At 66.2% G+C, this 47,384-nt stretch carries 52 protein-coding genes; 27 read left to right on the top strand and 25 right to left on the bottom strand.

Translation table 11 applies throughout. The features are described from left to right. Positions 1–231: 231 nt before the first annotated feature. Positions 232–786 (bottom strand): hypothetical protein, encoded by a 555-nt coding sequence (locus KQ297_RS00845; RefSeq protein WP_259737754.1) that lies wholly within the window; start codon positions 784–786, stop codon positions 232–234. Between the two features lie 273 nt (positions 787–1,059). Between KQ297_RS00845 and KQ297_RS00840 the strand changes: the two genes are divergently transcribed. Beyond that, positions 1,060–1,578, top strand: coding sequence for a cytochrome b (locus KQ297_RS00840; protein ID WP_259737753.1), 519 nt, complete (start codon positions 1,060–1,062; stop codon positions 1,576–1,578). A gap of 142 nt (positions 1,579–1,720) precedes the next feature. On the opposite strand, the gene KQ297_RS00835 is transcribed toward KQ297_RS00840, so the two are convergent. Further along, the gene (locus tag KQ297_RS00835; protein ID WP_259737752.1) at positions 1,721–2,065 is read right to left on the bottom strand and encodes a helix-turn-helix domain-containing protein; all 345 of its coding nucleotides are present in this window, start codon (positions 2,063–2,065) and stop codon (positions 1,721–1,723) included. Positions 2,066–2,191: 126 nt separating this feature from the next. On the opposite strand from KQ297_RS00835, the gene KQ297_RS00830 reads away from it, so the two are divergent. After that, positions 2,192–2,413, top strand: coding sequence for a CDGSH iron-sulfur domain-containing protein (locus tag KQ297_RS00830; protein ID WP_259737751.1), 222 nt, complete (start codon positions 2,192–2,194; stop codon positions 2,411–2,413). Positions 2,414–2,452: 39 nt separating this feature from the next. Here KQ297_RS00830 and KQ297_RS00825 read toward each other — a convergent pair whose 3' ends face one another. Next, positions 2,453–3,418: a DUF5996 family protein gene (locus tag KQ297_RS00825; protein WP_259737750.1), complete on the bottom strand. Its 966-nt coding sequence runs from the start codon at positions 3,416–3,418 to the stop codon at positions 2,453–2,455. Between the two features lie 372 nt (positions 3,419–3,790). Between KQ297_RS00825 and KQ297_RS00820 the strand changes: the two genes are divergently transcribed. Next, positions 3,791–4,162: a VOC family protein gene (locus KQ297_RS00820; protein WP_259737749.1), complete on the top strand. Its 372-nt coding sequence runs from the start codon at positions 3,791–3,793 to the stop codon at positions 4,160–4,162. Between the two features lie 121 nt (positions 4,163–4,283). On the opposite strand, the gene KQ297_RS12775 is transcribed toward KQ297_RS00820, so the two are convergent. Further along, positions 4,284–4,622, bottom strand: a complete 339-nt coding sequence (locus KQ297_RS12775; RefSeq protein WP_399250932.1) for a DUF1643 domain-containing protein — start codon at positions 4,620–4,622, stop codon at positions 4,284–4,286. On the opposite strand from KQ297_RS12775, the gene KQ297_RS00810 reads away from it, so the two are divergent. The 4 genes from KQ297_RS00810 to KQ297_RS00795 all read left to right on the top strand — a co-directional run bounded on the left by KQ297_RS00810 (position 4,593) and on the right by KQ297_RS00795 (position 7,556). Continuing rightward, a complete protein-coding gene (locus KQ297_RS00810) occupies positions 4,593–5,198 on the top strand; it encodes a cytochrome b/b6 domain-containing protein (RefSeq protein ID WP_259737747.1) in 606 nt (201 codons plus the stop codon). The genes KQ297_RS12775 and KQ297_RS00810 overlap by 30 nt on opposite strands. A gap of 8 nt (positions 5,199–5,206) precedes the next feature. After that, entirely contained in the window at positions 5,207–5,926 is a 720-nt protein-coding gene (locus KQ297_RS00805; RefSeq protein ID WP_259737746.1) for a molybdopterin-dependent oxidoreductase, read from the top strand. A 134-nt stretch (positions 5,927–6,060) separates the two neighbouring features. Beyond that, the gene (locus KQ297_RS00800; RefSeq protein WP_259737745.1) at positions 6,061–6,684 is read left to right on the top strand and encodes a TVP38/TMEM64 family protein; all 624 of its coding nucleotides are present in this window, start codon (positions 6,061–6,063) and stop codon (positions 6,682–6,684) included. Between the two features lie 152 nt (positions 6,685–6,836). Beyond that, a complete protein-coding gene (locus tag KQ297_RS00795) occupies positions 6,837–7,556 on the top strand; it encodes a hypothetical protein (protein WP_259737744.1) in 720 nt (239 codons plus the stop codon). Between the two features lie 7 nt (positions 7,557–7,563). Here KQ297_RS00795 and ligA read toward each other — a convergent pair whose 3' ends face one another. Further along, positions 7,564–9,651, bottom strand: coding sequence for an NAD-dependent DNA ligase LigA (gene ligA / locus KQ297_RS00790; RefSeq protein WP_259737743.1), 2,088 nt, complete (start codon positions 9,649–9,651; stop codon positions 7,564–7,566). 6 nt (positions 9,652–9,657) lie between these two features. Further along, positions 9,658–10,080, bottom strand: coding sequence for a hypothetical protein (locus tag KQ297_RS00785; protein WP_259737758.1), 423 nt, complete (start codon positions 10,078–10,080; stop codon positions 9,658–9,660). A gap of 105 nt (positions 10,081–10,185) precedes the next feature. Here KQ297_RS00785 and KQ297_RS00780 point away from each other — a divergent pair, with 105 nt between their 5' ends. The 4 genes from KQ297_RS00780 to KQ297_RS00765 all read left to right on the top strand — a co-directional run bounded on the left by KQ297_RS00780 (position 10,186) and on the right by KQ297_RS00765 (position 11,989). Continuing rightward, on the top strand, positions 10,186–10,728 hold the full coding sequence (locus KQ297_RS00780) for a SprT family zinc-dependent metalloprotease (protein WP_259737757.1): 543 nt from the start codon (positions 10,186–10,188) through the stop codon (positions 10,726–10,728). Positions 10,729–10,752: 24 nt separating this feature from the next. Beyond that, positions 10,753–10,887 (top strand): hypothetical protein, encoded by a 135-nt coding sequence (locus KQ297_RS00775; protein WP_255441432.1) that lies wholly within the window; start codon positions 10,753–10,755, stop codon positions 10,885–10,887. Between the two features lie 116 nt (positions 10,888–11,003). Continuing rightward, positions 11,004–11,426: a hypothetical protein gene (locus KQ297_RS00770; RefSeq protein WP_259737742.1), complete on the top strand. Its 423-nt coding sequence runs from the start codon at positions 11,004–11,006 to the stop codon at positions 11,424–11,426. A 41-nt stretch (positions 11,427–11,467) separates the two neighbouring features. Then, on the top strand, positions 11,468–11,989 hold the full coding sequence (locus tag KQ297_RS00765; RefSeq protein ID WP_259737741.1) for a DUF1269 domain-containing protein: 522 nt from the start codon (positions 11,468–11,470) through the stop codon (positions 11,987–11,989). Positions 11,990–12,009: 20 nt separating this feature from the next. Here KQ297_RS00765 and KQ297_RS00760 read toward each other — a convergent pair whose 3' ends face one another. The 5 genes from KQ297_RS00760 to KQ297_RS00740 all read right to left on the bottom strand — a co-directional run bounded on the left by KQ297_RS00760 (position 12,010) and on the right by KQ297_RS00740 (position 17,179). Then, positions 12,010–12,582, bottom strand: a complete 573-nt coding sequence (locus KQ297_RS00760; RefSeq protein ID WP_259737740.1) for a hypothetical protein — start codon at positions 12,580–12,582, stop codon at positions 12,010–12,012. A gap of 91 nt (positions 12,583–12,673) precedes the next feature. Beyond that, positions 12,674–13,309 (bottom strand): chorismate lyase, encoded by a 636-nt coding sequence (locus KQ297_RS00755; protein ID WP_259737739.1) that lies wholly within the window; start codon positions 13,307–13,309, stop codon positions 12,674–12,676. 81 nt (positions 13,310–13,390) lie between these two features. After that, positions 13,391–14,359 (bottom strand): hypothetical protein, encoded by a 969-nt coding sequence (locus KQ297_RS00750; RefSeq protein ID WP_259737738.1) that lies wholly within the window; start codon positions 14,357–14,359, stop codon positions 13,391–13,393. 11 nt (positions 14,360–14,370) lie between these two features. After that, positions 14,371–16,359, bottom strand: a complete 1,989-nt coding sequence (gene mnmG / locus KQ297_RS00745) for a tRNA uridine-5-carboxymethylaminomethyl(34) synthesis enzyme MnmG (protein ID WP_259737737.1) — start codon at positions 16,357–16,359, stop codon at positions 14,371–14,373. Between the two features lie 4 nt (positions 16,360–16,363). Further along, the gene (locus KQ297_RS00740; RefSeq protein ID WP_259737736.1) at positions 16,364–17,179 is read right to left on the bottom strand and encodes a sterol desaturase family protein; all 816 of its coding nucleotides are present in this window, start codon (positions 17,177–17,179) and stop codon (positions 16,364–16,366) included. Positions 17,180–17,249: 70 nt separating this feature from the next. Here KQ297_RS00740 and KQ297_RS00735 point away from each other — a divergent pair, with 70 nt between their 5' ends. Together KQ297_RS00735 and KQ297_RS00730 are read left to right on the top strand one after the other, a co-directional pair. Next, on the top strand, positions 17,250–18,113 hold the full coding sequence (locus KQ297_RS00735; protein WP_259737735.1) for a transglutaminase family protein: 864 nt from the start codon (positions 17,250–17,252) through the stop codon (positions 18,111–18,113). A gap of 20 nt (positions 18,114–18,133) precedes the next feature. Next, positions 18,134–18,463 (top strand): hypothetical protein, encoded by a 330-nt coding sequence (locus KQ297_RS00730; RefSeq protein ID WP_259737734.1) that lies wholly within the window; start codon positions 18,134–18,136, stop codon positions 18,461–18,463. A 344-nt stretch (positions 18,464–18,807) separates the two neighbouring features. Here KQ297_RS00730 and KQ297_RS00725 read toward each other — a convergent pair whose 3' ends face one another. The 4 genes from KQ297_RS00725 to KQ297_RS00710 form a co-directional block, all read right to left on the bottom strand. Continuing rightward, on the bottom strand, positions 18,808–19,368 hold the full coding sequence (locus KQ297_RS00725) for a hypothetical protein (protein ID WP_259737733.1): 561 nt from the start codon (positions 19,366–19,368) through the stop codon (positions 18,808–18,810). 55 nt (positions 19,369–19,423) lie between these two features. Continuing rightward, positions 19,424–20,890, bottom strand: coding sequence for a replicative DNA helicase (dnaB, locus tag KQ297_RS00720; RefSeq protein WP_185464877.1), 1,467 nt, complete (start codon positions 20,888–20,890; stop codon positions 19,424–19,426). Positions 20,891–21,002: 112 nt separating this feature from the next. Continuing rightward, positions 21,003–21,461, bottom strand: a complete 459-nt coding sequence (gene rplI / locus KQ297_RS00715; protein WP_259737732.1) for a 50S ribosomal protein L9 — start codon at positions 21,459–21,461, stop codon at positions 21,003–21,005. Between the two features lie 78 nt (positions 21,462–21,539). After that, a complete protein-coding gene (locus KQ297_RS00710; RefSeq protein WP_259737731.1) occupies positions 21,540–22,478 on the bottom strand; it encodes a fatty acid desaturase in 939 nt (312 codons plus the stop codon). A gap of 55 nt (positions 22,479–22,533) precedes the next feature. On the opposite strand from KQ297_RS00710, the gene KQ297_RS00705 reads away from it, so the two are divergent. After that, on the top strand, positions 22,534–23,295 hold the full coding sequence (locus KQ297_RS00705; protein ID WP_259737730.1) for a hypothetical protein: 762 nt from the start codon (positions 22,534–22,536) through the stop codon (positions 23,293–23,295). Here KQ297_RS00705 and KQ297_RS00700 read toward each other — a convergent pair. Continuing rightward, positions 23,265–24,218, bottom strand: a complete 954-nt coding sequence (locus KQ297_RS00700) for a fatty acid desaturase (RefSeq protein WP_259737756.1) — start codon at positions 24,216–24,218, stop codon at positions 23,265–23,267. The two genes, KQ297_RS00705 and KQ297_RS00700, sit on opposite strands and share 31 nt — an antisense overlap. A 228-nt stretch (positions 24,219–24,446) precedes the next feature. On the opposite strand from KQ297_RS00700, the gene KQ297_RS00695 reads away from it, so the two are divergent. The 4 genes from KQ297_RS00695 (at position 24,447) to KQ297_RS00680 (ending at position 29,720) form a co-directional block, all read left to right on the top strand. After that, positions 24,447–25,733, top strand: coding sequence for a methionine gamma-lyase family protein (locus KQ297_RS00695; RefSeq protein WP_259737729.1), 1,287 nt, complete (start codon positions 24,447–24,449; stop codon positions 25,731–25,733). 53 nt (positions 25,734–25,786) lie between these two features. Then, on the top strand, positions 25,787–26,176 hold the full coding sequence (gcvH, locus tag KQ297_RS00690; protein WP_259737728.1) for a glycine cleavage system protein GcvH: 390 nt from the start codon (positions 25,787–25,789) through the stop codon (positions 26,174–26,176). Between the two features lie 58 nt (positions 26,177–26,234). Further along, positions 26,235–29,264, top strand: a complete 3,030-nt coding sequence (gene gcvP, locus KQ297_RS00685; protein WP_259737727.1) for an aminomethyl-transferring glycine dehydrogenase — start codon at positions 26,235–26,237, stop codon at positions 29,262–29,264. Between the two features lie 141 nt (positions 29,265–29,405). Further along, the gene (locus KQ297_RS00680) at positions 29,406–29,720 is read left to right on the top strand and encodes a hypothetical protein (protein WP_259737726.1); all 315 of its coding nucleotides are present in this window, start codon (positions 29,406–29,408) and stop codon (positions 29,718–29,720) included. 60 nt (positions 29,721–29,780) lie between these two features. Here KQ297_RS00680 and KQ297_RS00675 read toward each other — a convergent pair whose 3' ends face one another. From KQ297_RS00675 to KQ297_RS00665, 3 genes are all read right to left on the bottom strand, one after another. Beyond that, complete coding sequence (locus tag KQ297_RS00675; protein WP_259737725.1) at positions 29,781–30,008, bottom strand: hypothetical protein; 228 nt, start codon at positions 30,006–30,008, stop codon at positions 29,781–29,783. A gap of 119 nt (positions 30,009–30,127) precedes the next feature. Next, positions 30,128–30,679: a DUF924 family protein gene (locus KQ297_RS00670; RefSeq protein ID WP_259737724.1), complete on the bottom strand. Its 552-nt coding sequence runs from the start codon at positions 30,677–30,679 to the stop codon at positions 30,128–30,130. Next, positions 30,676–31,386: a pirin family protein gene (locus tag KQ297_RS00665; RefSeq protein ID WP_259737723.1), complete on the bottom strand. Its 711-nt coding sequence runs from the start codon at positions 31,384–31,386 to the stop codon at positions 30,676–30,678. Before KQ297_RS00665 ends, KQ297_RS00670 begins: the two co-directional genes overlap by 4 nt. A gap of 475 nt (positions 31,387–31,861) precedes the next feature. Between KQ297_RS00665 and KQ297_RS00660 the strand changes: the two genes are divergently transcribed. After that, complete coding sequence (locus KQ297_RS00660) at positions 31,862–32,743, top strand: formate/nitrite transporter family protein (protein ID WP_185464927.1); 882 nt, start codon at positions 31,862–31,864, stop codon at positions 32,741–32,743. A gap of 107 nt (positions 32,744–32,850) precedes the next feature. On the opposite strand, the gene cynS is transcribed toward KQ297_RS00660, so the two are convergent. The 3 genes from cynS to KQ297_RS00645 form a co-directional block, all read right to left on the bottom strand. Next, positions 32,851–33,291: a cyanase gene (gene cynS / locus KQ297_RS00655; protein WP_185464887.1), complete on the bottom strand. Its 441-nt coding sequence runs from the start codon at positions 33,289–33,291 to the stop codon at positions 32,851–32,853. A gap of 179 nt (positions 33,292–33,470) precedes the next feature. Next, the gene (locus KQ297_RS00650; protein WP_259737722.1) at positions 33,471–35,318 is read right to left on the bottom strand and encodes a diflavin flavoprotein; all 1,848 of its coding nucleotides are present in this window, start codon (positions 35,316–35,318) and stop codon (positions 33,471–33,473) included. Next, the gene (locus KQ297_RS00645; RefSeq protein ID WP_259737721.1) at positions 35,318–37,057 is read right to left on the bottom strand and encodes a diflavin flavoprotein; all 1,740 of its coding nucleotides are present in this window, start codon (positions 37,055–37,057) and stop codon (positions 35,318–35,320) included. The genes KQ297_RS00650 and KQ297_RS00645 overlap by 1 nt, the downstream gene beginning before the upstream one ends. A gap of 388 nt (positions 37,058–37,445) precedes the next feature. On the opposite strand from KQ297_RS00645, the gene KQ297_RS00640 reads away from it, so the two are divergent. From KQ297_RS00640 to KQ297_RS00625, 4 genes are all read left to right on the top strand, one after another. After that, positions 37,446–38,786: a cation:proton antiporter gene (locus tag KQ297_RS00640; protein ID WP_259737720.1), complete on the top strand. Its 1,341-nt coding sequence runs from the start codon at positions 37,446–37,448 to the stop codon at positions 38,784–38,786. Positions 38,787–38,791: 5 nt separating this feature from the next. Next, complete coding sequence (locus KQ297_RS00635; protein WP_259737719.1) at positions 38,792–39,658, top strand: DUF6671 family protein; 867 nt, start codon at positions 38,792–38,794, stop codon at positions 39,656–39,658. A 507-nt stretch (positions 39,659–40,165) separates the two neighbouring features. Beyond that, the gene (locus KQ297_RS00630; RefSeq protein WP_259737718.1) at positions 40,166–41,164 is read left to right on the top strand and encodes a sodium-dependent bicarbonate transport family permease; all 999 of its coding nucleotides are present in this window, start codon (positions 40,166–40,168) and stop codon (positions 41,162–41,164) included. Positions 41,165–41,212: 48 nt separating this feature from the next. Beyond that, positions 41,213–41,527 (top strand): P-II family nitrogen regulator, encoded by a 315-nt coding sequence (locus KQ297_RS00625; RefSeq protein WP_185464893.1) that lies wholly within the window; start codon positions 41,213–41,215, stop codon positions 41,525–41,527. 167 nt (positions 41,528–41,694) lie between these two features. Here the strand turns inward: KQ297_RS00625 and KQ297_RS00620 are convergent, their stop codons facing one another. From KQ297_RS00620 to KQ297_RS00610, 3 genes are all read right to left on the bottom strand, one after another. Beyond that, positions 41,695–42,102, bottom strand: a complete 408-nt coding sequence (locus KQ297_RS00620; protein ID WP_259737755.1) for an Hsp20/alpha crystallin family protein — start codon at positions 42,100–42,102, stop codon at positions 41,695–41,697. Positions 42,103–42,234: 132 nt separating this feature from the next. Further along, complete coding sequence (locus KQ297_RS00615; protein WP_259737717.1) at positions 42,235–42,822, bottom strand: MEKHLA domain-containing protein; 588 nt, start codon at positions 42,820–42,822, stop codon at positions 42,235–42,237. Further along, complete coding sequence (locus KQ297_RS00610) at positions 42,809–43,708, bottom strand: SWIM zinc finger family protein (RefSeq protein WP_259737716.1); 900 nt, start codon at positions 43,706–43,708, stop codon at positions 42,809–42,811. Before KQ297_RS00610 ends, KQ297_RS00615 begins: the two co-directional genes overlap by 14 nt. Positions 43,709–43,788: 80 nt before the next feature. Between KQ297_RS00610 and KQ297_RS00605 the strand changes: the two genes are divergently transcribed. The 4 genes from KQ297_RS00605 to KQ297_RS12770 all read left to right on the top strand — a co-directional run bounded on the left by KQ297_RS00605 (position 43,789) and on the right by KQ297_RS12770 (position 47,303). Further along, complete coding sequence (locus KQ297_RS00605; RefSeq protein ID WP_259737715.1) at positions 43,789–44,691, top strand: MBL fold metallo-hydrolase; 903 nt, start codon at positions 43,789–43,791, stop codon at positions 44,689–44,691. A gap of 21 nt (positions 44,692–44,712) precedes the next feature. Continuing rightward, on the top strand, positions 44,713–45,684 hold the full coding sequence (locus KQ297_RS00600; RefSeq protein WP_259737714.1) for an integron integrase: 972 nt from the start codon (positions 44,713–44,715) through the stop codon (positions 45,682–45,684). A 1,036-nt stretch (positions 45,685–46,720) separates the two neighbouring features. After that, positions 46,721–47,029, top strand: a complete 309-nt coding sequence (locus KQ297_RS00595) for a nucleotidyltransferase family protein (RefSeq protein ID WP_259737713.1) — start codon at positions 46,721–46,723, stop codon at positions 47,027–47,029. Beyond that, positions 47,019–47,303 (top strand): DUF86 domain-containing protein, encoded by a 285-nt coding sequence (locus KQ297_RS12770; protein WP_399250918.1) that lies wholly within the window; start codon positions 47,019–47,021, stop codon positions 47,301–47,303. Before KQ297_RS00595 ends, KQ297_RS12770 begins: the two co-directional genes overlap by 11 nt. The last annotated feature ends 81 nt before the right edge of the window (positions 47,304–47,384 follow it).

The following is a 47,384-nucleotide window of genomic DNA, read 5'->3' as shown; positions in this document are numbered from 1 at the left end:
TTCTTTTGCCGAAGCCTGTGGATGCGCTTCTCCTCATCCCAGAATCCACGCTGTCCCATTCAGCTGTGTTGAACTGAACCAATTCTATTGCATATTTCATAGGCTGTCAGGGAGCGCCGTAGATTTTTCGAGGTGCCCTTTAGGTTTTCGGCCCTGGCAGCATGGACAGACAAGGATTGATCGAAGGCGAAGGCCAGGATGTAAACTCTGTAGCCGGAAGGTCGGGCTGGCTTAAAGTAGAGAACCCTGATGCTCCCGGGGCTCGAGAAGTGCTGGTTCGAAGCATTCCTCCGCTTCGCCCGCTTTCACCTCCAGGGCCTGCTCGATCACCCGGTCGGTGAGGGCATCGAAGTAGGCGGAGAGAGTCTGCTGCAATTCCTGAAACTCCGGCCAGAGTGTGTCGTTCACGAAGCTGCGGCTCAGCCGCGCCATCACCGTGGTGCGTCGTTGACCGCGGTAGCGGTAGGGCTGGATGCCGTAGCGCCGCAGCAGTGCCACGAACAGATGCCGTGACCACTGGTCAGAGAGGGAGAAGCGGAACTCCGCCGGCGGCTCCTCGGCCGCCAGCTCCCGCAGCCGGGCCTGGATGCGCTCGCGGGCCCGCTCGGCCGCCACCCGCTCGCCGTCGGTGCCCGGCCGGGAGAACAGGGCTTCGATGCGCCGCAGCTTTGCCACCAGCTGCTCCTCAGGGCTCGCCGGTGGAATGCCCACAGTGCGGGTGCCGGGCCCGGCGCTTCGGCTGCCGCCCCCGGAGTTGGATCGCGTGCGGCGGGCGATGGGGATCAATCTCCCGAGCTCAGCCTGGCAACGGTAGGAGCCGTTGAGGTCGATGGGTTGGGCTGAGCTCCAAGGGTCTCTCGCAAGCGGGCTCAAGGCCAGACGTGCCCCGGACCAGCACGGCCTCCCTGGCTAGCCATCACACTCTGCAGCAGCAGGTCATCGGCACTTGCGGGTTGAAGTGGTCAGAGTGTGGGCGCGATCAATGGAATCCACAGGCCAATGACTGGGGTCCTTGCAACTGCATCCAAGCCAAGGCTCACATCGGCTTTTCAGCGACTGATGTCGATTCACTGGTGGATGGCCCTGTGCTATCTGGCGCTGTTCCTGGGTGGGACGTTGATGGCTCGGCTCGATCGCGACGTCTTCTTGCGCGGCAGCTTGTACGACGTGCATAAGTCGATCGGAGTGCTGACTCTGGCCCTGCTGGGCTGGAGGATATTCGTCTTATTGCAAGTCTGGTGGAAGAAATACAGCAAGCGCTGGCCAAAGACAAGCCCAAAATGGTGGCAGAGTGTGGCCCTGCATGCTGGCTTGTACATCTTCATGGTGGCAGTGCCCGTAGCAGGGTTTCTGCTTTCCAACTCATTCAAGGCGAACAACGTGACGTTCTTCGGCTTGCCCGTGCCTGATGTTTTCCCTGAAAACAAGGGAATGGTTGAAATTGGTCGAAGTCTGCATTTCTGGCTGGCTTACGTCTTTCTTTGCTTCATTATTCTGCATGCAATGCTGCAGTGGAAGGTCGTCAAGGCCAACTGGCGGCGCTTCACGGGATTCATGCGCATCAAACCCATCCCATGAAAGCGGGTCTGCTCCGCTCCGTTGCCGGCATGAATCGCAACAGCTGATGACTTGGCTTCACGGCATGGGCTTTGTGGCCACGACCTGGATCGCCGCCTTCCATTGACCCAGCAACGTTGGGGAGACCGGCAGGGTTTCGTCCTCAGACGTCTGGCCCCCGGTCTGGAAGTCCCCAGGCATGCAGGCCTTCAAGCAGGGGAATCAGGGCCAGCCCGCGCGTGCTGAGCTGATAGTCCACCTTCAAGGGCATGCTCTGCACCACGGTGCGGATCACCACCCCGTTGGCTTCCAGCTCGCGCAGGGTGCTGCTCAGAACCTTGGGGCTGACGCCCCGGAGGGAGCGGCTGAGCTCTGAGAAGCGCTGGGTGCCCTCAGCGAGTTCCCGCAGCACGGGAATCTTCCAGCGGCCTTGCATCACCTCCAGGGCCAGCTTTGCCGGACAGGTGTTGTGGTCATGGGAGTCCAGAAAGCCTCGTGAGGCTGCCATGGTTACCTGCTGGATAGTTGGTTTCTTGGCGGTGCGTTCTTGCCGTTGAGCTGGTTCTCCATCACACTCCTCTTCAGCGGGAACAGGCCATCGGCCTCACCTCACCACCACTCTGCCATCGCCGTTGTGTCGCAACCCACTCCTCTCTCCCTCGAGTTGCCAGCAGGCACCCATGCCCTCTGCACCTGCGGCCAAAGCAAGAACGGACGATTCTGTGATGGCTCGCACCAAGGCAGCGACTTCAAGCCTGAAATCCTGACCCTGGACGAAGCCAAGACGGTCTACCTCTGCACGTGCGGCACCACAAAATCCTCGCCCTACTGCGATGGCAGTCATCTCAAGCTCTGATCTCTCAGGTTCCATCGAGAGAGTGTCATTACGAATCCATCAGGCTGTCGATGGCGCTTCCTCTACAACGACCCTGATCGGTTGCCGCTCCAGTTGTCCCCGCTCCCAGGACAGGCCCTGTGCTGCAGCCTCATAGGTGCTTTGAAGAAAGCTGAGCAGCACGTCATCGGGTGATGGGGCAGTTTGAACGGATTGATAGGGGAGCAGGAACTCGCCCAGCGTGGCGTTCCAGCTGGCCGTCGCCGGTGTGATGGAGCTGGTGGCGAATCCTTGCGGTGACGGGTAGGCGTAGCAATAAAAGGCTGGAGCGTTCACTCCGCCTCCTCCCGGCCAGAATCCCGCACTGATCACTTCATGGGAGTAAGCCTCACGGGTCACCCAGTCTGGAAGGTTGGGAATTCCACCAGGATGAACTGGAGCCACCCGCCCGGAGAAGCGGGTCACAGCCAGATCGAAGCTTCCCCAGAAGAAATGAACCGGGCTGCATTTTCCCAGGAAACGGGACCGGAATTGCTTGAAGACACGATCGGCTTGCAGCAAAGCTCTCCAGAATCGGCAGGCTGCATCGGGGTCGTAGTGGTGATGCAGCGTGTCTTGCTCAAAGGGAATCGCGTCCGCGACCTCGCAGGGGGTGGTCCTGATCCGGACATTGAGCCCCAGGGTTTGCAACTCACCCATCACCGCCCCATAGAAATCAGCCACACTGCGGGGCTTCAGGGCGACCCGACCCGTCTCACCCAGACTGGTCTGGATCACCAGTTGGTGATCAATGAAATCGAAGATCAGCTCGAAATGGCGGCCACCATGGGGAATGGGTGACGTGCTGAGGCCACGCGCGCTCAGGTAGAGGGGTACATGCCAGGAGTGGTTGGTCCATGGGGTTTGCACCAGGCGGATCTTGCCGATGATCTGCATCCAGAGCTGCAGGGTGGTGGCCGTCTCCTGCCAGTCGAGATAGGGAATGTCGGGCCAGTCTTGGCTTGTCGAGAGCTGTCTGGTGGGCACTGGATGTCACCGGAATGCTCTTCTCATTCTGACGTAGCCAGCCGGGATCTGTTTTGCTATTTGCTCTTGGAAGGCCTGGCTCATTCCCATGGCCTGGTCCAAACACCCGTGGATGCAGGCGGAGTGTGTGCTGTTGTGTTCGGCACGGGTGTTCGGGTGTTCCTTTGCTGTTGGGCATGATGCGAGCATGCATTGCGGTTATTTTCAGGCTGTGAGATGCCCCATCCCTCTGCCACCTGCTCACGGGCCTTGGCCTTCATCTTGGCTCCGGAGTTCCGGTTGCGCCTTCAGAGGCTTCGCAGCAGGGCGCTGGTGCGGGTTGGTCGCCGTGTCTAGGTTTTCAAGACCCCTTCCTGCATCAGGCTGAACCCCATGGCCACCAATCCCGTCACCTGGTTCGAGCTGAACGTTCTCGACATGGAGCGCGCCAAGGCCTTCTACAGCACCGTGTTCCAGGTGGAGTTCCAGGACATGTCAAACCCGCAGATGGCCTACTGGTGCTTCCCGATGGATGACGGGAAGGTGGGCGCTGGCGGAGCGTTGATGCAAATGGCTGGTTGTGAGCCCGGCAAGGGCGGAACAATGGTGTATTTCAGTTGTGAGGATTGCGCGGTGGAGGAAAGCCGTGTGGCGCCGGCCGGCGGCACGGTCTGTCGTCCGAAGATGCCGATCGGTGAATTCGGCTTCATCTCTGTGGTGATCGACACGGAAGGCAATCCGATCGGCCTGCATTCGCTCAAGTGAGCGAGCCGGCAACGCGGCACCTGCCAGGGTCCCGGCCGCAGGCCCCAGGGGAGGTGGAGCGGATGTATGGGGTGGCCATCGCGGCTCAGGCGCAGGCAGTGCAGGTTGCTCAGTAAGGGGATCACCGCCGCGTTGCGGTGCGCAGGTGCTGGTCGTTCTCGGGGCCGATGGGATCAGGGGCCGTTTTCAGGACCGCTGGATCGGTGGCGCGTAGCGCGAACAGATTGGTCAGGCAGAGCCCGCCATAACCCCAGTCCCTGGCGTAAGTGAGGCAGCGCCGAACGGTGCGATCGTCGTTGGACTCGTCGGCTGTGCTCAGGTTCAGCCCGATGATCATCACCACGCCCCTGCTGCCATCCCAGCGCCCCCATCCATCCGCCAGCTTCGCCGGTATTCGATCACAACCCCGCCCTTCCGCATGCCCTAGGCCATGGCCCCGCCACCCTCCCCGATCCGGCACGCTCCCTGGTGGACCCGGGCCTTCCACGCCTTCAACCTGCTGGTGCTGCTGGTGATGGCCGGCAGTGGTCTGCAGATCTACAACGCCAATCCGGTCTTCGGTGGCCGGGAGGGCGCCACCGTGCCGGACATCTTCACCCTGGGGGGCTGGCTGGCCGGCGGACGCGACTGGCACTTCGGCTTCATGGGGCTCTATGCCCTCAATCTCGGCCTCTGGATGGCGCTGCTGCTGGCTCAGCGTCGGCAGCGGTTGGCCGAAGCCGGTGATCTGAGCACCCTCAGATGCAGTGCCCATGCGGCCAAGCGCCGACTGGCCAGCCACCGGCTGGTGTACACCCTGATGCTGATCCTGCTGGGCTTCAGCCTGATCACCGGTCTGGCCATGTACAAGCCGGCTCAGTTCTGGTGGCTCTCAGGCCTGTTCGCTTTTGGTGAGGCCTTCGGTGCCACCGCCTGGCAGACCCTTCGGATGTGCCATTTCGCCACGATCCCAGCGATTGCCCTGCTGCTGATCGCCCACGTGTTGCTGTCGTGGCGGATCGGCGGGTTGCGATTGCTGCGCTCGATGTTCGCCTGAGTCCTGGCATGAGCCCCACCCTGAATCCTGCTTCCCTGCTCACCCGCCGCCGCCTGCTGGGCCTGGGTGTTTCCGGCGGCTCGAGCCTGCTGCTGGGGGGCTGCGCCCTCAATGGGTTCAGTGAGCAGGTGGGCGCGGCCACCCAGCCTCTCAACGAACGCCTGGAGGCCTGGATGCAGGGCCGTGGCCCGGTGCCGGAGTTCCGGCGGGATCAGGTGGATCCCGAGGCCCTGCTGGTGAACAGCTTCAACGGCACGCCCCGGCTGGATCCCGTGGCCTACCGGCTGCGGGTGGAGGGGTTGGTGAGCCGACCCCTGGCACTCGATCTGAAGGACCTGGCGGCACTGCCCCAGCAGAGGGTGGTCATGCGCCACGTCTGCGTGGAGGGCTGGGCGGCGATCGTGGCTTGGTCGGGGGTGCGCCTGGCCGATGTCCTTTCCCTGGCGGGGATCTCGCCCCTGGGGGGCTACGTGGAGATCAGCTCGGCCGACCAGTATTTCTCCAGCTGGGACCGAGCCTCGGCCCTCCACCCCCAGACCCTGCTGGCCACGGCCATGAACGGAGCTCCCCTGCCCGTGGCCAATGGTGCCCCCGTGCGCCTCGCCACGCCGATCAAGCTCGGCTACAAGCTCAGCAAATGGGTCACCCGCCTGCGGGTGGTTTCGAGCCTGGGTGTGCGCCGCGGCACCTGGGAAGACAAGGGCTACGAATGGTTCGCCGGTCTCTGAATTCGGCACGCAGACTGGGGGTGATGGGACCCTTCGTATGAATGTCCGCCGATCTCCTGGGGGGAGTCACGGCTGTGCTGTACGGGCCCGCAGAGGTCGCCGTCCACTCGTTGTACCGATCAGAAGTTGGCTTCATGCCGTCGAATGACCCCTCCCCCTGGTTCGAGCAGCTGCTGCCTGCCCTGCGCTCCCCCGCCGGAGCTGTGGCCTTCGTGCCGCTCTATGCCGTCTGGGTGACGCTGCTGCTTCCGGGGGTCTGGGCCTCGATGCTGGCCGGCGTGCTTTACGGCACCCTCTGGGGCAGTGTGATCGTGTTCGCAGGGGGGGCGCTCGGGGCCCTCGCCGTCTTCCTGCTGGGACGCCACTGGCTGCGCGGCTGGAGCCGCCGGCGGCTGCGGGCCTTCCCCAAGCTGCTGGCGATCGAGCGGGCGGTGAGCCAGGAAGGCCTCAAGCTGGTGTTGCTCACCCGCCTCTCGCCGGCCTTCCCCTTCAGTCTGCTCAACCTCGCCTATGGCCTGAGTGAGGTGAGCCTGCGCGACTACACAATCGGGCTGATCGCGATCCTTCCCGGCACGGTCCTGTTCTGTGCCCTCGGGGAGCTGGCGGGGGATGTGGCGCGCTTCGGGGAGGTGCTCCATGGCGAGGCCGATGCCGGCACCTGGGCGCTGCGGATCCTGGGGCTGATCGCCACCGTGGGCTCGATCGCGGTGGCGGGCAGGGCGGCGCGGCGGGCGCTGGATCAGAGCGAAGGGAGATGACCCTCCCGTTGTTCACCAGCACCCATTCCTTCGGCCTCAGAGCGTGGAGTAGTCGGCGGGGTTGGCGAACACACTCTGGAGCTATGGCATGAGGTCCTTGATGGCCGCATCAGAATGGGCGGCAGCCACTGCTGGTCCCGCCAGCTCGCCTTGTGCCTCCACGCCCCACCAGTGGCAGCGCCATGCTCGGCCTCGCCCTGTCCCCTCTGCTGCTGCATCCGCTGGCGTCGGCGTCACCGGCCATCGGCCCAACCCCGGCATTGGCCACGAGCTTTCAGGCTCTCTGCGACGGCACCCCCTGCACGATCGAGCTCGACGGACGCGGGATCGGTGGGCCAGCCGGATTCATCCCGGCCGCTCGCATCAGCCGCTGGGTCACCACAGGGGCCGGCGGAGATCCCCCGGGCCTGGGGGAGGTGGTGGGTGCCAGCACCATGAACACGATGAAATCGGCGGCGGCTGTTGTGGTGCCGGTGTACGTCACCGCCCCGCTGGGCCTGCTCGGTGGGCTGATGCGTGGGGCCTTCTCCAACAGGGGAAAGGGATGGGAGGACGGACCACGCAACTTCCTGGTGGTGGGTCAGGATTCCGGCGGACGGACCATCGAGCATCGCTTCGCCTTCGTGAACCCGAAGCCGGCCCGCCAGGTGCGGATCGCCCTGGCAATGGCCAGCGGGCTGGCGATGGGGGAAACCCGTCCGTCGCCAGCGCGCGAGGAGCTCACGCCTTCACCCTCGCTGGCAGGGACCAGCTCCCCCGCGAGCGCAGACGCCTGGCAGGCCTATCTGCAGGACCGCGGTCTGGTGGAGTGGGCCCAGAGCAACCCGCTCCTGGCCGAGTCCCTGCGGCAACAGCTGTTCCCGGCCCCCTGATCGGTTCTCAGGCGGCCTCCGCCAGCAGCGCCCGCAGGCCCTCCTCATCGAGCACGGCCACCCCGAGGGCCTCGGCCTTGGCCAGCTTGCTTCCGGCTTCGGCGCCGGCCACCACGTAGCTGGTCTTCTTGCTCACTGAGCCGCTCACCTTGCCGCCGGCGGCCTCGATCAGGGCCTGGGCCTGGCTGCGGCTGAGGCTGGGCAGGGTGCCGGTGAGCACGAACGTCTGGCCGCTCAGGTGCCCGGCCCCGCCAGGGCCGCCGCCCTCTCCCTCAACCCCGTGCTCCCCCTCGGCGGCCGCCAGGGGAATCCCCAGCGCCTGCAGCTCGGCCAGCAGCGCGCCGTTGGCCGCTGTGGCGAACCACTGGCGCAGGGATTCGGCGATCTCCCCGCCGATGCCGAACACCGCCGTGATCACCTCCGGCTGCTCCGCCGCGGCGATGCCCAGGGTTTCAGCGGAAGGGAAGGCCCGCGCCAGTGCCTTGGCGTTCACAGCTCCCACGTGGTGGATGCCCAGGCCATAGAGCTGCCGGTGCCAGGGTTGCTGCTTCGAGGTCTCCAGGGCGGCCACCAGGTTGGTCGCCGAGGTCTCCCCCATCCGATCCAGGCTGGTTAACAGGGCCGCATCGAGGCGGTACAGATCGGCGATCGAGCGCACCAGGCCCCGGTCCACCAGCTGCTCCACCAGCTTGGCCCCCAGTCCATCCACATCCAGAGCCCCCTTGCTCACCCAGTGACGCAGGGCGCCGCGCAGGATCGCCGGGCAGCTGCTGTTGACGCACCGGGTGGCGGCCTCCCCCTCCTCGCGCACCAGCGCCGAGCCGCATTCCGGGCAGCTGCTGGGCAGTTGCAGCGGCGCGGCTCCCGGCGGCCGCAGTTCGGACAGCACCCGCACCACTTCGGGGATGATCTCGCCGGCCTTGCGCACCACGATCGTGTCACCGACGTGCAGGTCCAGCTCGGCCAGGCGGTCGGCGTTGTGGAGGGTGGCCCGGCTGACGCTGGTGCCGGCCAGGGGCACCGGCTCGAACTCGGCCACTGGGGTGATCACTCCCGTGCGGCCCACCTGGGCCACCAGACGCAGCAGTCGGCTGGGGGCCTCCTCGGCGGCGTACTTGAGGGCGATCGCCCAGCGCGGTGCCTTCTGGGTGAAGCCTGCATCGGCCTGCAGACGCAGGTCGTCGAGCTTCACCACCACGCCATCGGTGGCATAGGGGAGGTCACGCCGCTTGTGCTCCCAGGCGGCGAAGAAGGCCTCCACGGCGGTCAAATCGGGGCAGAGGGCCGCATTCGGGTTGACCCGGAAGCCGGCGGCCGCCAGCCAGCGCAGGCTCTCCCACTGACTGCGCGGTCGCCCCGGATCACCGACGCCCGGAGCCGTCTGCCAGTCGTCCGGCAGGTGCAGGGTGTAGGCGAAGAAATCGAGCCGACGCGCCGCCACCACCTGGGGATCGAGCTGACGCAGGGTGCCGGCGCAGGCGTTGCGCGGGTTGGCGAACAGGGGCTCGCCCCGCCCGGCGCGCTCCGCGTTGATCGCCGCGAAGGTGCCATCGGGGATCAGGGCCTCACCGCGCACCTCCACCCACTCCGGTGGATCCTCCAGCAGCAGGCGCAGCGGCACGCTCTGGATCGTGCGCACGTTGGCGGTGATTTCCTCGCCGGATTCCCCGTCACCCCGGGTGGCGGCCCGCACCAGCAGGCCGTGCTCATAGCTGAGGGCGAGGGCGTTCCCGTCGATCTTGAGCTCACCCACCATCGGCAGGGCCTGCAGAGCTTCCCCGGGCGGGGCGCTGCGGTCGAGCACCTTGAGCAGGCGGCCGTACCAGGCTTCCAGCTCCTCGATCGAGAAGGCGTTCTCGAGGCTGAGCAGACCGATGCGGTGCCGCACCGATGGGAAGTGCTCCGCCGGAGCGCCGCCCACCCGCTGGGTGGGGCTGTCGGGGCTGATCAGCTCCGGCTGGAGCCGCTCCAGCTGCTCCAGCTCCCGGTAGAGACGGTCGTAGACCGCGTCCTCCATCTCGGGCTCATCGAGCACGTAGTAGGCGTGGGCGGCGTGGTTAAGCAGCCGCCGCAACTCCTCGGCGCGGGCCCGCACCGCTGCTCAGGCCGCGGCGAGTTTCTGGATCCGCTCCACCCGCCAGTGGTTTTCCACCTTCACGAAGGTGAAATCCAGAGGCAGTTCATCCTTCGCTTCCGACTTCAGTTTCACCGTGAGGATGATCTGGCCTTCCTGGAGCCGCGGCCGGCCGGATTTGAGGTTGCGGTACTTGTTGAGTTTCAGTCCGGCCAGAAAGCGGATGAACTGCTGCCGGTTCACGTGCGAGCGGTAGTTCTTGGTGGTGAGCAGGTAGGCGCCATCGATCTGGCCCGAGGCCACCTGGGTGAAGAACTGCTTGAGCAGCGGGTTGATGCCGCGGGCGCTGATCACCAGGCGCACAGCCGTGTAGGTCCAGTACAGGAGCAGGACCCCAGCTCCGGCCAGCAGGGCCTTGGTGCCGATCGTTTGGGCCAGACCCCAGTCCATCGTCTGCATGTGCGCGTTCAGGTTGCAGAGTCTGACCGACAGCCCTGCCGCTTCGGTGGCGAACGCCCCACACTGGGCGCACGGTTGGCCCCACACATCTGCGGCATGCCCCTGGCGCCCCTGTTGCCTCTGTTCCATCGCCTCGACCGGGAGCATTTCGGTGGGGCCCTGGCTCCGGGTGGACGCCCCCTGCCGGAGGTGCGCTGGAGCGACGGGCGCATGAGCCGCACGGCCGGTCTCTACCGCCGCGGGCGCCGACGTGATGGCTCGGCCCTCTGCGAGATCGTGCTCTCACGGCCGGTGCTGGCGCCCCTCCCCGCCAGTGCCACCCTGGGAACGCTCTGCCACGAGATGATCCACGCCTGGATCGATCGGGTGCTGCAGGTGCATGAGGTGCACGGTCCCCAGTTCCGCGCGGCCATGGCCCGGATCAACGCCGTCCAGGGTGAGTTCGAGGTGAGCCTGCGCCACCACTACCCCCTGCCGCTGGCCTCGTCCACCTGGATCGCCCGCTGCCCCTGCTGCGGCGTCAGCGCCGCCTACCGCCGCCGGGTGCGGGGCCTGGCCTGCCGGCTCTGCTGTGAGCGGCTGCATGGCGGCCGCTGGGACTCCAGCTGCGCCCTGGTGTTCGAGCCCCGTGCGGCCTAGGGTTCCGCCAACCGGGCTGGGCCCATGGATCTGTTCCTCTGGGTGCTTCAGGGCGGTGGAGTTTCGATTGCCCTGCTGGGCCTGGGGCGGGAACGCCGCATGCGGGCGCATCGCCTTGGACATCACGGCCTCACCCCCCGGCCGGCGTCTGGCCGCTGAGCGGCCGTTAAGGTCGGACCACAGCGGTTGCGATGGCACAGGCGAGCGCCATGAACGGTTCGGGTGATCCTTCCCGCCGGGGACGCCGCCGAGCGGGCGGCTCCCTGGACCAGTGGATGACGGCGGGACGACAACTGGTGGATGGCGTGGCCGGGGCTCGCCCGGGCTCGCGCTCCCAGACCCGGGGTGGAGAGCGGCGCGCCGGCAGCCGCCCGGGCCTGGAGGGTCTGGGCCGCTGGGTGGAGAACCGCATCGACTGGTTCCTCGAAGGGGACGACGACTGGACGGAGCCCTGGCAGGAGCGGCCTGAAGGGCCGGAGCAATGGTCGTCGCAGCCTCAGATGCCGGCGCCGGAGCCGGCCACCCGCCGGCCTCTGGAGGCCATCTCCCGCCGGGCCTCCCCCCTACTGCCCCCTGCTCCAGTACGGGAGCGCCAGACACCACCGCAGCAGCCGCCATCGCTCCAGCCGGAGTCCTCAGCTCCGCTCACGGGCGGGCGGCCACTTCCCCGCTCCAGCCGGCGTCCCCGCCGGACCTGAAGCACCTAGCCTGAGACCCTGTCCGACACACCCCAGCGTCCATGAGCAACCTGATCGTGGTGGGTTTCCCCAAGGTCGATGAGGCCGAGGCCGTGCGCAAGGAGCTGGTCAACATCCAGCAGGAGCATCTGATCTCCCTGGAAGACGCCGTGGTGGTCGAGCGCGATGCCGATGGCCAGGTGCACCTGCGCCAGGCCATCAACCTCACCACCGCCGGGGCCCTGGGGGGAGGCTTCTGGGGATCGCTGGTGGGGCTGTTGTTCCTCAACCCCCTGCTCGGAGCCGCCGTTGGCGCTGGCGTGGGAGCGGCCTCGGGGGCGCTCAGCGATCTGGGCATCAACGACGGTTTCCTGCGGGAGGTGGGCGAAACCCTGCCCAAGGCCAGTGCCGCCCTCTGTCTGCTGGTGCGCGATGCCACGCCCGACCGGGTGGTGGAGCGCCTGCGCAGCTTCGCCCCCCACGCCAAGCTCCTGCGCACCAGCCTCAGTCACACCGACGAGGCCCAGCTGAACGAGCTGCTGGAGCGCAGCCGCAAGCAGGCTGAGGCCCTGCGCCTGAGCTGAGCGCCCAGAGGAGCGATGGTTCAGCGGCTGCGGCGGACCCGGCTGCGGCCCGGGGTCGTCTGACGGTGGTGCTGAGGGGTCCGCTGCTGGGATCTGGTGGGGTGGTGAACCACCTGGAAGTCCCAGCCCTTCTCCTGCAGCTGGCGGTTCACGGGTCCCACCAGCTCCTGGGGCAGATCTTCGGCCATCTGCTCGGCCGAGGTGCTGATCGAGGGAGAGCCCTGTTTCAGGGCCCAGAGCAGTTCCGCCCACTGCTCGATCAGGCTGGACTGCTTTGGCCGCCGCGGGGAGGTGCCTTCAAGGGCGGCCTGACAGCCCGCCTGTTGCCAGAGCGTGGCGCGGCCCCGGTGCAGCCCCTGGCCGCTGGGCCGGGCCAGGCCCAGGTGCAGGGCCTTGTCGCTGGGGCTGCCATCGAGCTCACGCAGTCCGGCCCGGATCAGCTGGCGGCCACAGCTCACGGCGGAGAGACCGAGGGAGCGCCCCAGGTCGGTGAGGGAGAGCCACTGATCGCCGGCCCAGGCGGCTGTGGAGGCTGCGGCCGGGGCTTGGGTGGAATGGTGATGGCCTGGGTTGCCAGGGGAGGTGGTCGTCATCGTCGGACAGGTGGAGCCAGTGCCGCCATCCTGTTCAGGATCGGCAAAAGCGCAAGTTGTCAAGTGGAAACCGCCACAGACCGTCAGGACTTCATGAAACTTTATGGAGATCTGCGTCGTGCTGGCTCGGGCCCAGCCAGCGCTCCAGCGCCGGGGAGAACACTTCCCGGATCACGGTGAGTTCACGTCCCTGGCGGAAAAAGCGGTAGTGGCGGCTCCAGAAGGGCCCCTTGGCTGCGAAGCCCTCCTCCAGCCATTCGGCGTTCACCCGGGCCAGTCCATCCACCTCCCGGAACAGCTCCACCCGCCCACTGGTGAGACTCAGCCAGATCGGCCGCTGCCGGTCGCGCAGGTGTTCCTCAGCCTCGGCCTGGTTCCACCAGCTCTCGGCCCAGGCCAGGGCCTGGCCATTGCAGCGCAACCACACCTGGCGCCGCAGCAGGGGAAGGGCCAGCTCCGCCACTTCGGCGGGGCGACCCCGGGTAGCTTCAGGGTCGCCCCCGGAACCCGTTGGCTCAGGCTCCGGCCCCATGGCGATCAGCTCGATCGTCATCGGTTCGCCCGTGAGCAACTGCAGATGGCGGGTCGGGCTCCCATCGCCCAGCAGCAGGAGCTTCCAGGGGCCGCTCAGCTGGCCTCCGGCCCTTGCCTGGAGCACCTCGGTGATCGGGGCTTCCCAGAGCGGCGTCGGTGAGACCCATGGCCTGGTGAGCAGGGAGTCAGCCATCCGCCTGAACTGGGTTGGCCCACGCTAAAGAGCGCCAATGGGCAGCGGGACGGTTGGAGGGCGGGAAGACCGCTCTTGCCGTCAGAAGCCGCCGCTGATGCTCACCCGCTTCTGCTGGCCGTTGCGCTCGATCACCACGGAGTTGCCGCTGGCTGAGCTCAGGCGCCAGCCGGTGGAGCCGATCGCTTCCCCCACCGATGCACTGGTGGAACTGCCACCCATCTGGAAGATGGCGGAGCCGCTCTGGCCAGGCACCTGCACGACTCCCACCAGCTCGGGGTCCCCTCCCTCGGCACCTGCGGGCTGACCGCCGCCGCTGGAGGGGCCTGAGCCGACGGAGAATCCAGGCTCAGGGATCACGGGGGCTGGCGGGGCGCCACGGGCGATGGTGCCACTGACCGGCACCCGTAGCGGCTCGGCGGAGGAGGCACGGGACGCACCCTCCAGAGGCGCCAGTTCCTGGACCCAGGCTTCCTCGGGAGGCGGCGGTGGCAGCCCGTCGGCGCTGCCATCCAGCGCTTCGCCAATGGGCTGAGCCGTGGCTGCGGCCGTCGCTCCCGGTTCGGCTTGGCTCACGGGGCCCAGTGAGCGCAGCCGTTCCAGCAGCTGCAGCGTGCGCTCCTGTTTCAGGGCGAGGCTGGCCTGGGTCCAGCCGCGCCACACCACCAGGGTGCTCCCCACTCCCACCACCGAAAGGGCTGCCAGCAGCGCCAGCAGTGGACGTGGCAGTGGCGAGCGGCCTGCCGCCGGCGCCGCTGGCGCTGACGTTCGGCGGTGGTGAAGGGCACGGTTGGCCGTACGACCTGCCCTCAGGCGTGGCGGTTCGTCGTGCACCACCACATCGATCGGTGCCGGATCGGAGCTGGGGCTGATTCCCAGAGTCGGCTCCGGCTGATAGGGATCGCGGATGTATCCCTCCAGGGTCGGCCGTTCCCCCGGATGGATCCCCAGGCCCGGCAGGCCAGTTGAAAAAACCCGGTCCATCACCTGCTCGGCTTTCAGCTCCCAGAAGGCCCGGGAGGAGGAGATGGCGTGCGGGTCACTGCCCATGGCAGATGGGCTCAGGCCTGAAGTGCGGAGATCGTACCCATTGTTTTCCGTTTCGACAAACGCTCCTCTTCCCCGGCCCGCCGCCGCCGCAGCTCCAACCAGAGCAGCAGGGCCGTCACATCGGCTGGGCTCACGCCTGGGACACGGGAGGCCTGTCCGAGGTTGATCGGCCGCACGGCGGTGAGCTTCTCGCGGGCTTCCCTGGAGAGGGTGGCGATGGCGGTGTAGTCGATGCTGCTGGGGATCGGTCGCTCATGGTGTCTGCGCACCTGCTCGATCTGCTGCTGTTGCCGCGCCAGGTAGCCGCTGTATTTGAGATCGATCTCGGCACCCTCGCGCACAGCGGCAGGCAGGCCGGGATCGGCCAGGCCATGCTCCACCAGATCGCTGCTGTGGAAGCCTGAGCGGCGCAGCAGGTCGGCCAGGGTGATCGATCCCTTGATCGGCGCCCCCGAGCGGGCGGCCACCGCCGGCGCCACCGGGTCACTGACCTTCAGGCGCACCGTTTCGAGGCGCTGCTTCTCGGCGGCGATGGCGGCCTGCTTGGCCCTGAACAACCCCCAGCGACGGTCATCGATCAATCCCAGATCCCGGCCCATGGGGGTGAGACGTCGATCGGCGTTGTCGCCCCGCAGCACCAGGCGGTATTCGCTGCGGCTGGTGAGCACCCGGTAGGGCTCGCGCAGGTCCTTGGTGATCAGATCGTCGATCAGGGTGCCGATGTAGCTGCCTTCGCGGGGGAAGTGCACCGGGTCCTGGCCGCGCAGCATCCGGGCGGCGTTGAGCCCGGCCACCAGGCCCTGGGCGGCGGCTTCCTCATAGCCGGTGGTGCCGTTGAGCTGGCCGGCGCTGAACAGCCCCTGCAGCCGCTTGGTCATCAGCGAGGGCAGGCACTGGGTGGCCGGCAGGTAGTCGTACTCCACGGCGTAGGCGGGCCGCAGCATCACGCACTGCTCCAGGCCGGGCAGGGTGCGCAGGAGCTCCAGCTGCAGCCGCTCCGGCAGGCCGGTGGAGAAGCCCTGGATGTAGAGCTCAGGGGTGTCACGGCCCTCCGGTTCCAGGAAGATCTGGTGGCTCTCCTTGTCGGCGAAGCGCACGATCTTGTCTTCGATCGAGGGGCAGTAGCGCGGGCCCTTGCTGTCGATGAAGCCGCCGTAGATGGGGGTGAGGTGGAGGTTGTCGCGGATCAGCTGGTGGGTGGCCGCTGTGGTGCGGGTGAGGTGGCAGGCCATCGGCTCGCCGCACACCCACGCGGCCGGATCGAAGGAGAAGAAGCGGCCGTTGGCGTCGCTGGGTTGCTCCTCGAGCTGATCGAGGGCCACGCTGCGGCGATCCACCCGGGCGGGGGTGCCGGTCTTGAGGCGGTCGGTGTGGAAGCCGAGATCCCGCAGGGCCTCGGTGAGCCCCTCGGCGGCCTGCTCGCCGGCGCGGCCGGCGCTCATCGACTGGTTGCCCACCCAGATCTGGCCCCCCAGAAAGGTGCCGGTGGTGAGGATCACGGCCGGCGCGGCATAGACGCTCCCGAAGTAGGTGCGCACGCCGGTGATCCGGCCCACCGTTTCGTTGCCGCCCTCCGTGGGGTTGCCCCCCTCCAGCTCCACCTCCAGCCCCGTGACCATCGCTTCGCGCAGGTGCAGGTTGGGGGTGTGCTGCAGCAGCTGCAGCATCTGGCGGGCGTACTGACGCTTGTCGGTCTGGGCGCGCAGGGCCCAGACGGCAGGGCCGCGGCTGGCATTGAGCACCCGTTTCTGCAGGGTGGTGGCGTCGGCGAGGCGGCCGATCACGCCGCCGAGGGCATCCACCTCATGCACCAGCTGGCTTTTGGCCGGTCCACCCACTGCGGGGTTGCAGGGCTGCCAGGCGATGCGATCGAGGTTGAGCGTGAACAGGGCTGTGGAGATTCCCAGGCGAGCCGCGGTGAGCGCTGCTTCGCAGCCGGCATGGCCGCCGCCGACCACGATCAGCTCAAAGGTTTCCGTGGGGGCTGCGCTGAAGGCCATCGATTCAATGTATGGCGCCCAGATCGCTGCGGGGAGCCACGGCCGCGGCGTAGTCAGGGTCTTCCGTGCCGGCGATCCGGTCCCAGAACGTGAAGTAGAGGCCGAAGTGCACGCCTTGGTGGCGGTGGTGGAGCGAATGGTGGGCCGGGCCGATCACCCAGCGGCCCAGCCAGTGGTGGGGAAAGCGGCGGGGCAGGTGATCGAGGCCGAGGTGGTTCACGATCGCCCAGACCGTCATGGTGCTCAGCACGGCCATCAGGGTGACCGGGTGCAGCGGCACCACCACCACCACCGCCACCATCACCAGGGCCTGGAGGATCGCTTCGGGGGGATCGAAGGCGAAGGAGGTCCAGGGGGTGGGTTGGCGGGTGCGGTGGTGGCCGTGATGGCACCAGGCATAGAGGCTGTGGTGGTGGAACAGGCGGTGGGTGGGGTAATAGATGGCGTCCTGCAGGATCAGGACGCTGACGTAGCTGAGCCCCAGGTACCACCAGCCGTAGGTGTCCGGCCTGGCGTAGAAGCTGGTGAGTCCATGGCTGTGGAGCGCCAGTACGCCTGCGGTGGCGAGGGCGAAGACGGCAGCGGAGAACACCGAGAGGCGGATGTCGTCGCGGATGCCATGGGCGCCGAGGCGCGACTGCCGTGGATCGGGCTCAGCTTCTGGAGAGGCGGAGCGTGCATAGAGCCACCACCAGGATCCACCAGCCAGCAGAAAATAGCGTCCCAGGATGATACCGAAGAACACAAGTCCATAGAACGCGAAGGAATGATTCCCGAACGAACGGATCACCGTTTCGGTGTCAATCTGTGCGAAGGGCATGCCTTGGTATTCCTTTTTCCAGCGTCTACGCCCACTCTAGGGACGCCGCACCGCCGAAGCCATCACGGCCATGCAGCGCTTTCGCATCCTGCACCGCACCCTCTACACCTATGGAGCGGCGGTGAGGCTCGAGCCCCATGCGCTGCGGCTGCGGCCCAGGGAGGGCCATGAGCTGCGCATCGAATCCTCCAGCCTGCGGATTTCTCCGCCGGCCACGCTGCGCTGGCATCGGGATGTGGAAGACAACTCGGTGGCGATGGCCAGCTTCTCCAGCCCCGCCGCCGAGCTCCTGATCGAAAGCGAGCTGGTGGTCCAGCAGTACCACCAGGAGCCCCTGGATTTCCTGGTGGACGAAGAGGCGGTGTTGTTCCCCTTCCGCTACAGCGCTGAAGACAGGCTGTTGCTGGCTCCCTACCGCCAGGAGGGGGCCGTCAGAGGTGGGACGCTGCTGATGGATTGGGTGGCCGGGGTTCATCGCGGCGCTGAGCGGATGGAGACCTATGCCCTGCTGGAGCGGATCAGTGCACGCATCCACAACACCCTGCGCTATCAGCGGCGCGAGGAACCGGGCGTGCAGACGGCTGAGCACACCCTGGCTGCCGGCTCCGGCTCCTGCCGCGACTTCGCCACCCTGTTCATGGCGGCCACCCGGCAACTGGGTTTTGCAGCCCGCTTCGTGAGCGGCTACCTGCACGATTCTGCCGCGGTCGATGGCTCCACCCACGCCTGGGCGGAGGTGTACCTGCCAGGAGCGGGCTGGACCGGCTTCGACCCCACGATCGGCGCCCTTGCCGGTCCTGACCACATGGTGGTGGCTGTGGCCCGCCACCCTGAAGCGGTGCCGCCGGTGGAGGGGTCGTTCGTGGGGCCATCGGGATCGACCCTCAGCGTGGGGGTGTGGGTGACGGAGCTGGAGGAGCCTCTGATCCGGTGAAGGTTGTGGGATGGGTGTCCATGCGGCTGCTGCGGGCAGGAGTCTCCTATGGGTCTCTGGTGCTGCTGGCCGGCTTCCTGCTCGGCACGGTGCGGGTTCTCGCTCTGGAACCCCGCTTTGTGGTGCGCCGGTTTGCCCTGCCTCCGGCCCCTGGGCCACGCCTGCTCTGCGGTGGCCTGGCGGTGGGGTTGATGGGAGTGTTGGAGCTGGCTGTGGTGGCTCCCCTGCGCGGCCTCAGCCCGGTGCAGGTCATCACCGCCCGTGATCCGGTCTCGGGCAGCGCCTACGTCGTGGCCCTGGGGCTGATGGGGGTGATGCCCTGGCTGCTCACCAGGTGTGAAGGCGCGTGAGCGCCCCCGAAGCAGGCTGCGGGCTCTCGAGCAGCTCCACATGCTCCTGTTCATGGGGATCGTTGCGGGCCACGATGGCCACGGCAGGCTCGCTGCTGCTGAGGTTGGTGGGCTGCTGGGGGACCCCGGGAGGGATGAACAGAAAATCGCCGACTCTGATCCCAGATGGCGGTGGGCAGCGGCGTTCCCGCCCGGAGGGATCACCACACGGTTGAGCGAGAGGCCCTTGGCGCCACTGTTGGCGCCGGAGATGCCCACGAACTGATCGAGCCGCTGCTTGCTCACGATGCTGCGGGGCTGACCGGTGGCACGCACGGCCATCGAGAACAGCTGCGCCCCTGCCCTCAGAACCCGATCCGGATGCGGTGGTGATTCAGCTGATTGGTCACGGTGGCGTCCACTTTCCCCTTGACCGTGGCGCCGACATCGCCGCGCACCCTGGCATCCACATCACCGCCCACCTGGGCGCTCACCGCGCCACTGACCGTTGCCTCAACGGGACCCTTGACGGCAACGCCGATCCCGCGGCTCAGTTCAGGTACGTTCACAGCCAGGGGCGTGGCCAGCCCGACCGGTTCGGCCATCGTCACGTTCGCGGTGATCGGAATCGTTTTGATCGGAGCGGTGCGGATCGGTTCTGCAATCTTCTCGACCACCAGCGGCGTCTGAATCGAGCCCACATCCACCTGGGCCGACACCGGCATGGGGCGCTCCATCACCAGCTCGATCTTGATCGGCTCCTGCAGGACCCTGCCCAGGGAGATCGCCCCGATCCCCACGGCGGCCACCAGGGCGACGGGCCAGCGCAGGGCCAGCACCCAGCCCATCGCTGCCTGGGAACGGTCGTGGGGGCCTTCGGCCTCTTCGCGGGGCAGCCTGGTCTGGTCGGTTGGGGGCTCGCTCATCGGCTGGAGGGAGTTCTGGCGCCCATGTTGAAGGCCTTCCGCCCTCGCGCGAGGTTCAAGGTGCCGCCAGATTCCGGAAGCGGGTGAACTGGGGCTCGAACAGCAGCTTCACCGTGCCCACCGGCCCGTTGCGGTGCTTGGTCACGATCACTTCGGTGATGCCCCGGTCGGCCGTCTCCGGGTTGTAGTACTCGTCGCGGTAGATCATCAGCACCAGGTCGGCGTCCTGCTCGATCGAGCCCGATTCGCGCAGGTCACTGAGCATCGGGCGTTTGTTGGTGCGGCTCTCCACGCCCCGGCTGAGCTGGGAGAGGGCCATCACCGGCACGTTCAGCTCCCGGGCCATGCCCTTGAGCCCCCGCGTGATGCGGGAGAGCTCCTGCACCCGGTTGTCGGGGGTGGAGCCCTCCATCAGCTGCAGGTAATCGATCACGATCAGTCCCAGTTCCTTGCCCTGCTCCGCCATCAGCCTCCGGCAGAGGGAGCGCATCTCCAGCACGCCGGCATTGGGCTTGTCGTCGATGAACAGCGGCAGCTGGCCGAGGGTGTTGATGCCCTGCCCCAGCAGCGGCCATTCCTCCTGCTGCAGCCGGCCGGTGCGCAGCCGGCCGCTCTCGATGCCCACCTCCATCGACAGCAGCCGGTAGGTGAGCTGCTCCTTGCTCATCTCCAGAGAGAACACGCAGACCGGCAGCTGGTGGATCTGGGCCACGTTCTTGGCGATGTTGAGCACGATCGAGGTCTTGCCCATCGCCGGGCGGCCGGCCACGATGATCAGATCGCTGCGCTGCAGGCCCTGGGTGATGGCGTCGAGGTCGTAGAAGTTCACCGGGATGCCCGCCACCGAGGTGCCCAGGGAGCGGCTCTCGATCTCGTTGAAGGTGCTGGTGAGGATTTCGGCGGTGGGGGTGAGCCCCACGGAAGGTTTCTCCTGGCTGATGGCGAAGATCTGCTGCTCGGCCTCGTCGAGCACCAGCTCCATCGGCTTGGCCTGATCGAAGCCGAGCTTGATCACCTCGTTGCCTGAGCGGATCAGCTGGCGCCTGAGGTATTTGTCCATCACCAGGCGCGCCACCTGGTCGATCGAGGCGGTGCTGAGCGTGCGCTCCACCAGCTCCACCAAGCGGTTGCTGCCGCCCACCTTCTCCAGCTGCCCGGTGTCGGCCAGCCAGGCGGCCATGGCCGTGAGGTCGGTGGGCTTGCCCTGGCCGTGCAGCATCAGGGCGGTGCGGTAGATCTCCCGGTGGGCGCCCAGGTAGAAGGCCTCGGGTCGCAGCACGTCGGCGATGCGGCCCAGGGCGTCGGGGTCGAGCAGGATGCCGCCCAGCACCGCCTCCTCCGCCTCCAGGTTCTGGGGCGGCACCTGATCCGGCAGGGCCTCGAAACGGGCCTCGTCCTGGTCCCGGCCGCGGCGGCGAAAGGCCGGAGTCAGAGCGGCGGGGGGCGCTGGTGGCGCGCTCCCCTCACCGGCGCTCGCTCGATCGGGGCCTCCTTCAGGGGCTGGCAGGGGAACACTCACCATCGGCTGAGGCTAGGCCCGGGTCTGGCCGCCGACGGTGTGCGAGGCCGCCAAACAAAACGCCGGCCCCCTGGGGACCGGCGCTGAATTTCAAAGCGGCTGGTCAGGGCCTGGTTCAGTGGCTGACAACTTCCAGGTTGATCTCAGCGGTGACCTCGGGATGCAGCTTCACCTGCACCTTGTAGGCCCCGGTACGGTGGATCTCGGGCACCGAAATGTCGCGGCGGTCGAGTTCCTTCTTGGTGGCTGCTTCGATCGCCTCGGCCACATCGCCGTTGGTCACGGTGCCGAAGAGCACGTCGTCGCCACCGGTCTGTTTCTTGACGGTGAAGCGCCCGATGGTGGCTAAGGCCGTGCGGAAGGCTTCGGCTTCCTGCCTCAGGGCCGCCTGGCGCTCGGCTTCCTTGGCCCGGCGGTGCTCCACCTGGCGCAGCACGGCGGGAGTGACGGGAACGGCCTTGCTCTGGGGCAGCAGGAAGTTACGGGCGTAACCAGGAGCAACCTCCACCAGGTCCCCCTGATGGCCGAGGCTGTAAACGTCCTCGCTGAGGACGACGGAGACGCGCTTGGCCATGGAGACGGAACGGCGGGAACAAGGGATCGGGCAGGGGGCGCCGGCTCGGCGACCCGCATCCTGAGGCGATCAGCGATCTTAGGTCACGGCTTGCGGCGCCCGCTCGGCGGCGGCAGGCAGGCGCACCTGGGTCGCCAGGCCCAGGGCCCGCAGCAGGCGGATGTGCTGCCAGGTGAGGTCGAATTCGCGGCGCCCGAATCCATGGCGGGCCGAATGGGGGAAGGCGTGGTGGTTGTTGTGCCAGCCCTCACCGAACGTGAGCGCCGCCACCCAGGGGTTGTTGCGCGACTGATCACCGCTGGCATGCGTGACGTAGCCCCAGCAATGGGTGGCGGAATTCACCAGCCAGGTGCAGTGGTAGAGCACCACCAGGCGCAGGGGGATTCCCCAGAGCACCAGGGCCCAGCCGCCGGCGCCGGTGGCGGTGCCGATCCAGAACAGCAGCAGGGCCACTGGGATCTGCAGCAGCAGGAAATTGGTGTTCAGCCAGCGGTAGTAGGGGTCACGAGCCAGATCACCGGTGAGGCGGGGCACCGCGGCCATCGCCGGGATTTCCTCGAACATCCAGCCCATGTGGCTCCACCAGAAGCCCTTGTGGCTGTTGTGGTGGTCAGCGTCGGTGTCGGAGAACTTGTGGTGGTGGCGGTGCAGACCGGCCCAGTCGATCGGACCGTGCTGACAGCTGAGCGCGCCGCAGGTGGCGAAGATCCGCTCCAGCCACTGGGGAACACGCAGGGCCCTGTGAGCCAGCAGGCGGTGGTAGCCGAGGGTGACCCCCAGGCAGCCGGTGATCCAATAGAGCACCAGCATGCTGGCCACGGCCGGCACGCTCCAGAACTGGGGCAGCAGGGCCACCAGTGCCAGCCCGTGGACCACGGCCATGAAGCCGATGGTGGCCCAGCGGGCCCCCTCAGGAGCCGAGGGGGTGGGTTCCCCGCGGCGGGGACGGTGCAGCCTCTCGGCCCGTGAGAGGGAGGGCGCCGGGGCAGAGGTGGGTCGCCGAACGGTGGCGGTCATGTGGGCTGGTTCCTGATCAATCTTTTAAGATGGTAGCAGTTCGGATTCGTATCAATTGGGATATCAGGCTGAAATCGAATCAGGGCGAGAAGCGTTTGCATATCTGATCAGGGCCTGGCATGAGCGCAACGGCTGGTCCCACCGCGTCCTGCCTGGTCTGGCTGAGGCCCTTGATCTCGGCCGTGTCCACAACTCCCAGGTGTCGATGCTGCGCAACCGCAAGCTCGCCTCCCCTGGCCCGGAGGTGTTCCTCGCCCTCGGTCGCATCAACCGGTGGCTGGCGACCAGCGAAGGCGACCAGGGCCTCTCGCTCTCCGGTCATCCCGACCTGATCGAGGCCCTCGGCCAGGGGTGCCAGCCGCTGTTGAGCGACAGCGGAGTTCCACTGGGGCCGGGTGATCTGCTGGAGATCTTCGTGGGCCTCGTTCCCCCGCCGCGGGCCTTCGATCTGCGCATTGCCGAATCTGAGGCTGGCGGCCTCAGCTTTGCCCTGGCGGAGCTGCTCTGCGCCGGCCGGCCCTGGCGGCTCTGCCGCGACCAGGTGCTCTCGGCCTACCCGGTGGCAAAAGGCCAGCGCCGGGAGCGCTTCGCGGCCGTGATGAGCGGCCAGCGCGACTACAGCGCCGCCGAGCTCGACGCCGAGCTGATGGATCTGCACCGCACCCTGGTGGGTCTGGGGGGGAGCGCCGAGCAGGAGATCAGCGCCGACCGCTTCCTGGAGGTGCTGCGCAACAAAGCCAGCCTGCAGCACCGGGCTGGCCGGGAGGATCTGGGCGAGGCGATCCGTCAGGAGCTGGTGGCCGAGGGCAACGGCTGACCCACGTGGGCCACCCGGATGCGTTTGGCCAGACCCAGGCTGCGCAGCACCTTGATGTGCTGCCAGGTGAGGTCGAACTCGAACCAGCGCAGACCGTGGCGAGCACTGGCCGGGTGGGCGTGGTGGTTGTTGTGCCAGCCCTCCCCGAAGGAGAGGATCGCCACCCACCAGCAGTTGCGGGAGAGGTCGGGGCTGTCGAAATTGCGGTAGCCGAAGGCGTGGGTGGCGCTGTTCACCAGCCAGGTGACGTGGTACACGATGGCCAGCCTCAGGGGGATGCCCCAGAGCACCAGGCCGAGACCGCCGCCAGGCACGCCGGCCCGCTCGCCGTACCACCAGAGAGCGGCTCCCAGGGGCACCTGCAGCAGAAGGAACCAACGGTCGAGCCAGCGGTAGACGGGATCACGCTGAAGGTCGCCGGTGAAGCGATCCAGCTGGCGCACCGCCGGAATGTCGTGCAGCATCCAGTCGCTGTGGCTCCACCACAGACCGCGGCCGGCGTCATGGTGATCGTTGGGCTGGTCGGAATACTTGTGATGGTGGCGGTGAAGCCCCACCCACTCGATCGGCCCGCTTTGACAGGCCAGGCTGCCCATCAGTACCAAGGTGCGTTCCAGCCACTTGGGAGCCACGAAGCTGCGGTGGGCCAGAAGGCGGTGCAGTCCCAGGGTCACCCCCAGCACCGTGGTCCAGTAGAGGACCGCCAGCACCACCACCGCCTGCCAGCTCCAGAAGCGAGGCAGCAGGGCGAAGAGGGCACCCACGTGGATGGCCAGCATGAAGGCTGTGGTGCCGAACTTGTACTTGCGCTGGCTGGGGGGAAGGGGCTGGCGGCGTCCGCTCACCGAAGCGCGGATGGCGGCTTCCTGGTGCTCGGCGGCATGGCCCCGCAGAGCCTGGCCCGCAGCCCCCACCTGGGGCAAAGCGGAAGCTTGATCTGAGGCGGCAACCAAATGAACTCTCGCGATGGTGGCGCAGGCTCGAGTTCGCCATCTCCCCTGCGGCGGGTGATCCCGTTGCAGGGAACCCATCAGGCTGAGTTGCGACCTTGACCTGGGATGCCGGCGTTATGTAGCCGATGCATCGGGCTGAAATCTAGCGGCGTAGCGATAGCCCGCAGGCAGCATGGCGGTAGGAGCCGGTTTCGGGCCATGGTGACAACGGCAACGAGCGCTGGTCCCCACGCCTGCTGGGCACGGGAGCGGGTGGCCGCCGCCGCCGAGCGGATCGCTCCGGTGGCCGATGCCCGCACCGCGGCGGTTCAGCCGGCCCTGGCGCGGGTTCTGGAGGCCTTTGCGGCCGAGCGGCTCGGCACCCACCACTTCGCCTCCGTCAGTGGCTACGGCCATGGCGACCTGGGCCGGGAGGTGCTCGATCGCGTCTTCGCGCGGGTGCTCGGAGCCGAGGCGGCTGCGGTGCGCCTGCAGTTCGTGAGTGGCACTCATGCCATCGCTGCGGCCCTGTTCGGCGTGCTGCGCCCCGGTGATCGCCTGCTCGCCCTCACCGGCCGCCCCTACGACACCCTTGAGGAGGTGATCGGCCTGCGGGGCCGGGGTCAGGGTTCCCTGGCCGAGTTCGGCATCCACTACGACGAGCTGCCGCTCACGGCCGCCGGTGCTGTGGATGAGGACGGCCTGGCGGCGGCCCTGGCTCTGCCCACGCGCATGGTGCTGATCCAGCGCAGCTGCGGCTACAGCTGGCGGCCCTCCCTCAGCCTGGAGACGATCGCCGGTCTCTGCGAGCGGGTGGAGGCCCTCCGGCCCGGCTGCGTTCGCTTCGTCGACAACTGCTATGGCGAATTCGTCGAGCCCCTGGAGCCTCCGGCGGTGGGCGCCGACCTGATCGCCGGCTCGCTGATCAAGAACCCCGGCGGCACCATTGCCCCCACTGGCGGCTACGTGGCCGGCAGGGCCGAGCTGGTGGAGCAGGCCTGCTGCCGACTCACGGCCCCGGGCATCGGTGGGGAGGGCGGCACCGGTTTCGATCTCCATCGCCTGCTCTTTCAGGGGCTGTTCCTTGCGCCCCAGATGGTGTCCGAAGCGCTGATCGGTGCCGAACTCACCGCCGCGGTGTTCAGCGACCTCGGTTATGCCGTTCAACCCAGGGTGGGGGATCACCGCAGCGATCTGATCCAGGCGGTGCGCTTCGGTGCTCCCGAGCCGCTGATCCAGGTGTGCCGGGCCTTTCAGTCGTGCTCGCCGGTGGGCAGCTACCTGGATCCGGTGCCCGCGCCGATGCCCGGCTATGCCAGCGAGCTGGTGATGGCCGGCGGCAGCTTCATCGACGGCAGCACCAGCGAGTTCTCCGCCGATGGCCCCCTGCGCGAGCCCTATGTGCTCTTCAGTCAGGGCGGCACCCACCGCAGCCACGTGGCCCTGGCGCTGGAGCGGGCCCTGGCGGCGCTGGGCCCCGACTCCCTTCCCGGCGGCACTCCCTGAGCGGGGTGGCCCCTCGGGAGCCACACTGGGACCCACCCGAGTTTCGGTCCGCGATGGCCCTCCAGGTCCCCGACGACTGCCGCTACGCCGACAGCCATGAGTACGTGCGGCCCGAAGGGGAACTCGTGCGGGTGGGGGTGAGTGCCTTCGCCGTCGACCAGCTCGGCGACATCGTTTTTGTGGAGCTTCCTGAACCCGGCAGCGTGCTGGAGCGCGGCAGCAGCTTCGGCACGGTGGAATCGGTCAAGGCCGTCGAGGAGCTCTACGCCCCGATCAGCGGCACGGTGGAGCGGCGCAACGAGGCGGTGCTCTCCAGCCCCGAGGAACTGCAGAACGATCCCTACGGAGAGGGTTGGTTGCTGCTGGTGCGCCCCAGCGACCCCTCCCAGCTCGACGACCTGCTCCAGCCCGCCAGCTACCGCTCGAAGCTGGAAGGGTCTTAACGCGGGTCAGCCGGGTAGAAGTCCCTAGGATTGATCCCGCTAAATCGGGTGTGATGGCGTGAGCGTCGAGAGCAGCAGCCCCAGCGCCCCGGTTGACATCCCCCAGGACTTCTCACCCTTCCTGGAACGCCATCTGGGCCCATCCCCCGCCGAGCAGGCCCTGATGCTCGAGCGGGTGGGTTGCGTCGATCTTGAAGCGTTCGTGGCCGAGGTGGTCCCCGGCGACATTCTGATTCCGCCTGCGGCCGCCGCCCAGAACCTGCCCAGGGGCGTGGGGGAGGCGGAGGCCCTCGCCGAGCTGCGCGGGATTGCGTCGCTCAACCAGGTGAGCCGCAGCCTGATCGGCCTGGGTTACTACGGCACCGCCACCCCGGCCCTGATCCAGCGCCATGTGCTGGAGAACCCCTGCTGGTACACCGCCTACACCCCCTACCAGGCGGAGATCGCCCAGGGGCGCCTGGAGGCCCTGCTCAATTTCCAGACCCTGATCAGCGAGCTCACCGCTCTGCCCATCGCCAACGCCTCGCTGCTGGATGAGGCCACCGCAGCGGCCGAGGCGATGTCCCTCAGTGCCGGCGCCTGCCGACGCCCCGAGGCCCGCCGTTTCCTGGTGGATGAGCAGGTGTTTCCCCAGACGCTGGAGGTGCTGCGCACCCGCGCCGAACCCCTGGGAATCCTGATCGAGACCTTCGATCCAGCCAGGTTCGGCGCGGCCGAGGCCACCGGCGACGATCTGACCTTCGCTGACGATGTCTTCGGGGTGCTGCTGCAACTCCCCGGCAGCCGAGGCCGTCTGCTGGATCCCACGCTGGTGATCGAGGCGGCCCACCGAGCGGGTGCCATGGTCACCGTGGCGATCGATCCCCTGGCCCAGGTGCTGCTGGCGCCCGTGGGCTCCCTCGGGGCCGACATCGCCGTGGGCAGCAGCCAGCGTTTCGGGGTGCCCCTGGGCTTCGGCGGGCCCCATGCCGCCTTCTTCGCCACCACCGAGGCCCACAAACGTCAGATTCCCGGCCGCCTGGTGGGCCGCTCGCTGGATGCCGAGGGCCGGCCGGCCCTGCGCCTGGCCCTGCAGACCCGAGAACAGCACATCCGCCGTGACAAGGCCACCAGCAACATCTGCACAGCCCAGGTGCTGCTGGCGGTGATGGCCGGCTTCTACGCCGTGCATCACGGCCCGGAGGGACTCACTGCCATGGCCCGGCGGGTGCTGCGGCTGCGTGCCGCCCTGGTCCTGGGGCTGCGCCGCCTCGGCTTCCAGCCCGAGGTGGCTCCGGCTTTCGGCACCGTCAGCCTGCTCACGGCTGATGCCGCAGCGCTGCTGGAGAGGGCGGAGGCCGCCGGATTCAACCTCCGGCCGCTGACTGCCCCGGACGGGTCGCTGGAGGGGGTGGCCCTCAGCCTCGATGAGCGCAGCCATGCCGCTGAGCTCGATCAGCTGCTGGCGGTGTTCGCGGCCTGCTCCGGCCCCCGGGGAGCTGCTTCTGCCTCTGTTCCTTCAGCCACCGCCTTGCTGGCGGAGTTGCCGGGCGACCGGGATCTGCTGGAGGGGCTGCCCCTGCGCCAGGGTCCCTGGCTCCGGCAGGAGGCCTTCCAGCGCTACCGCAGTGAATCCGAACTGCTGCGCTACATCCAGCGCCTGGCGGCCCGCGATCTGTCCCTGGTGCACGGGATGATCCCTCTGGGGAGCTGCACGATGAAGCTCAACGCCGCCGCCGAGCTGGCGCCGGTGAGCTGGAGCGAGTTTGCCGACCTGCATCCACTGGTGCCTCCCTCCCAGGCCCGGGGCTATGCCCGTCTGATTGCTGATCTCGAGGGTTGGCTGGCCGCGATCACCGGCTTCGCCGGCGTGTCGCTGCAGCCCAATGCCGGTTCCCAGGGGGAATACGCGGGCCTGCTGGTGATCCGGGCCTGGCACCGCAGCCGCGGCGAGGACCACCGCGACGTCTGCCTGATTCCCACCAGTGCCCACGGCACCAATCCGGCCAGCGCCGTGATGGCGGGTCTGCAGGTGGTGCCCGTGGCCTGCGATGGGCAGGGCAACATCGACCTGGAGGATCTGGAGGCCAAGGCCCAGACCCACGCCGCCTCCCTGGCGGGGGTGATGGTCACCTACCCCTCCACCCACGGGGTGTTCGAGCCCGGCATCCGCCGCCTCTGCGATGTGATCCATCGCCATGGTGGCCAGGTCTATCTCGACGGGGCCAACCTCAATGCCCAGGTGGGCCTGGCCAAGCCCGGCCTCTACGGCGCCGATGTCTGCCACCTCAACCTGCACAAGACCTTCTGCATCCCCCATGGAGGCGGTGGCCCCGGGGTGGGGCCGATCGGGGTGGCCGAGCACCTGGTGCCTTTCCTGCCCGGCCAGGCCCGGGGCATCGGCGCGGTGGCGGCGGCCCGCTGGGGCAGCGCCGGCATCCTGCCGATCAGCTGGATGTACATCCGCATGATGGGTGGCGCCGGCCTGCGCCAGGCGAGTGCCGTGGCCCTGCTGTCGGCGAACGTGATCGCCGAGCGACTGGAGAGCCACTACCCCGTGCTCTTCCGTGGACCGGGCGGGCGGGTGGCCCATGAGTGCATCCTTGATCTGCGGCCGCTCAAGCGCAGCGCCGGCCTGGAGGTGGATGATCTGGCCAAGCGCCTGATGGACTACGGATTCCATGCCCCCACGGTCAGCTGGCCGGTGGCGGGCACCGTGATGGTGGAGCCCACGGAAAGCGAATCGCTCGCGGAGATCGACCGTTTCTGCCAGGCCCTGATCGCGATCCGCGTTGAGGCCTCGGCGATCGAATCAGGCCAGGTGGATCCCCTCGACAACCCTCTCAAGCGCTCGCCCCACACCCTGGCGGCCATCACGGCCGATCACTGGGGCCGTCCCTACAGCCGGCAGCAGGCCGCCTTCCCCGCGGGCGAAGGGCAGCAGGCCTCGAAGTTCTGGCCGGCGGCGGCCCGCATCGACAACGCCTACGGCGACAGGAACCTGGTCTGCACCTGCCCATCGGTGGAGGAGCTGGCGGCGGCTCTGCCCCCGGAGGCCCCTCCTGAAGGGGTAGCCACGGCACCAGCCCTGGCTGGTCAAGGGCGTTAAGATCCGGCCAACTTCAGCAATCCAAAGGTTTTCTTCCGAAATCGAGGGTTGCTTCTTCTGATCGATCTGCAGGAAATGCGCCCGGAAGCTCCGGATGCGGCCCTTCCTTCGATCCGCCCATTTGCTTCGCCGACCCCCTCCATGAACGGCAACAACGACGACAGCTCTGGTCCCGCGGCCATTCGTCGCCTGGTGAAGGCTGATGCCCAGGCGGCCAGCCAAGCGGGGCCTCCGTCAAGGCAGGGGCCATCTCTTCCCGCGCTGACCACGCCGCTCTCCAAGTCCCACGACCGGGGGGAGATCTTCCGGGAAGAGGGCACCAATGTGCTGAGAGTTCCCTTCGGAGTGCTGCAGGCCAAGCGTCATCGCCGTGAGCGTCCGGAGCGTTGGGCCACCCTGGTGCTGCCCTTTCAGTCCGGCGGTGGCCCAACCCCCACACCACCTCAGGCAGCCTGAGGGTTGGGGGCTGGGGCCCTGGCTGGGGCCAGTGCCTCTTGACCCTCAGCGCAGCTCTGCTCAGGCTGCCCGGGTGAGGCGCCAGTCCACCAGGGCCTTCACATCTGCCAGGGAGCTGGCGGGCGTGCGGAAGGGCAGCACCGGCATCGGACTGCGCTCGGGGCGCACCAGCCAGGTGAGGTCCGACTGGGGCATCAGCACGAAGCCGCGATAACGCACGATCCAGCGCTTGGGCTCGAGGTCGGGAACCACGCGCAGGGCAGGGGCATAAGGGTCGTGGGTTGGCATGACCAGGCGCGCATCGGACGGTCGATGACCATTGCAGAGGCAGGCCTGCGCTGGCGCAGCATCACGCGCTGCCTTTCGAACAAACGGTCATGATTTGTCACTAACGACTGGAGGTGCCCTCAGAAGTGAGAGCCCGGCTCCTGCAGAAACGCCAGCTCCTCGGCGCTGGATGGGCGCCCGAGGGCTTCGTTGCGGTGGGGGAAGCGACCGAAGCGGGCGATCACATCCCGATGGCGCCTGGCGAACTCCGTGGTCGTGTCATCGGTGAAGCGCTCGAACGGCCCCAGGCTCTGGTCCTGGATGGAGAGGTCTTCGCTGTGCATCAGAGGCATCAGCCAGAACTGACGCCGTTCGCGCAGGGGTTCGGCTTCGACCCAGTCCTTGGCGAGGGCCCGCTGGCTCAGCTCCAGGGCTGCGGCATCCCCAGCGAAGGCCCCAGGCTGCCCGCGCCAGAGCTGCCTGGGCAGCTGATCGAGCAGCAGCACCAGCGCCAGGGCTGACCCAGGCTCCTCGGCCCAGGCCTGCAGCTCCCCGGCCAGGGCGCGCTCGCACAGGGCCCCGAAGCGCTCGCGCACCTCCTGATCGAAGACGGGATCCTTGCGGAACCACTGGGCCGGCTGGCATTCCTCGAACCAGAAATGCAGCAGATCGTCGGCGCTCGTTCCGCTCATGCCAGCTCGAACAACAGCAGATCGGTGCCGGCAGCCCTGGCGGTGAGCCGGTCGGATCCGCCTGCTTGGAAACCGAGGCCATCACCAGAGCTCAGGGGCTGGGACTGCCCGGAGCTGCTCAGCTCCACGGCGCCCTCGATCAGCTGCAGCCAGGCGTGACGGCCACTCACCACGGGTAGGTCGAGGCTGTCGCCTGCACCGGGCTTGGCTCGCCACAGCCGCACCGGCCGGTGGATCGCCATGGCCCCGTCCGCCTGCTGGGGGTCGAGCAGCAGGGTCCACTGGTCGTCCACGGTGAACGTCTTCTGCTCATAGGCCGGTTCGATGCCGCGGCTTGCGGGTTCGATCCAGATCTGCAGCAGCCGGCAGGGACGGTCGGTTTCGTTGATCTCGCTGTGAACCACTCCGGTGCCGGCGCTCATGCGCTGCACCTCCCCCACCCTCAGGGCAGCGCCGTGGCCCATCGAATCGCGGTGGGTGAGCTCCCCCTCCAGCATCACCGTGATGATCTCCATGTCCCTGTGGGGATGCATCCCGAAGCCACGCCCCGGCGCGATCGTGTCCTCGTTGATCACCAGCAGGGGGCCATAGCCCACCCAGGCAGGGTCGTAGTGGTGTCCGAAGCTGAAGGTGTGCCGGCTCTCGAGCCAGTCGAGACGGCCATGGAAGCGCTCAGCCGCCGGGCGAAGAACCGTTTGGGTGTTCATGGCTGCAGGGGAGGCAGGAATGCGAAGCCTGCCGTTGAAGTCGGGGTTCCATGGTCTAATCCTCTGCCCCCGGCGCAGCGGAGCTGGCAGTGGGGTTATCCGGCTCCTGGCTGGGAACGGCCCGGCCCGGTCTCTGCCGGTGGCAGCGATGGTGGATTCAACGGGTCACCGCAGCTGAGGCTCACAGTCCAAGGGCGGACCATGTCATCAGATACACACCTCGTAGCCGCTGTTACCGAAGACGAGCGGTTCCTATGGATTAATTATTTATAGACAAGCGCGCATTTTTTTGAAGCGCTTCTAAGCATATTGCGATTTATTCGCCCTCCCTGGTCTTAGCCAGCGCAGGCGGGTTGGGGTTTTGCGCCGACCAGCGTTCAGCGGGTGTCCTCCATTCAGTTTATTTAAGCCATCTGCCGTCAAGCTGCTTTGCCAGCTTAATCGGATCAGTTCAACCACAAACGTCAGCAAATCCATGGACTACGTATTACCAAACGAGCTCGTCGACGGCATGATTCTTGCTGGGGGCAAGAAATCCGGGGTGAGTATCAAAAACCTTCTGCTGCGAGGTTTTTATTCCGGATCTGTCCTTGGGTTGGCTTTGTGCCTTGCTCTGACCATCATGGTCCAGACCGGGATCCCCTGGATTGGCTCTCTCATCTTCCCGTTCGGATTCGCCAGCATCGTGCTGTTCGGCATGGAGTTGGTAACCGGCAACTTTGCCCTTCTTCCAATGGCGGTGTGGGCCGGTAAGACCACCTGGAGCAAAACCTTCCGCAACTGGATCTGGGTCTGGATCGGTAATTTCCTCGGTACTGGCCTGGTGGGCATCCTGTTTGCCATCAGCCTGACCAGTGGCGGCACTGCGGATCTGGCTTCAGGTACAGGTGACTGGGTCGCCGTCGCCAACAAGATCATTGGACTGAACAAGGCCAACGTGATCGTGAAGTATCAGAATCTTGGAGCCCTGGGCTTCTTTCTGGCTTTTCTGCGCGGAGTCATCGCCAATTGGCTGGTGTGTCTCGGCGTCACCATGGCCCTGGTCAGCAAGAGTGTGCCCGGAAAGATTCTTGCCTGCTGGCTGCCGATCACGGCCTTCCAGGCCCTTGGCATGGAGCACATCGTGGTCAATATGTTTCTGCACACAACCGGTCCAATGCTGGGCTCCGGCGTGAGCTTCGCCCAGGTGGCCTTCTGGAACTATCTTCCCGTGACGATCGGCAACATCGTTGGAGGGATGGTCTTCATCGGAATGCTCTTCTACAGCACGCACCGCTCGCCGATCAGCAATGTGCTGCCACCTCAGCATGATGAAAAACTGGAGAGGGAGCTGGCCGCCGAGCTTGGAGCTCGCTGATCACAGCTTCATCAAGGGATCTGGTCTCACCCCGTAGGCATCGATCATCAAAAAGGCCGGGCAGTGTGAAGCTGCCCGGCTAGTTTCATGAGAGCTTGTTCAAGCCGTTACCACTTCTTGTAGGGCAAGAACTTCCCAGACATCGTGATCTGGACGCGATCGCCGGATGGATTCTCCTCTTTGTCCACCTCAATCGTGAAGTCGATGGCGCTCATGATGCCATCTCCAAACTTCTCCTGGATCACATCCTTAAGAGGCATTCCATACACCTGCATGATCTCGTAAAAGCGATAGATCAGCGGGTCGGTCGGAATCACTGGATCCAGGGAGCCCTTCGTGGGGTAGTCCTGAATGGCCGCGGTCGTGGTGGCATCCAGGCCAAGAATCTCGGCCAGTTGAGCTGCTTCCTCTGGCGAGGCCGTAGCCTGCCCGTGGAAGAGGGACGCAATCCAGACTTCGTCGCGCCCCAGAGACTGCTCGAGCTGGGCGAAGGTGATGCCCTTGGCCTTTTTCGCCGCCATCAGAGTGGCAGATAATGAGGCTGACATTCGGAACACGGGATCGTTAGTACTCCTCCAGTGTTGGCGCTCATGCCCATTGGGTTGGGAGCAACAGCTACGAAGTCACGGCTGCGCCACCTGAATGATCCACGCTGAATGCGCCGATCTGTTCATTCCCTTCGGCGCTCCCCTGACCGGCCAGGGTTGTCGCTGTTGTGTGGGTTGGTTCAGTAATTGGCCCCGCTGCGCCGCTTGTGCACGGCGGTGGTGCCGGAGGCATCCAGCAGGGAACCGTGGCTCACTTCGGCGTAGATCAACCAGTGATCGCCGCATTCCATCCGCTGGCTCACCCGCGCCTCCAGCCAGGCCAGAGCTTCGGGCAGCACCGGTTGCCCCCCTGGGCTGTTCTCCAGCTCCAGGCCGGCGAAACGATCGGCGCCGGGTGGGAAAGGCTGCAGAAACTGCTTCATCGGGCCGCTTTCACGGCCTGCGGCCAGCACATTGAGGGCGAACCCATCGCCCACGTGCAGCAGCGCTTCGACGGCGCGGTCCCTGGCCACCGCCACGGTGAACCCGGGTGGGTTGAAACTGGCCTGGCTGACCCAGCTGGCCACCATGGCCCCCGACAGCGCGTCCTTCCCTTCACCCTTGCGGGCGGTCAGCACGCACAGGGAACCCACCACCCGCCCGAGGGCCAGCACGGCCGGGTTGCTGCGGCTTTCGCTCAGGCCACCGGCGGCCACCCGCTTCTGGCGTTTGTGGCGCTGCTGCAGCTCTCGGCCCAGGGCCGTGCCGGTTTCCTCGAGGCGTTTGAGGGTGGCACCGTCGGGGCTGAACTTCACCCGGATCGGCTCGAAGGCGAAGCGGAAGCCGCCGTCGCGCAGTTTGCTTTCCAGCAGGTCGATCGCCTCACCACTCCAGCCGAAGCTGCCGAACACGCCAACCGGCTTGTCGCGGTCGCCCTCCGCCAGCAGGGTGCCCAGGGCGGAGACGATCGGTGTGGGGGCATGGCCCCCGAGGGTGGGGGAGCCGATCATCAGCGCGTCGCAGCCGCGGATGGTCTGCAGGAGCTGCTCGGGGGGCGCGAATTCACAGTTCAGGCTCTCGACCCGCACTCCAGTGCGCGCCACCCCCTGGGCCAGGGCGTCGGCGATGGCGGCCGTGTTGCCGTAGGCGCTGGCATAGAGCAGGGCCACCGAGAGCTGGGCTTTCTCCTGGCTCTCCCCCCAGCGGCGGTAGTCGGCCAGCAGGCTGCGCCAGCTTTCGCTGATCGCCGGGCCATGGCCGGGCGCGATCGTGCGGATCGGCAGCTCATCGAGGCGGTCGACCACCGTTTCCACCTGGCGGGCCATCGGCGCCATCAGGCAGTCGTAGAAGTAGCGGCGATCTTCCTCGGTGCTGTCGCGGTTGGCTTCGGCCCAGACCTCGCTGCAGCGGTGGGCGGCGAAGAACTTGCCGCTCATCAGCAGGCCCGTGCGCTCCTCGAAGGCCACCAGGGCGCTGGGCCAGCGGGGGGTGGGGGTGGGGATCAGGCTGAGGCGGAACCCCTGCGCCAGCTCACGGCTGACCTCCTGCTTGACCACATCGATCGGGGGCAGGGGGGGCAGCGGCGGCTCCGGCTCCGCATCGGCGGGAGTGGGCTTTCGCTGGCTCCAGAGCTCCTCGAGCAGGCGTGCTCCGGCATTGGAGGCCACCAGCATCAGGGCCGGCCAGCGCGACGCCAGTTCCCGCAGCAGGGCCACCCGGTTGGGGTTGAGGTGGCCCACCACCACCTTCAGCGCCGCGTCCGCCGGCACCAGCTCGCCCAGCCGCTCCAGGAAAGGGCCGGAGAACGAGGCCCCCGGCGGATGGACCAGCACCGGCGGCACCATGGCACCTGAGCTGGTGGCGCCAGCCTCGAACAGAAAGGCGTTGGCGGTGGTGCCTCGCTCCAGGCCGTACTCGACTTCGAAGCGGAGGCGGTTGGGGCTGAGGCCCCGCAGGCAGACCAGGCCTGACTCGATCGGCAGCACGATCACACGCCGGTCTGCCGCCGCTGCAGCGGTGGCGGGCGCGGCGGGAGAGGAAGAGGCCATCAGTAGTGGTTGCCCACCTTGCGGTGGTGCACGGCGGTGGTGGCCTCACTGTCGGCCACCGTGCCTTCCTCCACCTCGGCATAGATGATCCAGTGGTCGGGACCCTCCATCCGCTGGGCCACCCGGCAGCCCAGGAAGGCAAGCGCATCCCCCAGCACGGGGCCGCCGCTGGAGACTCCATCGAGGGTGGCCACACCGGAGAATCGATCGGCCCCGGGGGGGAAGCGCTTGAGGAAGTGGCGCAGCAGCTCCTGGTGGTTGTCCTCACGCAGGATGTTGAGCACGAAGCGGTCGCCCACCTGCATCAGGGCTTCGATCGCCCGATCCTTGGCCACGGCGATCGAGAGCCCTGGCGGATCGAAGCTGGCCTGGCTCACCCAGCTGGCCACCATGGCGCTGCTGCGCTCCCCCTGGCGGGCGGTCACGATGTAGAGCCCGCCGCTGAGTCGACCGAGGGCCTTGTCGAGGTCGCCATCGAGCGACTTCATCGCCGCGATCGTGCGGGCGCGGGTGAGCAGCTGGCCCAGGTCGGTGCCGGCCTCCTCGCAGCGCTGGTAGTCGTTGCCGTCGGGCACCTGGCGGATGCGCAGCGGCTGGAACGCCTCCTTCTGGCCGAGGGTCCGAAGCTGGGCGGCCACGCTGTCGACCGGTTGGTCGTTGCCGCCGTAGGCGTCGTAGACCGCCACCCATTGCTTGGGCTTGAGGGCGGCCAGCAGGGTGCCGATCGCTTGCTGCAGTTCAGGATCGGGCTTGGCCGGCCAGGTGGGCACCACCACGGCGCTGGCCTCGCCCACCAGGGCCGCCAGTTCCTGGGGGTCTGTGGCACGCAGGTCGACGAGCTGAACCTGCGCTTCAGCCTTGCCGATCCCGCGGGCGATCGCCTGGCTGAGACGGTCGCAGAAGCCGTACTGGCTCACATAGCAGACTGCGGCATAGGTTTCGCCGGCACTGCGCTGGCTGCTCCACTCGCGGTAGTCCCCGGTCCAGAGGCCCAGATGGTCGCGCAGCAGGGGGCCATGGCCGGTGGCGATCATCCGGATCGGCGGCAGCGCGTCCATGCGCTTGAGCGCCTGCAGCACGCTGCGGGCATTGGGTCCCATCAGGCAGTCGTAATAGAAGCGGAAGTCGGGGGCGATCGCGCCGGGATCCACGTCGAAGATGTCGTCGCCGCAGTAATGCAGACCGAAGGCATCGCAGGTGTAGAGGATGCCGGTGCCGTGATCGAAGGAGAAGATCGTGTCGGGCCAGTGCAGGTTGGGGGCGCTCAGGAACTCGAAGCGGTGCTGCACGCCGCTGGATGGGTTGGTGCCCAGGTCGAGTTCCTCGCCGCTCTTCACGGCGCGGCTGCGGAAGGGCCGGTGCACCTGGTCGGCCAGGAACTGGATCGCCACCTTCGAGGCCACGATCTCGATCTCGGGGTTTCGCTCCAGCAGGTGGCCGATCAGGCCGCTGTGATCCGGCTCAGTGTGGGACACGATCAGATGATCGATCGCGAGCGGATCGATCTGCTCCTCGAGCAGGGGCAGCCAGGTGCCCGCGAACTTGAGGTGGCTGGTGTCGATCAGGGCGGTGCGCTCACCCCGCACCAGGAAGGCGTTGTAGGTGGTGCCGTTGCGCAGGCCGAACTCGATGTCGAAGCGGCTGCGGTCCCAGTCGAGCGAGCGGATCGTGGTGGTGTCAGGCCCGATCGCTTCGCACTGGAGCGAGAGGCGTTGAGGTGCAGCGGTGGCGACAGTCATCGACGACGTCTGCGTGGGCAGCAACTCTAGAAACGCCGTGGGGACTTTCTTGGCTCCACAGGCTCCCGGGGCCAGGCCAGGACGATTCGACAAAATGATGGCAGCCATCAGGGCGCGGCTGCGTCAGCAGGACGGTTCCACCACAGGGACGATCCAGCCGCATCGCTGACCATCAACGGAAGCAGGGGGTTTTCCCCGGCCAAGCCCGGTTGCCCGAACCCCACGGCCTGAGTCAGCTGTCCATGCACAGCCTGGAAGTCCGGCTGGATGGCTCGATTGATCACTGGCGCTGATTGCTGTGATCAAGGCTCCTGTGGTTCTTGGGACTGGCAATCAGCCAAACGTCGGCATTTCCATCTAAAACTGCTGGCCACCTCTTCTTCACTTGATGGATGTTTTGCCAGCGCTGCTGATGGAAATCGGCAGCCACCAGGTTGAAGTGGCTGAAACCCTGATCGGGGTCGGCCGGTTTCTCGTGATTTTCGTGGCGGCCCGCGCCATCGCCGAGCTGATGGTCCGCCTGCAGCTCCCCACCATTCTGGGCGAACTGGTCGCCGGGGTCTTGATCGGGGTCTCCGGTCTGCACCTGGTGGTGCCCCCCGAGACCCAGGCCCAGCTCAGTGGTGCGGTGCTCGGCCTGGTGGCGTCCCTGGCGGATGTGACCCCCGCCACCGTGGAATCGATCTACATCGAAACCTTCCCCAACCTCAAGGCTGTGTCCCAGATCGGCCTGTTCGCCCTGTTGTTCCTGACCGGCCTCGAGAGTGAACTCGGTGAACTGATGGCGGTGGGGGTCCAGGCCGGCTCCGTGGCGGTCACCGGCGTGGTGCTGCCCTTTGCCCTGGGAACCGCTGGCCTCTACTACTTCTTTCACGTGCCCTTCATTCCCGCCGTGTTCGCCGGGGCGGCCATGACCGCCACCTCGATCGGTATCACCGCCAGCGTCTTCGGCGAGCTCCAGTGGCTGAAGCGCAAGGAGGGGCAGATCGTGATCGGTGCTGCCGTTCTCGACGACATCCTCGGCATTGTGATCCTGGCGGTGGTGGTCTCCCTGGCAGGTGGCGGGGCCTTCAGCGTGGGTCCCATCCTCAAGCTCTGCACAGCGGCGGTGATCTTCGTGGCGGCGGCCCTGTTCCTCAGCCGTACCGCCGCCCCAGCCTTCGACTGGGTGGTGGACCGGCTCAAGGCCCCCGGCGACGTGGCGGTGGCCAGCTTCGTGGTGCTCACCCTCTGCTGCTTCGCTGCCCAGGCCATCGGCCTGGAAGCAGCGCTCGGCGCCTTCGCCGCCGGCCTCATCCTCAGCGCCTCGAAGCACACCCACGACATCGACACGGCCGTCAAGCCGCTGGTGGCCCTGTTCGCCACGGTGTTCTTCGTGCTGATCGGCACGGGCATGGACCTCTCGGTGCTCAACCCCTTCGATCCCGCCAACCGGGAAGGCCTGGTGGTGGCCCTCTTCCTGCTGGTGGTGGCCGTGGCCGGCAAGGTGGCGGCGGGCTGGACCTACAGCACCAAGGAACCCACCAATCGCCTCGTGGTGGGTCTGGGCATGATGCCCCGTGGTGAAGTGGGCCTGATCTTCCTGGGGCTCGGGACCCAGGCCGGCATTCTCACCCCATCCCTGGAGGCCGCGATCCTGCTGATGGTGATCGGCACCACCTTCCTGGCCCCGATTCTGCTGCGGCTGGTGATCGGTGGTCAGCAGGAGCCGGTGACCCAGCCCATCTGAGGCCCATGGCCACGGGTTCCGTTTATGCGGGCCGGAGGGTCTGTCTCACCACGCTCCACGGCAAGGAGCGGGTGCTCGCTCGTCCCTTTTTTCATGGCCTGGGGGCCGAGCTGGTGGTCTGCGGTTGCGATACCGACCAGCTCGGCACCTTCAGCGGTGAGATCGAGCGTGCGGCAGACCCGCTGAGCACCTGCGTGCGGAAGGCAGCTCTTGGCCTTGAGGCCTCCGGCCTGCGGCTGGGTCTGGCCAGTGAGGGCAGCTTCGGCCCCCACCCGGCTGTGCCCTTCCTGCCCGCGGGCCAGGAAGTGCTGGTGTTCCTGGATCAGGAACGCCAGCTCACCGTGGTGGAGCAGCTGCTCGACCTGCGCACCACCTTTTCAAGCCGAACGCTGGAGCCGGCGGACCTCACCACCGCCGGGCTCAGCAACTGGTTGCAGCGGGTGCAGTTCCCGAGCCATGCCTTGATGGCCCGCCCGGCACCGCCGGGCGGCGGCCCCTGCATCAAGGGGATCCGCACCGCCGCAGCTCTGGAGGATGCGATCAGGCGCTGCGCCGCCGGCTCAGCCGATGGCGCGGTGCAGCTGGAAACCGATATGCGGGCCCACTGCAATCCCACCCGCATGGCCAGCATCCGCCGGCTCGGCTTCCAGCTGGTGCGGCGGTTGCGGCAGCAGTGCCAGGCCTGCGGTTCTCCAGGCTGGGGGCGAACTGAGATCATCGCCGGGTTGCCCTGCCGTAGCTGTGGTAGGGCCACGCCGTTGGTTGCTCAGGAGCGCCTGGGGTGTTCATCCTGCGGCCATACCGAGATCATGCCCCGGCGGGATGGCCGGCGAGAGGCTGATCCGATGCACTGCCCCTGGTGCAATCCCTGAACGGAGTGTCTGTCGGGGCCGGGATCTCCAGGATCAGTGGTTCGGGCCGGTTGGTTGGAGTAACTCAGAACAAAACGGCTCACTCTGCTGTTGGTGCCACCACAGCACTTCGCGCTGATCACACTGCCTTATGCATCCAATCTGAGATGCTGTAGGCCTCAATGGACGCATTTCGGCAGTCAGGCCTTAGGCTTTGCGGACTCAATTCCAGGCCAAGCTCTCTCCCGTGATTTGAGGGCTAGGGACTTATTTACGGGCTTCCAGTGGCCCATCTCATCACGATTGACTTGATTTTCGATCGGTGGATCTCTTCCCCTCCTCTGTGATCCAGCTGGTCAGGCCATCTTCACCCTCTTGCTGAACTTGCCGTGCTGATGACTCCGTCTCTGGCCCGTTCTCCTCCGCCAGGAGAATCTGGGTTCCAGTTTTCCGCCTCATTCCTGGGCCAAGGGCAGCATTCTGTATGCCATTGGTTTTTCTCCTTCAAGCCCACCTAGAGGATCAAAGGTGTCCGACTTTTTCACGCTCTTTCTCAAGCAGGTTCAGTCTCCAACGCTTGGCTTCCTGATTGGTGGCATTATCGTCGCCGCCCTGGGAAGCCAACTGAAAATTCCAGATTCGATCTACAAGTTCATCACCTTCTTTCTGCTGCTGAAGGTTGGATTGAGTGGTGGCATCGCCATTCGCAAGTCCAACCTGTCTGAGCTGCTTCTGCCGGCCCTGGCGGCGGTGGTGCTAGGCATCCTCATCGTGCTGATCGCTCGGTTCACTCTGGCGAAACTATCTGGCATCCGATTCGTCGATGCTGTTGCCACGGGTGGTCTGTTCGGTGCCGTGAGTGGTTCCACCCTCGCGGCTGTTCTTCCCCAGTTGGATTCAGCAGGCATCGAGTACGAAGCCTGGAGTGCCGCCCTGTACCCCTTCATGGACATCCCTGCTCTGGTGACAGCAATTGTGGTGGCCAGCATCTATACAGGGCAACAGGCTGGCAGCTCATCTGACAAAGTTGAGATCTGGACGATTATCAAGGAGAGTCTGCAGAGTTCAGCGGTCACGGCGTTGCTGCTTGGCGTTGCTCTTGGTATTGCCACCAAGCCTGAGCCTGTGTATGAGAGCTTTTTCAACCCGCTGTTCCGGGGCTTCCTCTCGATTCTGATGATCATCATGGGGATGGAGGCCGCCCAGCGCATGAATGAACTGCGCAAGGTTGCCCAGTGGTTTGCCATCTATGGCTTTTTTGCACCGATCCTGCATGGCTTCCTTGCCTTCGGGATGGGCCTGGTGATTCACAAGATCACCGGCTTCAGCATCGGTGGTGCTGTGGTGCTGGCTGTGATCGCTGCCTCCAGCTCTGACATCTCGGGCCCGCCCACCCTTCGTGCAGCCATTCCCTCGGCGAATCCTTCTTCCTACATTGGTTCTTCCACCGCCATCGGAACTCCAGTGGCGATCGCCGTCTGCATCCCGCTCTTCATCGGGATTGCCCAATCCATGCTTGGCACGTGAGCTTGCTCGCCAAGTTGTTCATTCATCTTTCACTCAGAGGTCACAGCAATGAGCCAGCAAGTCTGGAAGCTCATCATCATCACAGAAGAGATTCTGCTCAAGAAAATCGCCAAGATCATCAAGGAGGCTGGCGCCAGCGGCTACACCGTTCTTGCGGCGGCAGGCCAAGGCAGCCGGAATGTCCGCTCCACGGGCGAGCCGAGTGTGTCCCACGCCTTTTCCAACATCAAATTTGAGGTGTTGACGTCGTCCCGTGAGTTGGCCGATCAGATCCAGGAGAAGGTGGTGGAGAAATACTTTGAAGATTACTCGTGTATTACCTACATCTCTACTGTGGAAGCACTTCGGGCGCACAAGTTCTGATCTTGCCCCGCCAGGCCTGATCTTATTCGATTCCCGGTTGTGTACCCATCCATGGCCGGGATTCTCGGTCCGCGTGAGCGAAGAAAAAGCCCCGGCGCTGGGGCCGGGGCTTGGGTCCTCTTGTCTCGATCAACGCCTTGGGCGTTGCTTTCGGCTCTCCGGTGTGATCAGCTCTCCACCTTCACCACCACAGTGCTGTGGGTCTGGGCTTTGGGGGCCGTCAAGGTGAGCAGGCCGTCGCGGTAGCGGGCTTCGATCCCCTCCCGCTGCAGGCCCATGGCAAACCGGAAGCTGCGGCTCCAGGTGCCATAGCGGAATTCGCTGTGGATGGGGCCGCCTTCCTTGGCGTCGTCACTGCCGCTGCTGGTCTGGGAGCGGCGCTCGGCGCTGATCAGCAGGGAGCGGTCTGTGGCTTTCACTTCGATCGAGTCTTTGTCGACGCCGGGCAGTTCGAGCACGACCTCGTAGGCCTGATCGGTTTCATGCACTTCGGCGGCTGGTACACGCTCGGCCTGGTTGACCTGTTGCTCCAGACGCTCGAGCAGATCAAAGGGGGAATGGCGCAGGGTCAGCATGGTGGTGTCCTTCACTAATGAGAGTTCCGGGTGGTTCCGGATCACCCGCTTAGCCAATGTGGATGATCCAAATGAGATCAAGGGATGAAGAAACCGTCCGGTTCGGTACGGTCTACCCCCAGAAGTCGGTCTCTACACCAGGGCTGGAGGGAGAACCGGCAAAGGTGCTTCCGGCAGCCACCACCAGTTGGAGAAGGCGGCCGCCTGGCCGCGGTCGCGCCCCTGGAGATCGCGCAGGGTCCAGAGGCGGGCGCCGTTGATCACGAAGCGGCGGCCATGGCTGTCGATGCGGATGCCGGTGTAGCCGCTGATCGCTTCCTGGGTCCGGGCGCTGGCCAGCAGGCGGGCACGGCCTGAGCGTTCGGCGGGCTCGGCTGTGAGCCGGGAGGGCATGCCCACCATCTCGGCCCAGGGGCGGCGCCAGAGCACCAGAGCGGCGCGGTTGGCGTAGATCAGCCGGGGGTCGTGGTCGGGGCGCTCAGCGTTGCCGTCGTGGGCGAGCACCACGGTGGAGGCGGCAAACAGCTCCTGAGCCCGCTGACGGGCAGGGCCTGGCGTGGGTTCTGGGCAGCCTGGGAAGGCCGCCGCGCTGGAGGTGGCGAGCAGGGGCCGGCCGAACGCCCGCTGGTGGGAGTGTTGCAGCCAGGTGACCCGCTCGATCACTGCCGGGCTGAGCCAGGGTGCTTCGCTTGGGGTTGACCCAGGCTCAGTCACCGGCATCGGAGTTGCCCCCACCCATGGCCTGGGCCAGGGCCAGCTGGCTGACCCGGCCGGCCTGGGCCTGAAGCAGGCTCAGGAAACGGTGGTTGGCCTCGGGGAACAGAGGTTCGGTGGCCAGGGGCAGCTCGCCGGCTTCATCGAGCCCGGTCTCTCCCTCCATGGCCGGGGTGATCACCACCAGATCCGGATCGAGCGCTGAGGTGTACGACCACCAGCGGCTCGGGTCGCTCACGGCGGGGTGGACAGGGTGCGGCACGTGTGCGGCGGCCCGGCGCTGGCCGCTGGCGGCTGCAGCCAGCTGCTTGCGTCGGCGTTTGGCCAGGTCGGCCAGCAGCTGATCGCGGGAGCGTCCGCGCAGCTGGAAGAGCACGAAGGGGTCTTCGCTGAAGCGATCACCCATCAGGTAGTAGACGGCGCTGACGTGCTTGCAGGGGTTGGCTTTGTCGGGGCAGCTGCACTCGCTGCGCACTTCCTGCAGCTTGAAGGGAAACAGGCGGCGGCCGCTGGCGGCGAAGGCACGCTCGATGTCCTGGGGCATCTGGCCGGCCAGCAGCTGCGCCGACCAGCGGGCCTTCTGGCCGAGGGCCTCGAGCACGTAGCCCCAGTCGTCGTCGCTGAGCACATCCAGCCAGAGCTTCACCTTGTAGGGCTCGGCCTCGGTGCCCTGCACGCGGGCATGCACCCGCCGCCCCTCGAAGCGGATCGAGAGCACGTTGCCCTCGCGCACGTACGACCAGGCGCGCTCAAGGCGTTTCTTGTAGCGGTAGGAGTTGATCAGCTCCATCCACTGCTCCACCCACCAGGGCTGTTGCCCCAGGCCCTGCTGGCCCAGCTGGGTGGTGATCGGGCTGCCGCCGAAGGCAAGGCCGGTGCCGGAGATGGTCATGGAGAAAGTATGCCGAGTCGGGGGATCCCAGGCGCCGCACGTCTGTCCCCGCCAGGCTGAAGTGGTGCTGCTGACTGAGCATGGCCCGTACTGCCGAGCGCCTGGCCGTCAACGTGTCCGGTGCGTTCTACGTGGATTCCAGCTGCATCGACTGTGGCACCTGCTGGCAGTTCGACCCGGAGCATTTCGCCCCCACCGGTCGCACGTCGCATGTGTGGGCCCAGCCGGCCGGGAAGACGGAGACCCGCGCAGCGTTGCTGGCGCTGCAGGCCTGTCCGGTGGCGGCGATCGGCACCACCCGGGAGCTGCTGGCCCAGACGCCCGCCGATGGCTTCCCGGCCTTGGTGGCGAGCTTGCCGCGGGGGGAGGTGCACTACTGCGGCTGGGCGTCGCGCAAGAGCTTTGGGGCCAGCAGCTGGCTGATCACGCGACGGCGTCCCGATGGCAGCCCCGACAACGTGCTGATCGATTCCCCGCGCTGGAGCGCTCCCCTGGCCCGCCGGATCGAGGCTCTGGGCGGTGTGGGCCGGATCCTGCTCAGCCACCGCGACGATGTGGCCGACCACCAGGCCTGGGCCCAGCGTTTCGACGCCGAGCGCTGGATCCACAGCGCTGATGCCGATGCGGCACCGCAGGCGGAGCACCGCTTCGAGGGCACGGAGCGGCTGCGGCTCGATGACGACCTGCTGGTGATTCCGGTGCCGGGACACACGGCCGGCTCCGTGGCGGTGCTGTTCGCCGATCAGGTGCTGTTCAGCGCCGACCATCTCTGGTGGGGCGTGGATCCGCCTGGGGTGGTGGCCTCCCGGCGGGTCTGCTGGTGGAACTGGGAGGAGCAGCTGCGATCCGTGGAGCGGCTCCTGGATCTGGACGTGCGCTGGCTGCTCCCCGGCCATGGCCGCTGGCATGCGTTCGCCCTTGGCGAGTGGCGCCGGGAGCTGGAGGCCACGCTGGCGCGGGAGGGACAGGGCGGGGAACTCTGAAGGTGGATGTGCGTTGAACGCATGGCTCAGGCTTCAGGCCCACGGCTGATGGATCGTTTCCGGGAGGAGATGCAGGTGAGGCATTACGCCCGGCGCACGATCACCAGCTATGCCCAGTGGGTGAAACGCTTCCTGCGCTTTCACGGCATGCGGCATCCGAGGGAGATGGGCGAAGAGGAGATCAATGCCTTCCTGTCTCATCTGGCTACGGAGGGGCAGGTGAGTGCTTCCACGCAGAACCAGGCGCTGTCGGCCTTGTTGTTTCTCTACCGGACGGTGCTGAGCGGAGATGTGGGGAACCTGGAGGGAGTGGTTCGCGCCCGGCAGCGCAAGCGGTTGCCGGTGGTGCTCACAGTGGCTGAGGTGAAGGCGGTGCTGAGTCAGCTCGACGGTGTCGAGCAGCTCGTGGCGCAGCTGTTGTACGGCAGCGGTCTGCGGCTGATGGAAGCCCTGCGGTTACGCGTCAAGGATGTGGACTGCCAAGCCCGGCAGCTGACCGTTCGCAGCGGCAAGGGTGACAAGGACCGGGTCACCATGCTTCCAACCAGTGTGGTGGAGCCCGTGCAGGCCCATCTGCTGGCCGTCCGGGAGATCCATCGGGCTGATCTGGCGGCCGGGTGGGGCCGTGTGATGTTGCCCCTGGCACTGGGACGCAAGTATCCGACCGCAGCTTCGGAGTGGGCCTGGCAATGGGAGTTTCCGCAGGCTCACCGCTGGCATGATCGGAACAATCGAACCGAAGGTAGGCACCACATCGACCCATCCCTGATCCAGAAGGCCGTGAAGCGAGCAGTGCTGAGCGCAGGAGTCAGCAAGCAGGCCAGTTGTCACACCTTTCGGCATTCGTTTGCCACTCACCTACTGGAGCGTGGCCATGACATTCGAACCATTCAGGAGTTGCTTGGACACAGTGACGTGAAGACGACGATGATCTATACGCATGTGCTGAATCGCGGCCCCTGTGGGGTGATGAGCCCAGCAGACCTTTTGTAGCGAAACAAACATTTGGTTCTCGGACCTGCCGAAGTTCTCTTGAGCGATAGGGCAATGAGAGAAAGGGCCTTATGCTGGAAGGGATTTCAGCCATTGGCTTGGAACGCTTAGGGTTCTTATGCGGCCAAGGGGACTGAGCAGAGGGCGGATACCGGACCCGCCGAAATACTGTTGATTTGTCCGCGTTTTTACGGTTGTGTGAGTTGCGTAGACTATTTGCGCGGCAAACCAACTATCGCTAGAGCCGACACCGCCTGCTAGCCGAACGACGTTCGGTAGAACGGCGGTGCGGCTCAGCTCCAAGTTCTGCAAATGAATGACCAACTCGAATCGCCCGTAGCAGTGTGGGCATTTTGGGCGTGGATCGAGAGCCATTCGCATTAAGGTGAGAGCCTCCCATCCATCCCTCCACTCTTGCGGTTCGTCACCTTTCAGAATTGGCGTTTCCTTGGTGAGCGGCCCTTTACAGTGGGGACACTCCGCGACCGACTGACCTGCATGAAGATGCAGAACAAGTCGGTCGAGGTCAACGGGCGGGGCGGTGTGTGTCGGAGTTTCCATGTGGTTAGTTTCCTTTCTGGTGAGGCGTCGGGGCGTTGTCCGCCCGTGCCTCACCTATTGCGTTCGGCTTACTTTCGCACAGCCGCGACCACGAAAGCGCTGCCGACTGTGAGGCACTGCTCGGAGTCGAGCGCACCGAGCAACCCGACCAGTTCACGATGCACGCAATCCCAATCGCCCCGAGAAACAGAAGCAGCCAGAATCCCTTGCTCCACAGGATGAATTTCCAGCGCGGCGTCCTGTGCTCCGTGTATCCCCAAGCGCACCCGATGATTTCTGTTTGTTCTTCGCATAGCCAATCCCGAAGCCGAACAAGCGGATTCTGTGAACCGCCTTCAACGCCGGACTTAATTTGTGAGGTTTTCATAGGCGGTCACAGATCCTTGACGTTAGTTTGACCTTGCAAAGCCCTTGATGCAGGTTCTCTTGGTGGGGTGCCTGGGTTTCAGGTTACAGTGGGTTTAGGAGGTGTGTCATGTCAGTACTTATTGACGAGAAGCTAGAGGAGATCGCCGCAGCTTGCAAGCGATATGGGATTGAGCGTCTGTTTGTCTTTGGCTCAGCTTTGAGAGAGGACTTTAGGCCTGGAGAAAGCGATATTGACCTTCTTGTTGAGTTTGGCCCACTGGAAATCACAAAGCGCTTCCATGTTTACCTTGACGCTCGCGAGGCGTTCAGGAATATCTTTCAGTCTGACGTTGACTTGGTGATGCAGGGAGCGGTGAAAAATAAAGTTATTGCAGGCGAGATCGATCGTACAAAGCAGTTAGTTTATGGCGCGTGATCTATCCGCCTATTTGCAGGATGTCCTTGATGCCTGCAATTCGATTCAAGACGTCATGAGCGGCGTCTCGTTGGAGGACTACCGAAGCACGCGTGCCGTGAGATCTGCTGTCGAGCGAGAGTTCATCATTATTGGTGAGGCCCTTAGAAGGGTCAGAAGCCTTGATGAGACGCTGTTTAGCTCCATATCCAATTCTCGTGCGATCGTTGATTTTCGGTATCCATTCAGGGGTCGGGATGGCTCGCCAGGAACTCCGCTCCTGCTGATCTCTTGACGGCACGGTAATTCCCGCTTGTATCTCAGGCAGAGACTCCATGAGATGCCCACCCCTCCGGCCGGAATATCAGAAACGGAT

It is taken from the genome of Synechococcus sp. CS-205 (genome assembly GCF_025128255.1).
Lineage (GTDB): Bacteria > Cyanobacteriota > Cyanobacteriia > PCC-6307 > Cyanobiaceae > Regnicoccus_A.
The sequence above is the reverse complement of the archived record's forward strand: the minus strand, read 5'-3'. Positions and strand labels throughout refer to the sequence as shown.

Excerpts from the sequence above, each read along its gene's own strand:
- KQ297_RS00840 (WP_259737753.1), top strand. The coding sequence starts at position 1,060 with ATGTCGATTCACTGGTGGATGGCCCTGTGCTATCTGGCGCTGTTCCTG.
- KQ297_RS00835 (WP_259737752.1), bottom strand. The coding sequence starts at position 2,065 with ATGGCAGCCTCACGAGGCTTTCTGGACTCCCATGACCACAACACCTGT.
- KQ297_RS00820 (WP_259737749.1), top strand. The coding sequence starts at position 3,791 with ATGGCCACCAATCCCGTCACCTGGTTCGAGCTGAACGTTCTCGACATG.
- KQ297_RS00810 (WP_259737747.1), top strand. The coding sequence starts at position 4,593 with ATGGCCCCGCCACCCTCCCCGATCCGGCACGCTCCCTGGTGGACCCGG.
- KQ297_RS00805 (WP_259737746.1), top strand. The coding sequence starts at position 5,207 with ATGAGCCCCACCCTGAATCCTGCTTCCCTGCTCACCCGCCGCCGCCTG.
- KQ297_RS00800 (WP_259737745.1), top strand. The coding sequence starts at position 6,061 with ATGCCGTCGAATGACCCCTCCCCCTGGTTCGAGCAGCTGCTGCCTGCC.
- KQ297_RS00785 (WP_259737758.1), bottom strand. The coding sequence starts at position 10,080 with ATGGACTGGGGTCTGGCCCAAACGATCGGCACCAAGGCCCTGCTGGCC.
- KQ297_RS00780 (WP_259737757.1), top strand. The coding sequence starts at position 10,186 with ATGCCCCTGGCGCCCCTGTTGCCTCTGTTCCATCGCCTCGACCGGGAG.
- KQ297_RS00775 (WP_255441432.1), top strand. The coding sequence starts at position 10,753 with ATGGATCTGTTCCTCTGGGTGCTTCAGGGCGGTGGAGTTTCGATTGCC.
- KQ297_RS00770 (WP_259737742.1), top strand. The coding sequence starts at position 11,004 with ATGACGGCGGGACGACAACTGGTGGATGGCGTGGCCGGGGCTCGCCCG.
- KQ297_RS00765 (WP_259737741.1), top strand. The coding sequence starts at position 11,468 with ATGAGCAACCTGATCGTGGTGGGTTTCCCCAAGGTCGATGAGGCCGAG.
- KQ297_RS00760 (WP_259737740.1), bottom strand. The coding sequence starts at position 12,582 with ATGACGACCACCTCCCCTGGCAACCCAGGCCATCACCATTCCACCCAA.
- KQ297_RS00755 (WP_259737739.1), bottom strand. The coding sequence starts at position 13,309 with ATGGCTGACTCCCTGCTCACCAGGCCATGGGTCTCACCGACGCCGCTC.
- KQ297_RS00750 (WP_259737738.1), bottom strand. The coding sequence starts at position 14,359 with ATGGGCAGTGACCCGCACGCCATCTCCTCCTCCCGGGCCTTCTGGGAG.
- mnmG (WP_259737737.1), bottom strand. The coding sequence starts at position 16,359 with ATGGCCTTCAGCGCAGCCCCCACGGAAACCTTTGAGCTGATCGTGGTC.
- KQ297_RS00740 (WP_259737736.1), bottom strand. The coding sequence starts at position 17,179 with ATGCCCTTCGCACAGATTGACACCGAAACGGTGATCCGTTCGTTCGGG.
- KQ297_RS00735 (WP_259737735.1), top strand. The coding sequence starts at position 17,250 with ATGCAGCGCTTTCGCATCCTGCACCGCACCCTCTACACCTATGGAGCG.
- KQ297_RS00730 (WP_259737734.1), top strand. The coding sequence starts at position 18,134 with ATGCGGCTGCTGCGGGCAGGAGTCTCCTATGGGTCTCTGGTGCTGCTG.
- KQ297_RS00725 (WP_259737733.1), bottom strand. The coding sequence starts at position 19,368 with ATGAGCGAGCCCCCAACCGACCAGACCAGGCTGCCCCGCGAAGAGGCC.
- dnaB (WP_185464877.1), bottom strand. The coding sequence starts at position 20,890 with ATGGTGAGTGTTCCCCTGCCAGCCCCTGAAGGAGGCCCCGATCGAGCG.
- rplI (WP_259737732.1), bottom strand. The coding sequence starts at position 21,461 with ATGGCCAAGCGCGTCTCCGTCGTCCTCAGCGAGGACGTTTACAGCCTC.
- KQ297_RS00710 (WP_259737731.1), bottom strand. The coding sequence starts at position 22,478 with ATGACCGCCACCGTTCGGCGACCCACCTCTGCCCCGGCGCCCTCCCTC.
- KQ297_RS00695 (WP_259737729.1), top strand. The coding sequence starts at position 24,447 with ATGGTGACAACGGCAACGAGCGCTGGTCCCCACGCCTGCTGGGCACGG.
- gcvH (WP_259737728.1), top strand. The coding sequence starts at position 25,787 with ATGGCCCTCCAGGTCCCCGACGACTGCCGCTACGCCGACAGCCATGAG.
- KQ297_RS00680 (WP_259737726.1), top strand. The coding sequence starts at position 29,406 with ATGAACGGCAACAACGACGACAGCTCTGGTCCCGCGGCCATTCGTCGC.
- KQ297_RS00675 (WP_259737725.1), bottom strand. The coding sequence starts at position 30,008 with ATGCCAACCCACGACCCTTATGCCCCTGCCCTGCGCGTGGTTCCCGAC.
- KQ297_RS00670 (WP_259737724.1), bottom strand. The coding sequence starts at position 30,679 with ATGAGCGGAACGAGCGCCGACGATCTGCTGCATTTCTGGTTCGAGGAA.
- KQ297_RS00665 (WP_259737723.1), bottom strand. The coding sequence starts at position 31,386 with ATGAACACCCAAACGGTTCTTCGCCCGGCGGCTGAGCGCTTCCATGGC.
- KQ297_RS00660 (WP_185464927.1), top strand. The coding sequence starts at position 31,862 with ATGGACTACGTATTACCAAACGAGCTCGTCGACGGCATGATTCTTGCT.
- cynS (WP_185464887.1), bottom strand. The coding sequence starts at position 33,291 with ATGTCAGCCTCATTATCTGCCACTCTGATGGCGGCGAAAAAGGCCAAG.
- KQ297_RS00650 (WP_259737722.1), bottom strand. The coding sequence starts at position 35,318 with ATGGCCTCTTCCTCTCCCGCCGCGCCCGCCACCGCTGCAGCGGCGGCA.
- KQ297_RS00645 (WP_259737721.1), bottom strand. The coding sequence starts at position 37,057 with ATGACTGTCGCCACCGCTGCACCTCAACGCCTCTCGCTCCAGTGCGAA.
- KQ297_RS00640 (WP_259737720.1), top strand. The coding sequence starts at position 37,446 with ATGGATGTTTTGCCAGCGCTGCTGATGGAAATCGGCAGCCACCAGGTT.
- KQ297_RS00635 (WP_259737719.1), top strand. The coding sequence starts at position 38,792 with ATGGCCACGGGTTCCGTTTATGCGGGCCGGAGGGTCTGTCTCACCACG.
- KQ297_RS00625 (WP_185464893.1), top strand. The coding sequence starts at position 41,213 with ATGAGCCAGCAAGTCTGGAAGCTCATCATCATCACAGAAGAGATTCTG.
- KQ297_RS00620 (WP_259737755.1), bottom strand. The coding sequence starts at position 42,102 with ATGCTGACCCTGCGCCATTCCCCCTTTGATCTGCTCGAGCGTCTGGAG.
- KQ297_RS00615 (WP_259737717.1), bottom strand. The coding sequence starts at position 42,822 with ATGCCGGTGACTGAGCCTGGGTCAACCCCAAGCGAAGCACCCTGGCTC.
- KQ297_RS00610 (WP_259737716.1), bottom strand. The coding sequence starts at position 43,708 with ATGACCATCTCCGGCACCGGCCTTGCCTTCGGCGGCAGCCCGATCACC.
- KQ297_RS00605 (WP_259737715.1), top strand. The coding sequence starts at position 43,789 with ATGGCCCGTACTGCCGAGCGCCTGGCCGTCAACGTGTCCGGTGCGTTC.
- KQ297_RS00600 (WP_259737714.1), top strand. The coding sequence starts at position 44,713 with ATGGCTCAGGCTTCAGGCCCACGGCTGATGGATCGTTTCCGGGAGGAG.
- KQ297_RS00595 (WP_259737713.1), top strand. The coding sequence starts at position 46,721 with ATGTCAGTACTTATTGACGAGAAGCTAGAGGAGATCGCCGCAGCTTGC.
- KQ297_RS12770 (WP_399250918.1), top strand. The coding sequence starts at position 47,019 with ATGGCGCGTGATCTATCCGCCTATTTGCAGGATGTCCTTGATGCCTGC.